Raw genomic sequence first — 56102 nt, forward strand, 5'->3', positions numbered from 1 at the left:
TGGCGGGAGTTCAAAACCATGCTCCCGAATCAGATTTTCCATGTATTTAATACATGCGTTTACTTCAGAACGTTTCATTATAAATCCCCCTTAGTTTAGCTTACTACAAGCTGCAACGCAGATTTCCATAAAAGGCATGGTTTTATTTTTCCTGGACTTCCAGAATCCCCATCGGACATGCTTTTGCACAAATGCCGCATGAGATACATTTCGACGCTACTGGAGAAGTCTCTGCCTTCACCATAACGCCCATCGGACAAACCTCAACACATTTGCCACATCCGGTACACAGCTTCTTGTCTACCATGTACACGCCCTTTGCATTCTGTTTGATTGCTCCTGCCTCACAGTTTCTTGCACATTTTCCGCACTGAATGCAAGCCTTTACTGTAGCGTCCGTTCCTGTTTTTGATACGATCTGAATACAGGATTTGTCCGGATCAAACTCTTTGTAAAATGCTTCTGAGCAGGCAATTACACAGCTCAGACATGCCTTGCAGGCTGTTTTGTCTGTTACTACCAATTTCTTCATATGTAGATACCTCCAAAATATAATGTAGATACATGACTCGCCGTTTTCTGCTCACTTGCTTCCGAAATTCACCACTTCATGAAAATAAATTTCCATTCCACCGCCAAATTTACGGTTTTTCTTTGTTTTTACTTGCAAAATGCACTCATTTATGAAAATAAATTTCTTACAAGCCACATTATAACACCTAAGTCACATATCGTCAATTTTAAACATTTTTTTCTTATTTTACAACCATCCTTTTTGAAATATCCGTATATCTTTCAAAAATCGTTACGCTTTTCAACAACTAGAACGCTTCACGCTGCCGACCAATTTCAATTCCTGTCTGCAACATCCGGAACATTCTTTCCGCCGCAGCCCGGTACAGCCCCTCTGCCTGCTCAAGTGCCGCATCCAGCGTCATAGGTTCCGGCGTCGTTGACAGGATGGCCGTAATCCCCTGCGCATACAGCGTTTCCGCACCGGGGCCGATACCTCCGACAAGTGCAAGCACCGGGATTCCTCTTTTCGCACAGTGCCGGCCAATGCCGGCCGGTACCTTTCCATGTGCCGACTGCCAGTCCATGCGCCCCTCTCCTGTCACAACAACGTCCACTCCGCTCAGATGATCCTCAAAATGCAGCAGGTCCAGCACTGTCTCAATCCCGGATTTCATTGATGCTTTCAGAAAAAAGGAAAGCGCCGCCCCCAGACCACCTGCCGCTCCTGCGCCCGGCAATAGTATCCCTGTTTCGTTCTCCATACGCTCCAAAAGTTCTGCATAATGCCGCATTCCCGCTTCCAGGCGCAAAACCATGGCTGCATCAGCTCCCTTTTGCGGTCCAAATGTATGCGTTGCGCCATCGGGCCCAAGCAGAGGATTATCCACATCGCACATCACAGTAAATACGGTATCCTTCACCCCAGGGTGCAGACCTGCCAGATCAATCTGATGCACCTGTTCCAAATCTGCCCCCCTTCCCTGCAGCTCTGCGCCGTTTGCATCCAGAAAACGAATCCCCAATGCCCGCATTGCACCCATTCCCCCGTCATTGCTGGCACTTCCACCGATGGCAACTACAATCTTCCTGCACCCCTGTTCCATGGCATCCACAATCAGTTCTCCGGTCCCGTAAGAAGTGGTATACCACGGATTTCGCTTGGATACCGGCACAAGCGGAAGCCCGGAAGATGCAGCCATCTCAATCACCGCAGAACCATCCGAAAGGATTCCATAAACCGCTTCCCGCTCTTCAAAAAGCGGCCCGTGCACTTTTACCCTCCGCAGCTTCCCGCCGGACGCTGCCACAACAGCTTCTGCGGTGCCTTCTCCTCCGTCTGCCACCGGAAGCACCTCACATACGCAATCCGGAAATACTTTTTTCGCCTCATCGGTCAGCAGTTCCCCAATTTTTTCAGAGGTCAGACTTCCTTTAAAGGAATCCGAAACAAACAGAAACTTCATCCTATATCCTCCTTTTTTCTTTGTGCCGTTTTTTTAATTTTAACACATTTCTTGTCAACTGTCCCCTAGCCATACCATATCTCTATATCATCCTAACAGTCTATCTGGACACATTTACTATACAAGTGTTGCATAATATGAACTACTACAATTGTAGAATAACAACTATTTTGAATGTCGTGTACGACAACGCCGTTCACCTCGCTCAACGCAATTCCAGGCCGGGAGTATTCATTGACTGGCAAGATGTCCTGAACGAGCCAATCGGGAATTGTGATCTCTCCAGGAATGGCAGGATCTATCGGAACAATAGGCGGTTCTGAAAGAGCGGGATCATCTGCCGCCATATTCCCATCAGGCAATTTACTGTCAGGAGCAGGAGCCAGATGCTCCCTCATATGAATCACCCCGCATACCATAAGGACAATCATTAGAGCCAGCAGAAGGAAGATTACACCGCGCAAAGCATAGGCGATCATCAGCCTTTTGCCACGCTTTTTTCGCCTTGCTCTGACGGATGATTGGCGCTCCCGTACCGTCACGGCTTAAAAACCACCTCCTTCCCGTCCGATTTTAGAATCATGGTAACTTTCTCGCCATCATAACCAACAGACAGGGCCGGGTCATTTGAAACCTTCAGACTGTGGGCGCCATCCCTGCCGCATAGATAAACGCAGTCGGAATCCATGCGGTTGATAAAGTACAGCCCCTGCTCGGTCAGGCAAAAGTCGTAAGCAACAACATTCTGAAACGGTCTTGCTTTGTGGGTCTTGGTGTCATACGCTGTCAGCAAAGAATTTTCGTTGATGAAGTAGATCGTCCGCCCATCAAACGCTATATTCCCCCTGGTGGGGATGTCCAGCACTTGCGTTCGCTGGATCGTCCTGCTCACTTCCGTAATCCCATCATTCGTAATGAAAAAGAGGCTGTCGTTGTTCAAGAAAAAGCCATAGCAGTATTGCAGAAACATCCAGGTATCCCCCACGGTATAGTCAATTCCCAGCAGAGATCGCCCGCTGTCCGTTATTTTCTCGAAAATAACCTGTTCCTCAAAGGTTTCTGTATCAAGCTGGATGATGGACACCTGGGTAGCTGTGCTGTTGTAGCTGCCGACCCGATCCACATACTGTTCTGTGCGGGAGACCATATAATAAATATACGGGGCATCCATATAGACGGCTTTGACGTATTCCCCATCCGAAAAGGCCCCGAACAGCGGAGAGAGGGGCAAATCCGTCAAAGCGCCGGTTGCCCGGTTTTCCAGAGCATATATCCGCGTCTGGTCATCGTAGATCACACTGTAAGTTTCCGACACACTTTGCGAAGATGAATTGAATATCCCGTTTGCGGATTCTGTGACAGAGCAGCCGGACAGCGAGAGCAACACCAGCAGGCAGAGCGCGGCACCCCCGCAGCCTCTGACGGTTTTTCTTCCAGACTTCCAGCAGTTTGTGTTTTGCCGCAGGACCCACCATACCATAAGGGCGCAGCACACAGCAGACAGGCCAAGCAGGGCCAGAAGCTCTTGGGAGGAACGCTCCGAAAAAGTCACGATGGGTTCACCTGTCAACGAATCCTCCACAGAGGAAGTCCCTTCCAGGAATCCGGTTGCCAGCAGGAACGGCAGGGGCATCGGCAAGCGGTAGCAAATCTGCCTGGACAGTCCGATGTATGGTATCAAGGTGGATGCCACTCCGATCACCACCGTCAAAGCATATTTCTTCACCAAAACGGAGGCAAAGAGCAGCAGGGCGGCGAGATACACCGAGCCAAAACAGCGCAGGACGGTCAGAATCAGATACGCAGCCAGCAAAGAGATATTTTTTGTACTGCCTCCAAAACTGGAGATACTCTGAACAGGGTACTCCCCATGGGGCAGGCCGTATTTTATTCCGAAGAAAGCAAAGCGAATCAGGGCCAGCCCTCCACAGAGAGCGAACACGGCGCAGAGGGTCATCACGACTTTGCTTCTGGCGCTCTTGCGGCTCTGTGGAGCCGTCCGCAAAAGCGCATCCATCTGGCAGCTATACTCCGAGCAAAAAACCGTAGCTGCCAAAATCAAAATGACAAGGAACAGCGGGAAGTCCAGCGTTTGGGCGGAAAACAGCCCAGCCCAGCCGTTTGTTTTCAGAAAGTAACGATTGCCGGTGTTCTCGCAGATATATAAATATTGCTGATACACAGCTTCAAAGCCATGCTCATGGGCCAATACAGTGCCCGCCTCCGCGATTTGCCGCTCATACTGTTCCGCTGAGATCTGGCCGCTGTAATAGCTTTCCTGGGATTGGGCGCGGGTACTTCGGGCCTCCGTGATGGCCTGGGCCTCCTGCTCCAGCCAAGCGGCCTTTTCCTCTGTGTACGCCCCATCCAACCGTTCCAGATACCACTCACATTCCTCGCGGTATTCTTCCATCGCGCTGTTCTGCGGCCTGTCGGCTGTGGCCAACCAGACCGTACTGACCAGGAGCACGGCCAGGATATAGCATAGGCCCCGCTGGTAAATCATCAGTTTTTTCCATTCATAAGAGAAAACGCTCATTTTGCCCTCCGAACGCAGCGGTGACAGTTTTCCGCTGACAGAAAATAAATCATAGCAGCAACCGCAAGGCCCGCAATCAGAGCAAACCATATTGCGGCCTGCCAGGTCAGGACGGGGAATCCGCCCAGGTTTACAAACTCTGTTTTGCCCAGGAGAACACGGTTTATCAGCAGAGAATAAGGGTTCAGCACCTTTGTCCAGAAGAAATTGGAGTAGGCGCAGGCGGCTCCGCTGACAATCAGCGCCATACAGAGTGCAAAGTCGATAACAAAGGGGAGCAGGGCATTTTTCCAGAACATCGAAACCAACAGCCAGAGCATCCCGATCACCCATGTGCCAGCGCATTTGAGTGCCGCAGACAGGAGGACATACTGAAAAATGCTGAGATTGACGGAAACTTCAGCAAAGTTCGGAATTGCGAATACCGGCAGGGCCAGCCCTTCAAAGGTCTGAAAAGATGCCGCAAAGCCAATCAGGTCAAGAAAAGAAAACCACAGCGAGGTCAAGAGCAGAAACAGGGTGACCGCAAGGATTTTCGCCAGGGCTGTTTTTCTGCCGCCGCCCGGACTTACCAGCAGCAGCATATCCATCTGCGTTTCCCGTTCGCTCACAAAGGTTCCGATGATCCCATAGAGACAGAGCAGGAGGGTCAGGACAATGGAAAAATCATAGTTCAGATAGTAATTGCACATTTCCCGGTAGGAAAAGGCGGGGATGGTGCGGCCAGCATAAAGGTTATAGATCGCGCCACTCTCCCTCTGCTGGTAGACTGCTCCCTGTTCCCCATAGAGCGCGGCGCTTTGCCGCGCTCTATTTGCCACTTGCTTCGACCGGCCGCTGTACTCATAGAAATACTGCATAGGCTGCACAAAATACTTGTCCAGCAGGTTCCTGTCGCTATACAGGTTCCCGGTCATCGTGTTGGGGTCATCGGTGGCTGTGCTTGCGGTCATATCCGACGTGGCCTCCACAAGAGGCTGATAAACCGCAAGCAGGCGTTCGATCTTCTCCGGGGTGATCTCTCCCCGGTATTCCTCATAAAGCTGCCAATGGTGCGTGTGCCAGCTTCTCTCTCCGTTCCCGTCTGTCAGATAGGAGTAGGATTTGTATTCGCCATAGATTTTGAACAGGTTGGCGAGGCTGAACACCACAAAGAGCGCCAGAATGGAGCGTTTACAGAACTGCTTAATAAACTCATACCGTATCAGACGTATCATGGCGCTCCCCCCTGCAATAGTACAAGAACACATCCTCCAGGTTGGGCTGGACAGGCTGTGCGGTCTTAATTGGACATCCATCCTCAACAATGCGGAGGGTAAAATGTCCGCCCTCCTGTTTCATGTTGCTGACACAGTACATATCGGTCAGCAGCGCGGCATCCTCGGCCCCGGCGGTTACATTCCACACCTTGCCCTCAATGTTTCGTTCCAGCGCGGCGGGCGTTCCCTGCATGAGCAGCGTCCCCTGTTTCAGCAGCAGGATTTCCCGCGCGATGCACTCAACATCTGAAACGATGTGGGTTGCCAACAGGATCGTCCGGCCTTGGGCAAACCGGGAGATCAGGTTCCGAAACCGTATCCTCTCGCTGGGGTCAAGACCAGCGGTAGGCTCGTCCAGAATCAAAATTTTGGGGTCGGACAGCATGGCCTGCACAATGCCGACGCGTTGGCGCATACCGCCGGAGAGAGCACCGATTTTCTTGTTCTGTGCGTCTGTCAGGTTCACCGTGGCCAGCAGCTCCGCAACCCGGTCTTGTGCTTCATGGGTGGGAATGTCTTTCAGCACACACATATAGAGTAGAAAATCCTTGACGGTAAAATCCCGGTAAAAAATAGGGTACTGCGGCATATAGCCGATTTGGGACAGGAACGCTTTGCCCAACGTCCTCACGTCCTGGCCGTCCACCCGGATCGTGCCGCTGTCCCCGCGCAGGATGCCCACAAAGGTATTGATGAGCGTGGTTTTCCCGGCCCCGTTTTCACCCAGCAGACCGTACACGCCCTCGTTCAATGTGGCAGTAAAGTTTTTCAGCGCATATTTTTTCTTGTATTGCTTCGATATGCTTTCAAATGTGATCTCCATGTTATTCACCAAAGGTAAATGTAGACACCAGCGTATCCACTTCACTAATGTTGCCTCCGAGAATCACCACAGCGGTCTTGGCCCCGTCCAGAAGGTAAATGCTGGGGATGCGGTAGAAATATGTGGGGTCGGAGTTCTCAATCACTTCGGTGGCAACCAATTTGCCGGAGGTCACGTCATAGACGCGAACGGTCAGACTGCCGTCCAAAACGGCGGTTGCCACATAGTTCCCCTGCTCCGAGCCGTACACGCCGTCTTTGCCCTCACCGCTGGCAGAGAAGGAAAGCGTATTGGCACTGCCTGTTGCCCGGTCCACCCAAAGCAGCGTTCCATCGGCCTGGGTAAAGGTCTGCTGGAAAAACAACCGGCTGACGCTGCTCTGCATTTCTCCCATTTCATAGTCGGACGGTTTTGTGAGCTTCAGACCGCTGCCATCCACGGCGATGCTCCCGTGGATGGAAAAGTCTTGCTCGCCATCTACCTCGGGAATTGAGTTGCCGCTGCCATAGAATACGATTTGGCTGTTGTCCTGGGCAAAGGCAGCGCCGTTCAGCATCGAAATACTGATGCTGGCTGTCCCGGCGTTTTGGGCCACGTCCAGGAGGGTAGTTAGGCTCCCGCTTTCCAGGTCATACAGATACAGCCCGCGCATAGCGGCAAACGCCAGCTTCTTTCCGTCCGTGGAGGCCGCTACGCCCCCCGTTTCACTGACAACAAAATCTTCCTGCAAAAGCTCATTCACCGCGATCTCCTTGTTCAGAGAAAGTGAGCTGTCGTAGATGTACGCCATCATGCCGCTATCGCACATGCCGGACAGGACGTAGCCCCCGTCAATAGCCTGTGCTTCAAAGTCGCGCAGGGGTGCTTCTACGGTGGCCAGCACCGAGGAAGTCCCTGTGTCGTAGAGGTACAGCTTGTCCGCCAGCACGAAAAGCGTTCCATTCCCGGCATAGGCGCAGCTCTGGAGCTTACCGCCAAACAGGGCAGGGTCGAAGGTGCAGGATGTACCAGCCTGGGAAATGGGCTGGTTCTGCTGTCCGTCAGAGGGCGTGACAGCGACCACGGATGTATCGGAGGGGGCGTTTCCCGAAACCGCAGGGGCATCCGTCTTACCGCAGGCGGACAACGCCAGGGTAAAAATCAGCGCCAATGTCATGCAGAATGTCTTTTTCATGTTCAGTTCTCCTTATACAATAAAATAGAATTGGTCTTAAAGAACGGGCCGGAGGCTCCGTCCTGGGGGACTGCCACACAGTAGAAGGTGTGAAACTGCCCCAGCTTGTCCGGGTCGATCACGGCCTCAAGCCCCATGACGCTCCCCTTGTTCAAGGTAACAGAGCAGGAGGTGCTTTCGTCAAATTTCACCGGCTGGTGATCCAGGAAAAAAGCAATACTGTAACTTGTTCCGGCTGTGCCGCACATGGTAAATCGCAGGGGAACGGGAGCGGAGACCCGCAGGTTGTCATAGGTGATGCCGCCGTCACAGGAGAACGTATAATAGATTCCACTGTCCAGCGTGTCCATGCTCACACCGCCCCAGCCGTATTTGGGAAGCTCGTTTTCCAAATACTGCGCCGTGACCTTTTCCTCCCGCACATCGCTTTTTGAAAAGATTTCCCGGACAGGCGGAAGGTCTGAATGGGCGGTGGGTGCGTCCACGTTGAACTTCAATTCAACACAGGAATCCAGCGTCTTATGATACCAGCCATAGCTGGAGGTGGATTCCATATCCGGCTGGAAATCCGGGTTCGTGATGCTCACCACGGTCAGGGCCAGTGTATCGCCGGTGCTGCCGGTCACAGGCTCAAAGAGGAAGGAAAAGCTCTGATCCTCCTTTGCGGGAAAGCTGTGACAATACTCATACTCCGCTGTGGTATCGTTCACCTTGTAGGGCTGTGGCTGGCCGTCCAGAAACAGGAGAAATCCAACGGTATCCATTTTGCCGGTGAGGGAGAATCGGTAGTCCAGCCGAAACTCGCCGCCATCATAGGAGAATGGCAGACGCTCCCCGCTCTCAGAGAAATCAGCCGAAGCAACTTCGTGGGTGAGCATTGCCAGAAATCCGGCATCCTCCTCCGCCGCCTCAAACGGGTTTGCGGCAACAGCCTGTGACGGCGAGGGCGTACTGTCTGGAATGGCATAGTTCCCACAGGCGGCGAGGGATAAAAGTGCGCCGCACATCAGGGGAACAGCGATCAATCGTTTTCGCATACATGGCCTCCTTTGCTTTGATGGGTCGAGTATAGCGGGCAAAGGTCAAAATTCGGTCAAGAAATCCAAAATGCCGCCCAACTTTTTGGGCGGCATCCGGGAGGGACTATTTTATCATGTGGATTGCTTGACCGCGATAGAGGCTTTCACACAGGCCCCATGGGACGGTTGGTTTGACAGCTCTATAGTTCCCCCATGCTTCTGGCATAGTACCCGGCTCACCGCAAGCCCCAGCCCCAAATGCTGGCCGGAGGTATCCTCGGAGTAAAACAGGGCGGTTTTCTTTTTCAGCAGCTTGTCCGAAAAGCCCGGCCCGTCGTCGGTCACGGTGGCCGACAGGATTCCATGCTCCAGACAAAAAGCAAGTTCAATTTCCCGTTCCGCAAAACGGAGGGCATTGGAGATCAGATTTTCCAGAACACGGTACAACAGCTCCCCGTCAAAGACGGCCCTCCCCTTCGGCACATGGAGGTCACAGGAAAAACGCACCTCGGTATTCTGAAACAGGATAGATAGAGAATCCGCCATGTACTGTAAAAAATCAGGAAGCTCCACCTCTTTGCGGTGAACTTTTGTTTCTTCGATAGCGCCCAGGTCGCGCATGGTATCGGTATAGCGGCCCATGCGCTCTGCGGTAATGCCGAGATTGGAGAGCGCCTTTTCCAGTTTTTCCTCCGTCAAGGTTCCACCCTTGTTGTTCTCCTGCAAATATTCCACATAGCCGGTCATGATGGCGATGGGGTTACGCAGATCGTGGGCCACGGATGCCTGTAATGCGCGGCGTTCCTCCAGCATACTCCACATCTGACGGTTATTCTCATATAGGGTCTGCCGCATTTTCTCAAAGGCAGTACAGAGCTGGCCCAATTCATCCTGCCCATCAAAGATGATCTGAAAGTTCAAATCCCGGTCTTGAATATGGGCGGTGGCATCCATCAGGACAGTGATCGGCGGCTCCAGTACCTTGTGATAAAACCACCATGCGCACAAAGTAATTCCAATCACAGCAAACAGGAACGGCAACAGCACCATACAAATTTGCGAAATGCGGTAGGCTGTTCTCACTTTAGGGGAAAGCATGGAGTAGCTGGATTCAATACGCTCTATCATGTAGCTCGTCTGTCCCTGGCTCTCGTTGTGTTCCTGGCCGTCCGTTACCAGTTGGCCGAATGGCTCTGGCGAGCCATCAAGGACATACCTCATCTTTGCCTCTGTGACCGTACCATCCGGGGCGGTTGTCTGCTGCGTCAGCCAGACCTCATTGTAATCGGGGAGAATATGTTTTTGGAAACAATAACAGCCGAAAATCGCAAGGCTACTGCACAGGAACACGATCAGCATCGTCACCGCCACAGCCTTCATAAAAGAGCGTTTCAATGACTGCCTTTTTATTTTTTCCATCGGTAGCCCATCCCCCAAACTGTTTCGATGTACTCACTTCCGCTGGCCTGCATGAGCTTTGCACGGATTTTGCGGATATGCTCTTTAATCACGTTGCTGTCACCCTCCGCGTCATAGCCCCATACCGCCTCATAGATACGCTCTTTGTCAAAGACCTGATTGGGGTTAGAGGACAGAAATTCGATGATGTCAAATTCCCTCTTGGAAAAGGAAAGCTCCTGCTCGTTCCAAAATACTTTTCTGCCAGAGAGATTGATAATCAGTCCCTGGGAGGTCACGACCTCCGGTGGGCGGTTATTTCGCTCGTCCCGGCGTAGATGGGCCTCAATGCGGGCAAGTAATTCCTGCAAGCCGAAAGGCTTGGTGATATAGTCGTCCCCTCCGGCCCGCAGACCGTTGACCTTATCCTGCTCTGTGATCCGCGCCGTCAGGAACAGGATAGGGCAAACGATATGATTCCGAATGACCTTGCACAGCTCCAGCCCATCCATCCCCGGCATATTGATGTCCAGAAGGATAAGGTTTGGTTTTGTATTCAGCTTCGCCAGGGCTTCATCGCTGCTATTGGCTACGGAAACCGTATAGCCGTGATCCTGCAAATGGATTGAAAGTAATTCGGTCAGGATAAGCTCATCATCAACGATCAAAATTCTGTATGCCATACAAACACCTCCAGTCTTTTCATCATATGGGAAAAAAGTCAAATTTCCGTCAAGTATTATAGCGCTTCCTATTTTCATAACAAAATGATTGCCACACACGACTGCAAACTGAAGCATTTCAATAAGGTGTATTATACTTCTTTTCTTCGAATGGCACAAGAATACAAGTTCTTGTATATTGGGTGTAATATTCAAATAGTAACAGAGGACAGCGCCCATAAGTCACTGTCCTCTGGCATTTAATCATAAATCAATTCACTCAGAATACTTTCCTCCACCTGCACCTTACAGGTGTTCATAAGCCCTTCCCATTTCAGTGAGGCGCTGGCCTTCAGTTTCTTTCTTTAATTTCCGTCTAAATATGGGCTGTCAAAACTGTCCGGAAACCCGATGCCGGAAAGAGAGGGAGATGTCTGCCCGGAGTGTCAGGTTTTCCAGTCTCTGAAAATCCAATATTGGGAAAGCCAATACTGGCAGAAATGGCAAAGGCGATAAATCAGCAGAATCGGAATCCATACCTGAACGGGAAAATCCCATTTAGGCTGAAATCATCTTTCGGACAGTTAAAAACAGGTTTCTGCAGAGCATAGGGGATTTATCCCCCGTACCCGTTGAGCACAACCTGAAACATCAGGAATTTCAAGGCTTCAGAGTTTACAGTATTTTGCCCGGTTGGAACCAGAGAGGAATGGCTGGACGCAGACGCATTCCTCCCCATCGTCCAGAAGAATACAGTTGCCGCCGTCATAGTTACAGCATTCATGTATCAGCTTACGCATCCGGCGGTACTGCGGATAATTCATAACCGGAATCTGATTGTGGATAAAAACACCTCCTTCCTAACAGAAAAAATATCCCTCTGCTATATAGTTCATTTTTGGGGCAAAATGACGGGGGTATTTTGAAAAAATTATAAAAAATTCATAATTGCCGTCTGTATAAAACATTTCAAACTCACTTGCAGTCAGTTCAATTTCCTGCCCGCAGACTTCAACTAACCGATACTCCAGGCAGAAATGTAAAAATCCTGCGTCAATAACAGTTAAAGGTGTTCGATTTATCCAGTTTCGATTGGCTTTGTGTTCCTGCATTTGTTTTTTCTCAAAATCTTTCCTCGCCTATTTATCGACTTACGGGTGTAAATTTTTCTTTACTCATATTGGCTATTTTACCCTCACATTCTCAAGCCAGTTTTCCATAGTTTCTTTCATAGTTCCGGCTTCAAAACGCTTTCCTTCCATCCAGCGCATTCAAAAGATAAGCCATATTCCGTCCAAGATTTCTCATGGTTTCCAGACCTTCTCCATCCGACTGAACATCCCCCGGCATCTGCCCGTAAGCCATCGGCCAATAGGAAGAACCGACTACAAACATATTTTGCAGCATAAAGCAATGATTCATGGAATCCAGTGCGGAAAGTGCGCCGCCTCTGCGTGCTGCCGTAACCGCCGCGCCGACTTTATGTGCGAACAGATTTTCGCTGCGGTTCATATCCGTTACCACCGATGCCCGTTCCAAAAGCGCCTGCATATTCGCAGACATATTTGCCGTATAAACCGGGGAACCGAGAATGATTCCGTCAGCCTGTGTCATTTTTTCAAAGATTTCCTGAAACTGATCCTTTTTGTGAACGCAGTTCTTCTTTCCGCTGCAGGCCCAGCAAGCCTTACAAGGCTCCATTATTTTGCCGGAAAGCTGAACCATTTCCGTTTCAATGCCTTCCTTGTTCAGTTCCTCAAATACGGTATTGATAAGAAGCGCTGTATTTCCATCTTTTCTCGCACTGCCGTTAATCGCTAAAACCTTCATGTCTATTTCCTTCATCTATGTATTTTTAATACCAGTCATGCTTTTCGCCGCGGTCAAGGTTATTGATCTGCTCCATTTCCTCCTCTGTCAAAGAGAAATGATACAGCTCCGTGTTCTCCTTGATGTGGTCGGGATTACTGGAACCGGGAATTACTACCACGCCTTTTTGCAGGTTCCACCGCAAAATGACCTGTGCGGAAGATACATCGTGCGCTTTTGCAATTTCCGAAATCACCGGATCGCCAAGCAGCTCTGCCGTATATCCCCGTCCGCCCAGCGGATACCAGCCCTGCACCACAATCGCTAAATCCTGAATAAATGGGATGACATCATTTTCCTGATAGTAGGGATGAATCTCATTCTGCACGAGTGCGGGAACCGTATCCACCTGCGGCAGAAATTCAGTCAATTCCTCCACATACCAGTTAGACAGACCAATGGAACGAATCGTTCCATCTGCCACAAACTGCTCCATTGCCTTGTATGCCTTCACATCATTGCCATCCGGGTGGTGCAGGAGCATCATATCCACATAACCGATATTCAGACGATCCAGACACGCCTGAATGGACTGCTCCGGGTTTTCCATTTCACTGCCCGGATAGATTTTTGTGATAATGAAAATGTCCTCCCGCTGAATGATCCCCTCATCGATTGCCTCCCGGATTGCCTGACCGATTTCCTCCTCATTGCCGTATGCAGAGGCGGTATCAATAAGACGCACGCCGCTGCTCAGCGCAGATTTTACAGCATTGATACATTCATCCCCGTGAAGACTGTAGGTTCCAAGCCCATTGATCGGCATCTCATAGCCGCTGTTCAGCCTGACTGTCTTTGTTTCAAAATCAAATTCTGCTTTCACAGTCGTTTCCTCCTCCGTGTCTGTTGCAGCACTCTCAGTAGGTGCCGCTTCTTCACTTTCCTGCGCTCTTTCTGTAACTTTAGATGTTTCTATATTTCCGGCAGCGTCCGTTTCCGTCTGTACGGTCTGGCCACAAGCCGTCACAGAGAATACCAACGACAGAAGAAGCGCAAGGCTAACTATTTTTTTCATGTACATCCTCCTCAACGGAATCGTTTCTTACGGTTTTAAGTACCCTTGCAGGCACACCGCCCACCACAGTATAAGGCGGAACATCCTTTATCACTACGGCTCCTGCCGCCACCACAGCCCATTCCCCAATCGTTACGCCGGGCAGGATCGTGGCGTTTGAGCCAATCCAGACATGGCTTTCTATGGTGATCGGCGCATAATGATTTTTACGGTTCTTTGCCGGATCAAGGTCATGGTTAATGGTTGCAAGCACTACATTGTGTCCAATGAAAGAACCGTCCCCAATGATAATGCCGCCTTGATCCTGAAAATGGCAGCCGGAATTGATAAACACATCTTTTCCAATCGAGATATTTTTTCCGAAGTCCGTGTAAAACGGTGGGAATAAGCGAAATGTATCGTCAATCTTTTTTCCTGTGAGCTGTTCCATAAGCTCCCGCAATTCTGCCGGAGTATGGTAACGGTTGTTCATTTCCATCCCGATCTGGATTGCCTCCTGAAAAAGCGTGTTTGCGTATGCTTCCCGCTCTGGGTTTTCTACTGCTGATTCCCCAAACCCTTTGATTACTTCCTCCACTGTCAAATTCAATTCGCCTCCCTGTGTGTAAATACGGATTTCATCGTTCACTCCATCTCTTTTTCCCATTCCCGCAGGGTGTGTACGCCGGTTTCATCGCCCAGATGATTTCCAAACACCTGATCCCCTCCGGCAGCGCCAGCGCCCCAAGCCCAGGCTCCTAATGCGATTTTCGGTATTGTTGTATTCATTGTATCGGCCTCTGGTATAATCAGCAGCTCCTTCGGTTCCACTGCAGCTTTGTACGCATCCTCCGAATAATAGCGAGAGTGTGCATTTTCCCCGGCGACCATCAAAATCGGTCTGGGCGAAACTTCCTTAATGTTTGTCATCAGCGGGAAGTTCCAGAAAGCCACCGGCATAGTAGCCGTCCATGAAGAAACAAAATTGACTGCGCGAGGATGACGGGCGCGTTTATAATAATAGTTGTAAAACGCCGCAAACACAGCATCAGCCTCCTCCGGCAATTCAGCCGGGACTTCCATAACGTCGGTCAGCGGTTCACCTGTCTCGTCAAAGCCGATTTCGTGATTGCCGAGTGCAAAAGCGCCGTTTTTTGCATCCTTCCAACGCTGATTGCTAAGATATTCTTTTATTTTGTTACGCTGCTCCTCGGTATAATAATCCATGTGGCCACGGCTCATATCGCGAGACATATCGTACATGGACATGGTTGCTACGGCCTTTATACGGGTATCTGTTCCGGCAGCGGTGATCGCCATGCCGGACAGACCGCAGATTCCGATCACACCGATACGGTTCCGGTCTACAAAGTCCAGTAATCCGATGTAATCAACAGCAGCACTGTAATCCTCAGTAAAAATATCGGGAGAAGCAGTATTGCGAACAGAGCCGCCGCTTTCTCCTCCAAAAGAGGGATCAAACGCCAATGCCACAAATCCATAAGTAGCCATCTGTTGTGCATACAGACCGGAAGCCTGTTCCTTTACCGCTCCAAAGGGACCTGCCACAATAATCGCAGGATTTTTTTGTGCCGGATAATTTTCCGGCAGGTAAAGGTCTCCTGCCAGTTCAATTCCATAGCGGTTCTGAAAGCGAACCTTTTTCATTTCAATATTCCAATAAATTTCAAATGTTCTGGTATCCATCGTCATTTCGCCTTTACAAAGTTATACCTTATCGCGCAGCGCCCGCTTCGGAGAAGCCTGCGTTTGCGAGTGCCCGGATGGGGAGCGTATCACAGTAACGGCCATCCTCTATAAGCGCCATACACTGTTCGGTTGTTTTCGTATCGCAGCCAGCATCGATTAAGTTTTGATAAATGCTTCCATACACATCGTTTGCCTCTGCCATCTCTCTTACCTTCTTCTGGACTCATTATAAAACCGTCGCAGTTGAATATCAAATACATATAAATAATGGTTTTACATACTTGAAAGGTATGAGAGTTTTTGATACAATAGGAGACATCAATCCAAAAGGAGATCGCAAATTTGGATATTCGGGTATTGCAATATTTTCTCGCCGTAGCGCGAGAAGAAAGTATTACGAAAGCTGCGGAAGCCCTGCAAATGACACAGCCGCCGCTTTCCAGACAACTGAAAGATTTAGAACAAGAAGTTGGAAAACAACTGCTCATCCGGGGGAGCAAAAAGGTCACACTAACCGAGGACGGGATGCTGCTGCGTAAACGAGCAGAAGAAATGATTGACCTTATGGAAAAAACAAAGGCGGAACTTAGCAGCTCTAACGAAAATATCAACGGAGAAATTTATATCGGTGGCGGCGAAACCGATGCGATTTCCTTTTTTGCACAGGCAGCCGCAACATTGCAGAAGGAACACCCACTGATCCATTACCACATTTACAGCGGCGATGCCAGTATCGTAACAGAAAAAATAGATAAAGGGCTGATTGATTTCGGTTTATTGATCGGCCCCTTTGATGTGACAAAATACGATTACATGAGACTTCCTATAACCGACACATGGGGCGTATTGATGCGAAAAGACAGCCCGCTGGCTGAAAAGGAATCTGTCTGCGCGGAGGATTTGTGGGACAAGCCTCTGATCTTATCCCATCAGGCATCCATCAGCAGTGAAATGATTTCGTGGCTGAAAAAAGACATCAGCAAGCTCAATGTTGTTATGACTTATGACCTGATTTATAATGCTTCTCATTTTGTAAGGAAAGGACTCGGTTATGTGATTGCATTAGATAAACTTATCAATACCACCGGCGACAGCGAGCTTTGTTTCAGACCGTTATACCCGCGTATGGAAGCCAAATTGTGTATTGTCTGGAAAAAGTATCAAGTTTTTTCAAGGGCTTCCAATGAATTTTTGAGCCAGCTAAAAAGAGAGTGGGGAGCAGAGCAATAATTTTTGTGTTTATATAGTATACAAAAAGCTGGCTTGTTCTGAGTTCCTGATACTACTGGCAAGCAATGTATCTTTACGTAAAAGCTGCCCATACGCAGAAATTTCGTAAACGAATTTCTGCATAATGCTTGTTGGTGACATGTCCCCAAGCCCCTGAAATCATTGCCGTGGGCAATGGCTGCGCGTTCCGTTGGAACACTGAAAAAGTTATATTTGCTATTTTGAAAAGAGAAAAACTGCTATGCAATCGGCGAACCTTTTGCATAGCAGTTTTCTGTTTTTGTTTCGTATCATATAGCGCGAACTGCGCCAGTTTTATTTTTATACCAGCTCAAGAACTACTTCCATCGCTGCATCACCTTTACGCTGGCCGATCTTTACGATTCTTGTGTAACCACCGTTGCGGCTTGCATACTTCGGTCCGATCTCATCGAAAAGCTTTGCTACAAGATCAACTTCCTTTGTGTTTTTCTTCTTGCCAGCAGCTTCTGTCGGAACCTCTTTTACCGGATAAAGAACCTTCAGCATCTGACGACGTGCGTGCAGTCTGCTCGGCTTATCCTTTTTGATTTCCTTCTGTACTTCATCGTATACGGTAACTTTCTTACCGTCTACCACTTCTTTTACTCTCTTGCCGTCTTTATCTTTGCGTGCAACCTTTGCAGTAACAGTAACTGTCTCATAATTGTCTTTCTCTCTTACTGCCATAGCAATAATGCCTTCTGCAATTTTACGCACTTCTTTTGCTTTGGATTCTGTTGTAACAATTTTGCCTCTGTAAAGCAGAGCTGTTACCTGATTGCGAAGCAGAGCCTTTCTCTGATCTGCGGTTCTGCTGAGTTTTCTATAACCTGACATTTCTATTTTCCTCCATTCCGGAACACATCGCCACGCTCTTCGGTCTTACTGGGGATATGCTTTCTAGTCCATCGTGTAATCTTTCACCAGCTTACTCGTCGCTCGGATTCAGCGAGAGTCCAAGCTCTTTCAGCTTGCCAAGTACTTCTTCCAGAGATTTACGGCCCAGATTACGAACCTTCATCATATCTTCGGAAGTTCTGTTGCAAAGCTCTTCTACGGTATTGATGCCTGCACGCTTCAGACAGTTGAAAGAACGTACGGAAAGCTCCAGCTCATCAATGTTCATCTCAAGAACTTTTTCTTTCTCGTTGTCTTCCTTCTCAATCATAACCTCTGCCGATTTTGCATTCTCGGAAAGGTCAATGAACAGACTTAAATGCTCGCTCAATACCTTCGCAGCAAGGCTGACAGCCTCGTCCGGCTCCAGCGTTGCATTTGTATATACATCCAAAGTCAGCTTATCATAGTCGGTAATCTGACCTACACGCGTATTCTCTACAGTCAGGTTCACGCGCTCAACCGGTGTGTAAATTGCATCGACTGCAATCACACCAATCGGCATATCCTCTGACTTGCCTTTGTCAGCACTGATGTACCCGCGGCCATTTGTAATCGTAAGCTCCATATAAAGCTTGCTGTCTGCACCGCCGTTCAGCGTCGCGATTACCTGGTCCGGATTCATGATCTCAATGTCCTGATCCACCTGGATATCCGCCGCTGTTACCACACCTTCGCCTTCAAATTCAATATACGCAATTTTGGCTTCATTCGTCTCACTGGTGTTTTTGATCGCCAGCGATTTAATATTCATAATAATCTCTGTAACGTCTTCTTTCACGCCAGGAATAGAGCTGAATTCATGCAGTACGCCTTCGATTTTAACCTGGCTGACAGCAGCTCCCGGCAGAGAAGAAAGCATGATTCTTCTCAGAGAATTTCCCAGGGTCGTACCGTAGCCTCTCTCAAGAGGTTCCACTACAAATCTTCCGTATCTTTTATCCTCTGACATTTCTGCAATTTCAATTTTGGGTCTGTTGAAATCGAACACTATTTCGCCCCTCCTTAACTGGGTTTGCTTTTTTGAGGGAGTTACATATACTAAAATATAGGCCGCCATACACCCTCGATCTTGCTTCGCGTTCTCGAGCTTGACGAATATAATCGCCGTGTCCCCGCCGAATTTCTTCGTCGTACACCTTCGATTCCGCTTCGCTCCATCTGCGCAACACGCTTTCACACTAGGCTCGAAAACACCTCACCAAGTGTTCCATGTGTCAGGCGCGGGCTTCGCCCTATAAAATCACCGGCTGACAAAAATGTACGTAAACGCACATTTTGTCTCCCGCTGATTTTGCACGGCTCATGCCTACACGACTATTTTGAATACAACTCGACGATAAGCACTTCGTTTACCGGAACGTCGATGGCTTCACGGCTCGGAAGCTCTTTTACAGTTCCTCTCAATGCTTCTGCATCTACATCCAGCCATTCCGGAACAAGGCGTCCGCCTGTTGTCTCGAGAATGTCTTTGTATCTCTGAGAACCTTTGCATTTCTCTTTGATTTCGATTGTATCGCCTGCCTTGATCAGGTAGGACGGAATATTCACCTGCTTGCCGTTTACAAGAACGTGTTTGTGGTCAACGATCTGTCTTGCTTCTCTTCTTGTTCTTGCAAAACCAAGACGGAATACTACGTTGTCCAGACGGCTCTCCAGAAGTACCATCAGGTTTGTACCTGTCTGTCCCTGCATTCTGTCGGCTTTCTTGTAGTAGTTACGGAACGGTTTCTCTAACACGCCGTAGATGAATTTTGCTTTCTGTTTTTCGCGAAGCTGAAGGCCGTACTCGCTTACCTTACGATTCGCACGCTTTAACTCTCTGTTGGATTTTTTATCTATTCCTAAATAAATCGGATCAAGACCAAGTGATCTGCATCTTTTAAGAACAGGAACTCTGTTAACTGCCATCTCTATTAGACCTCCCTGATTAGACTCTTCTGCGTTTTGGCGGACGACATCCGTTGTGCGGTACCGGCGTTACGTCGCGGATACTGATTACTTCAAGACCATTTGCGGAAAGCGCACGAATTGCTGCTTCTCTTCCTGAACCCGGTCCTTTTACGAATACGTCTACTGTCTTTAAACCATGTACTAACGCTGCCTTTGTAGCAGTTTCTGCAGCCATCTGTGCTGCATACGGAGTAGATTTCCTTGAACCTCTAAATCCAAGACCACCGGCACTTGCCCATGATAAAGCATTTCCCTGTGCATCCGTCAAAGTAACGATTGTATTGTTGAAGGATGACTGGATATGTGCCTGTCCACGTTCAACGTTTTTCTTAACGCGCTTTTTTGTCACTTTCTTTGTAACTTTTTTAGCTGCCATAATCTAAACTAACCTACTTTCTTCTTAATTTTTACGGGTATGTTAACTGCTTACTTTTTCTTATTAGCTACTGTTCTCTTCGGACCCTTACGTGTTCTTGCGTTGGTCTTTGTCTTCTGACCACGAACCGGAAGGCCTTTTCTATGACGGATACCTCTGTAGCATCCGATTTCCTGCAGTCTCTTGATGTTGAGGGCTGTATCTCTTCTGAGATCACCTTCTACCATATAATGCGCATCGATGATGTCACGGATTCTCGCAACTTCCTCATCGGTCAAATCTCTGACGCGTGTGTCAGGATTTACATTCGCTGCAGCCAGAATCTTGTTTGAGCTTGTTCTACCAATACCGTAGATATAGGTCAAACCGATTTCTGCACGTTTTTCTCTTGGTAAGTCTACACCAGCAATACGAGCCATGTAATTGTTCCTCCATTTTCTTATTGTCTCTAATTGGGGCAGTCATAGCCGCCCAGCCACCGAAGTGACCTTTCCATCTCATTAAGCTGTGAGTGCGATCCACGTACACACTTCCGCGCGTTCCGTAAGGAATGTGCACACTCTTGCATGACATGCTCATTTTGCGCCAGCGGTATTTGCACAAAATCGTGTACTGCCAAATCCTGAGCTGGTATTAAAAGCAATATCGCAACGAAATAAAATCCGGACTATCTATATAAAAGAGTCATATTCTCATTTATTCCATCGTTATATTGATTTATGACTGTGATCCTTCTTCCAGAAAAGATTCTAATATCCTATCACAGAAAAATTTCTCACTGTCATTCCGCCGTTTTGTGTGATTAGCCCTGTCTCTGTTTGTGCTTCGGGTTCTCGCAGATAATACGGATGCTTCCTTTTCTCTTGATTACCTTACACTTTTCACAGATTGGCTTCACTGATGATCTAACCTTCATGGTTAATCCTCCTTTCACCTTTGTTCTGTTTTTGAGCATACGAATAGACGCACTATCCCCGTGCCCACAAAAGTACAGATATCATTATAATACGTGCTTTTTGAAATTGCAAGCAGAATTTTCCTGAATCATGTAGGCTTCCCATAAATCCTTAAAATAATTGATCTTTCACACCTGTCCTCTTTTTCCTGAACTCCCGCGGTGTCATCCCTGTCATCTTTCGAAACAATGCTGTGAAATAAGACGAGGTTTCAAACCCCAGATTCTGCGCAATCATACTGATCGGCAGGTCGGTCTGTAAAAGCATTTTCTGTGAAAAATATATTTTTTCGGAATTAATATAACTGTTCAGCGACTGCCCTGTCATCTTTTTAAAATAAGAGGACAGGTATTCCGGTGAAAACCCAACGTATTTTGCTAACATGCTCCGGTTGATTTCCTCCGAAATATGCTCTGAAATATAGTAACGAATCTTCTCAATCTGGCCTGGCTGACGTGCTTCTGATGTCTCTTCCTGCTGCTCCCTGCGGCGCATAAGCTCTACCATCGCGCGCCGGATCATGTCTTCCAGGACAGAATACTCGCTTGTTTTCAGCAGATAGGAGAATACGCCAAGGGAAATTGCCCGCTGCGCATAAGAAAAGTCCGGAAAGCTACTAAGAATAATTGTCATACAACGGTACGATTCCTCCCTGCACCAATCAAGCAGATGCAGGCCTGATTTCCCCGGCATTTCGATATCAGTAATCAAAAGATCAATCGCTCTGGTACGCAGAATTTCCATCGCCTCCGCCCCGCCCATTGCCGTATAGACTTCCTCGGCCAAAAGCGCCTTCCAGTGAATCTCTCTGCAAAGTGAATTCAGGTATGGAACATCATCATCAACAATCAACACGTTCATTTCTTTCCCCCGTTTCTTTCCTTCTGTTCTGTTCTCCATGCCTGGTACTGTCCGGATAATTCCAGACACACCTGCGTTTCTCCCGCCTCCTGCATTTTTCCCAGCATTTCTGGAAGATAAATATCCGGATCAAGCTGCCCGCTTTCCAATCCGTAAGTGTACTCGGATGCAATTTTATTTATCGCTGCATTTTCCGCCTTTACCGCTGTATCATCAAAAGCAAAAAAAAGATTCGGGGCTTCCACAGCAGATCGGTTATAACAGTCCAGCATATCCCACAGCCGTGCATCGTCTCCATACCTCACATCTGTCATATATTGGTTAGGCAATATCCAAGAAGCATCGTTAAAAAATCCTTCTCTGCCCGCAGGCACGATCGTATCATCTTCACATTTTTTATAATGTACTCCTTCAATTCCATTCGCAAGCAGATTAATCAGATCTCGGTCCGTGTAAAGAAGATTCAGCAGCTGCATCGCTTTCTCTGGGTAAGCACATTCTTTTGAAATACCCCAACAGCCCCTTTCCAGAGAAGCATTTGTAATCATTGGCTTTGTCAGCTCCTTTACAACCATACTCCTGCCGCAGTGATTGCTGACCTCTGTTTCTATTCCCGGTTTATAAGCACACACATAGGAAAATAGGATGCCTGACCGCACCAGATCAGCTGCCTGTATCTCCTGTAAAGCCGAATATTCATACAAATACCCTTGTTCATACCACTTTCGAAACAGCTGTACCAGCTCCCGGTAGTCCTGTGTCCCATACCAATTTGCTACTTCCCCGTCATCTTCTGACACACAAAATACCGTGTTTTCAAATCCATTCCATGTATATCGGTACAAAAGTCCTCTTTTGGTACTGTAGCTGCAGATCATTTTCATTCTCTCCTCCAAAGGCGCGAGCCATGCAAAAAGCTGATCAAAATCTGCATAAGTTTGAAGAGAATCCAGAGATATTTTATACTTTTCAAGAATATCCTTCCGCATCGCAATTCCCTGGCCGCTCACATAATCCCCGAGCGAGGGAATGGATCTCAGTTCATTTCCCTCCAGCAAATCCTGGCCGTTTTTTTTGAATAGTTCCAGAATATCTGTTCCATATTCGGCTACCAGCTCTGTAATCTCCGCAAATTCATAACCATTCATTGAGGCATGCAGCAGATCAAAAACAGCCCCCTCTCTTTCCAGTAGCAGCATTTCCTTGTTCCGCCTCGTATCCTTTCCGGTCAGGCGAAGTACAGGTACAAAGCGTACATGGACTCCGATTTTGCCATACACTATCTCATCTGCCAGTTCCGTAATTTCTGTCAGCTCCTCCGGAATTCGATTCTCAAAAAACAGGGGCGCTGTCAACAGTATTTCCTCTGGACTTTCCTGACCATACCCCTTCCTGCTAACCAGGCTCAGTATAACAACCACCATTAAAATGATCTTTCCTCTTTTCATATCCCCCTCCATACGTAAACACAGCCCGTTTTCGTTTTATAGACATCTTTTCTGCTAGGAAACAGGAAAAAACACCTCTGTTTTTGCACCGCCTTCTTCCATATTCTGCACCCGAACTCCTGCATCAGCTCCATAAAACAGCGTTAAACGCCTGCGGATGTTGCGAATCCCTATCCCATGTCCCCAATCCTGTACAGCCGTTATCTCATCATCCAGCAAATACCTGAGAGCCTCTTCGGAGAATCCTGCTCCATTATCTGCAACGGAAATGCACAGATAATGTTTTCCAGCATCCTGCTCCTCCCTGGCCTCAATCCGTATCCTGATATTTTCCACGCTGTCCCCACTGTGTTTCATTGCATTTTCCACCAGTATCTGAATCAGAAGAACCGGTATCTCATAGTCCAGAAATGCTTCTGCACAGCAAATTTCCAGAGTATACCTGCCATTATGCTGTACATTCTGCAACCGGATATAATTGCGGATAAACGTCAGCTCTTCATCCAGCAAAACAGTTTGACTGCTATACAGTACGTATCGACAGTGAAAGATGAGCAACCGGATCATCTCATCCGCCATCTCCGATTTTCCCTCTCTTGTCAGGCACCGCATATTATTCAGTACATTTACAAAAAAATGGGGTCTTATCTGAAGCTGATACAATTCTACCTGTGTCTTCTGGTTTATAATCTCTTTTTCATAAATGTCAATCCTCAGATTGCGAATATCATTTGCCATGTCAATTAATGCACGATACACCTGCTGAAACTCCGCAGTTTCCTTTTTATCCCGGTGCAGTTCCTTTTCTCCCCCGCTTCCAAGGCGGTCAATATTCTTCGTCAGATATCTGAGCGGACGGAAAAGATCCCTACGCAGAAAAATCAGATAAATCAAAAAGAGGCAAAATGCTGCTGCCATAATAATAAACATCAGCCATTTCGTCTGCTTCAAAGTCTGATACACAACATCTCCGTTCCATAGAACAGTCACAAAAAACGGTGCCTCCGAAAGTTGTCTGCTTGTCTCAATCCCTCTTTTTTGTTTTCCGCTGGTTCCCTCCGCCAACAGTGGTCTTCCTTCCATATCTGCAAAAAACACAGATTCAACCCCCGGGAACACTGTATTCCGTATGTTTTCAAATAAATGATCTTCTGATATCCAGCACCCGAACAGATTCCCTCCAATCGGAATTCCCAGATAAAAATAAAATGTCTCTCCTACCTGCAGAGCCTGAAAGATGTCCCTGGTCAGAACCGCCTCCCCGGAAATCTGACAGACTGCTTCATACAAAGCATCTGCTACCTTTCTGTTTTCTGTATAGGAGCTGTTATAATTCTGTACAAAAACAATAGTTTCCTCTCCCAGCCAAAACAACGCATCAATTTTCTCCTGCATTGTCAGTAAATCAGTGAGATGCTCCCCTGCACTTTCTATCTGCTCCAGTGCCTCCATACCGCTGCCCGGCTCGATCTCCAAAATTCCGGAAGAATTTGTTTCACTGTACAAAATCCTCTTCGCAGAAGAAAAGATTCTGTCTATATCTACCGCAAATGGCTTCAGCGATTCCTCATAATTTACAATCATCTGATTCTGGAAGGCTTTGAAAATCCAGTTCATTCCAATGCTGAGGATCAGCAAAATCGGACAGAGAAATACAAATATCCAAAATATCATCTTGCTGCGCAAAGAACATGGCGATCTGTCTTTCTTTTTCCATTCCATTAATGCCTATCCTCCTTTTATTTTCAAAATCCATAAAAAGAGCGGCCGATTCAGCCACTCTCTTTACGTAAGAGATAAAAATCTTTGTGCTGTTTTGCAGCTTCTATTCTGCTGCTGTCGCCTGTTCCCACAACCCTGAAAGCAGGTCTTTAAACGCATCGTTGATCACGCCAGACGGATATTTTACCGCTTTGCCCCAACGGTGACTGTTGTTGGAAATTGCCACATCGTCCGGATAATAGCTGCGATAGCTGTCTTCCTCCGCATGTGTCCAGCAATGATTCACAACCAGCGTATTCTCGGTCGGTGCATCTCCACATACGGTTTCGTCACGTACTGCAACGCCAATTGCATTATAAAGCTCATGCGGAACACCGGCAAAAGTGATATCTCCAAGCCTCATAACGGTCATAAACAACTGAACCATCGGATACTCTGTCGGCTCAAGAAACTCTCCGGTCTTCTTATCTTTTTCATAGTACAGCTCATCAATAGGAGCTACCTCGCTTCTGCCCCACGCAAAACTAATCGGTGTGTCTGACACAAAGTCATTTTCTTTTTCGATCTGCGCAATTGCTCTTTGTACATCTTCAAACTGAATGGCTGCATAATAAGTGGCTGTCTCAATCATACCACCATTAACCGGAATCTCCAATACAGAATCCGTATAAGGGCTTTCAAAGTTAAAGGTATTGCGCAAAACCGGGTTCTGATCGCCTGCCGCACCGCTCATCCACAACGCAACTGCCCCCGGATATTTCTTCTCCACGTACTGTGAAACGAGACCTGCAATATCCGGATGAACCGCCGCATTTGCTGATGTCAGTCCGTCTTTGTTTTCCGCCGCATCCAGAGCGTCTATGCTTCGATAATTTTTTTCATACGGTTCACAGTACGCAACATTTTTCTCCAGTTTTGTACTCAGAACTGTGTTTTTGATCTGCTCCGTATCATAAATGCCTTCCTCAATGTCACTTTCTTCTGCAATTCTTACTCCGTGCGCCTCATTATAGTCCGGATTAAAATAGTCATTCGCATAAAGTAGTGTATTATGCATTGCGTAATGTACGATAAACGCGATCGGCTCCTTGTCACCTGTGCGCTCTCTGAATTCTACTACGGAAAGTGTTTTGTCAGAAAACCCTTCTCCATTATAGCCTTCCAGGGTTCCAGGAATCAGGTCGCCGAGTGGATCATACGGATTCTGCACCAGGTTATTGCTGTACTTTGTATCACGGTTTACATTAATATAGCTGTTTGTGGTACCCAGGGATACCTCCGCCGGCACCATGGACGCTATTGCCGTTTCTGCAGCTGCAACCATCTGCTTCTTTACCATTGCGCCCCATTTTGCCTTATTTTTCGCTGCAAGATCTGCCAGCGTATTTGCCGGGTCATCCGTCCGTATCTCGATATCCAGCCCGTCCGCCCAATCAGCCGTTGTAATCTCCGGAGCTGAATGCATATGTGTTGTGGACCAAAAAACCTGAGCCTTCGGTACGCCTGTTTCACTGCTCAACGTTTCGATAAATTCCGCCGGATAAGGCCCTTTTCCTGTCTCAAAGCTTAAGATCAGAGAAGTATTCTCCGGTGAAGCATTCTCGCCCGCATTGCTCACAGCAATGACGCGTACATAAATGTCCTCCACCGCACCGATGAACGTAAAACCTCTGTTACCGCTTCCCCAAGTGGTCGGATACATGTCTGACGTAGGCGTAATCACCTCCATGCCCACTCCTACCATCAGTCCATCTGCCCCGTCTTTCGGCGTCTGCTCCTGTGCAGATATCGTTCCCACCATTACGCCGGTCAATAGCATACTGGCGCTTATTACTGCCGAAAATAACTGCCTACCGCGTTGAATAACTGTTCTCTTCATAAAAATACCTCCTTTTTGTTCGCTTTTTGATATAAAAAGTTTACACAAAATAGAAGATAAGAACTATCAAGATAATATGCAAAATTATTAAAATAATAATCTGTTTCAATCGAGTAGGGAAGATTTTCCCCTACTCGCCGTGGCGGGGCAGGCCGCATATGTGGCATATTCCTTTCTGCTTTGTGCACATAAAAAAGAGGATGTCAGCAATTTTGCAACACCCTCTTTGTCTGATTTGAAATTCCCACGGCATTTTACCGCTTTTATTTATCTCTCCAGATAATTCTGCCCTTTGTCAGATCATACGGAGAAAGCTCAATCGTAACCTTATCGCCCGGAAGAATCCGGATAAAGTTCATGCGAAGCTTTCCGCTGATATGCGCCAGTACCACATGCTTGTTTTCAAGCTCTACCCGAAACATGGCGTTCGGCAGTTTTTCCAGTACGGTACCTTCTACTTCAATGACATCTGCTTTTGACATATAGACCTCCTGTCATACACTATACATTTCCTGTTTATTTCCGCGAGGATCAAATATCCTGTGATTCGCAGCCTGATATTTCACTTCCCTGCAGATTCTGGTAATCCTTTAGGATTCGTCTCACGTGGGCATCCATTGTGATGGACTGCAGCTGCACCCGGATCTCCTCCGGCAGGTGTCTGATTACCTGTACATGCTTCTGCTTTTTTTTCTTAGGCGTCTCCAGAAGCCTCCGCCTGCCGTCTGACAGCCAGAAATATGTGCCGTCATCCTTCAACACCACATACAGGATACCTTTATCATGCCCGGCTCTCGAGACAGCCAGCATCTCTGATCTCCATTCCCTCACGTTCTTCCTCCGTGCCGCATCCCGGCGGCAAATTTGACCGTTTTTCTCTGCGTGCCGTCTCAGAACGGAAACTTACGCCCTTCCGGACTGTTCTCACTTAAAGTAAGAATCTCCGGTTCGCCTTCTGTGATCAGGATCGTATTCTCGTAATGCGCCGACAAGCTTCCATCCTCTGTCACTACGGTCCAGTCGTCATCAAGCCATTCCACATCTGCCCGTCCGGCGTTGATCATCGGCTCAATTGCAAGCGTCATACCCGGCACAAGACGAATACCACGGCTTTTTTGGCGGAAATTTGGAATCTGCGGATCCTCGTGAAGCGCATGACCTATGCCATGACCAACCAGGTCTCTCACCACACCATATCCAAAAGATTCTGCATAGTCCCCGATTGCTGCTGAGATCTCATACAGCCGGTTTCCGGCCTTTGCAAATTCAAGTCCTCTGAAAAAGGATTCCCTCGTCACATCAATCAGCTTCTGTGCCTCCGGCGAAATCTTTCCCACTCCATAAGTACGGGCAGCATCCGAATGCATACCTTTATAAATCAGGCCTGCATCAATGCTCACAATATCCCCCTCCTGCAGAAGCTTCTCTTTATAAGGGATTCCATGGACCACTTCATCATTCACAGAAATACAAAACGATGCCGGATAACCATTGTAATTGAGAAAATTCGGTTCACACCCGAAGCTGCGGATCACACGCTCTCCCAATTTATCCAATTCATGCGTTGAAATACCCGGACGAATCGCATCTGCAAGTTCTTTATGGACAATCTCAAGAAGCCTTCCGGCCTCCCGCATCAGGTCAATTTCTTTTGCAGACTTCACTGTCACTGCCATGATTTACGCCTCCAGAATTTTTGTGATTGCTGTAAATACATCATTCATATCCTGCGTACCGTCCACAGCCTTCAAAATGCCCTGTGTTGTATAGTAATCAATGAGCGGCTGTGTCTGATCATGATAGACCGTCAGTCTCTTCTGAACGGTCTCCGGCTGATCGTCGTCACGAAGCACCAACACTTCACCGCAAGTCTCACAAATATCGCCTTTGCCGGACGGATTGTGTACAATATGATACGTCGCTCCGCAGCCTGTGCAAGCTCTTCTTCCCGACATTCTGTTCACGATATTTTCATCCGGAACATCCACATCAATCGCATAATCCATCTTTTCTCCGCGTTTTGCAAGCGCGGCATCCAATGCCTCCGCCTGCGGAATTGTTCTCGGAAAACCATCCAGAATATAACCCTTTTTACAATCTTCCTGACTCAGACGATCAATCACAAGATCTACCGTCAGCTCATCCGGGACAAGGAGCCCCTGGTCCATATATTCTTTTGCCTTCCTTCCAAGCTCTGTACCATTTTTAATGTTTGCGCGGAAAATATCCCCCGTTGAAATATGCGGCACTTCGTACTTTGCCGCAATCATTTTTGCCTGTGTACCTTTCCCTGCGCCTGGTGCTCCCAGCATGACTATCTTCATAATTGTAAATACCACCTTTTCCTAATCAGATACAAAGCAATTTTGCAATTGTATCTATATAACATTTTAGTGCACTCCCTCCACTTGTATGACAGCTGCCACAGGTGGCATGCTGCTATACAACCGGAAGAAGTACACTGAATCTTTTGCATTTCCCTGCTGGCGTAACCTGCTACTCTGATAAGAAGCCTTTGTAGTTACGCACTAACATCTGGGATTCAATCTGTTTTAAAGTTTCAAGGATAACACCCACAATGATGATGATAGAGGTTCCTCCGAAGGAAACCTGTGCACCGAATACTCCGTTAAAGAATACCGGCACCAGAACTACGATGATGAGTCCTGCAGCACCAAGGAAAACAAGGTATCCAAGAATTTTGTTCAGGTAATCTGTCGTTGGCTTGCCCGGCCGGATACCCGGGATAAATCCGCCCTGTTTTTTCATATTGTCTGCAACTTCAATCGGGTTAAAGGTGATTGAAGTATAGAAATAAGCAAAAAATACGATCAAAACAATATACAGAACCAAACCAATCGAATATACCGGTTTGTTAAAATTAAACCAGTTGCCCTGGCTGAGCATTCCAATGATTGTTGCTGCGACTCCGGTCGGATTTGCTCCTGAGAAGGAAATCACAATCTGCGGTATTGACATCAGCGAGGAAGCAAAGATAACCGGGATAACGCCTGCGGTATTGACCTTCAGCGGAATAAATGTAGACTGTCCGCCCACCATCTTTCTGCCCTGCATCTTCTTTGCATACTGCACCGGAATCTTCCGGATCGCATCATTCAGTACAATTACCAGAATGATAGTAACCAGAATAACCGCTACGATAATCAGCGCTGCCAGTGCTCCGTGAGCAATGGATTTGCCCTTTACAAACATTTCAAACAATCCGGTCATATCAGACGGAATGCTGGAAAGAATATTGACCATCAGGACGATGGAAATACCATTTCCTACACCCTTTTCTGTGATTCGCTCACCAATCCACATCAGGAAAGCACTTCCTGCTGTGAGTGCAACAACTACAGTAAGTCCTTTTAAGAAATTCATATCCGGAATCAGACCTGAACGTCCAAAGCCTACGGTCATAGCTGTACTCTCAACGAGAGCCAACACAACTGTAACGTAACGCGTAATTGTTGCAATCTTCTTACGACCATCTTCTCCATCCTTATGCATCTCCTCCAATGCCGGAATGGCAATGGTGAGGAGCTGTATAATAATGGATGAAGTAATATACGGCGTAATGCTCAACGCAAAAATTGACATTTTCTCGAAGGAGCCACCGGTGAATGCAGAGAAGAAATTAAATGCATCATTGGACTGCTGTGCAAACCACTGTGAAAAATAACTTCTGTTTACTCCGGGTACCGGAAGCTGTGAGCCAAGCCGAATCACAATAATCATGCAAAAAGTGAAAAAAAGCTTTTTGCGAATGTCTTTAACTCTAAACGCATTCTTCAGTGTCTCTAACATATTAGATCACCTCTGCTTTTCCACCGAGCTCTTCGATTTTCGTTTTTGCGCTTTCACTGAAAGCATTTACCTTTACAGTCAGTTTCTTTGTCAGTGTTCCGCCGCCAAGTACTTTCACGCCGTCTTTCACACTCTTTACGATACCGGTCTCGATGAGTTTCTCAATCGTAACCTCTGTACCGTTATCAAATACTTCCAGTGCGCCCATGTTGATTGCTTCAATTTCCAGAGTATTTCTGTTCGTGAAGCCTCTCTTCGGGAGACGTCTGTACAAAGGCATCTGTCCACCTTCGAAACCAATTCTCGGTGCGCCTGAACGTGCTTTCTGACCTTTATGTCCCTTACCTGCTGTTTTACCGTTTCCGGAAGCGTGACCACGTCCTCTTCTGAAATTATCGCTGTGTACGGAACCTGCAGCTGGTTTTAAGTTTGATAAATCCATTATGGCACCTCCTTATCTGAATATTATTTATGCTTCTTCTACCTTAACCATATGGCAAACCTGAGCAATCATGCCTTTTACCGCATCATTGTTCGGAAGCTCCACCGTTTTGTGCATCTTTGTAAGGCCAAGTGCCTTAACTGTTGCACGATGCTTCGGAATCGCACCGATCGGTGATTTAACTAATGTGATTTTTAATTTATCTGCCATCGTTCAAACCTCCTAACCCAGAATCTCTTCTACAGATTTTCCGCGAAGTCTGGCAACTTCCTCCGGAGATTTCATCTGCTTCAGCGCTTCCAGTGTTGCAAGAACAACGTTCTGCTTATTGTTGGAACCAAGTGATTTTGCACGGATATTTTTAATACCTGCGATCTCCAGAACATTACGTGCCGGGCCACCTGCGATGATACCAGTACCAAGCGGGGCTTTGCGGAGCAGTACGGATGCGCCGCCAAACTTTCCTGTAAAATCGTACGGTACGCTGGCATCCTCATTCATCGGGATGCAGATCAGCTTTTTCATTGCATCTTCTTTGCCCTTACGGATTGCTTCCGGAATTTCTGTTGCTTTTCCAAGGCCGGCGCCTACGTGTCCGTTGCCGTCACCAACAACAACCAGAGCTGTAAAACGCATGGTACGACCACCTTTTACAGTCTTAGATACACGCTTGATTGACACTACCTTGTCAGTCAGTTCGAACTGATTCGGATCGATAATCTCATGTCTCATGTGTCTTTTCCTCCCTCTTAGAATTCCAGCCCAGCTTCTCTTGCTGCCTCTGCCAGTGCTTTTACTTTGCCCTGATAGATAAATCCGCCTCTGTCAAAAACAACCTCTTTGATTCCTTTTTCAAGAGCCTTCTGCGCAATAACTTTTCCAAGATAAGCCGCTGCATCAACGTTGTTGGTCTTCTCCAGCTCTGCCTTCACTTCTTTCTGAAGTGTGCTTGCAGCTGCCAGAGTGTTTCCAACGGAGTCATCAATAATCTGTGCATACATATGATTATTGCTTCTGAACACAGCAAGACGTGGTCTTTCAGCAGTGCCGCTGAAACGATTACGAATTCTTTTATGCTTATTCAAACGAACTTTAGTTCTCGATTCTTTGCTAACCATTCTTCACACTCTCCTTATTTATTTTTTACCAGTCTTACCAACTTTACGTCTGATTACCTCGTCAGCATACTTGATACCCTTACCCTTATACGGCTCCGGTTTTCTCTTTTCTCTGATCTCGGCTGCGTACTGGCCAACCTGCTCTTTGTTGATACCAGAAACAACAATCTTGTTTCCATCAACCTTTGTTTCGATTCCGTCCGGATCTTCCATCTCTACCGGATGTGAATATCCAAGAGACAGCGTCAGCTTCTTGCCGCTCTTCTGAGCTTTATAACCAACACCGTTTACTTCCAAAGTCTTGGTATAACCTTCGCTTACACCAACTACCATGTTGTGAATCAGTGTTCTGGTAAGACCATGGAGAGATTTCATTCTCTTCAGATCGTTTGGTCTGGTAACTACTACGTGACCATCTTCCATTTTAATTTCCATTTCCTTCGGAAGTACTCTTTCCAGAGTTCCCTTCGGTCCTTTTGTGGTAACCTTGTTACCTTCTGCAATCGTAACAGTAACGCCTGCCGGAATTGCGATTGGCATTCTTCCTATACGTGACATGCCTTTTTCCTCCTTACTTAGATTTTCGGAGAAGGCAGAACGCCTTCTCTGTTTTCAGTATACAAGTCCAGTCATGCAGAAAAACAGGGAGACAGGCTCGGCAAATTTATTTGCCGGAGACTGTATAACTGTTTTGACAGCTGGGCGGGACGCCCAGTGAGTCGCAGACAGGAGCTGCAAAGCAGCGGATAGCCTGCGTAGCAGGCGGTCTGCGACCTGCATGACGGAATTACTAACTATTACGAGGTGTCTTCCTTCGACTAAGCTCTTGCTGCGCCTGTCGACTTGCACTCGCTAAGGTTCGCGAACGGCTTTCTCACTAAACTCAAATTTCGCCTTCAGCTCATTGTGTTCAATGCCTACCAAACGAAAGCAAGAACCTCGCCGCCAACCTGAAGTTTTCTGGCCTCTTTGTCTGTGATAACGCCCTGATTTGTAGAAAGGATCGCTACACCCAGACCACCAAGTACTCTCGGAAGATTCTCTTTGCCTGCGTATACGCGAAGACCCGGCTTAGAGATTCTCTTAATACCTGTAATAATTTTTTCGTTCTTGTCAGCACCATATTTCAGAGTGATATGAATTGTCTTTACAACTCCATCCTCGATCAGGTCATATTTTTTGATGTATCCTTCGTCCAGAAGAATGTTTGCGATTGCAAGTTTCATTTTGGATGACGGTACATCTACGGTATCGTGTTTTGCAGTATTTGCGTTACGGATTCTTGTAAGCATATCTGCAATCGGATCGCTCATTGTCATGATAGTTTCCTCCTGTTTTTCAGACTTTTCATGTCATGTTGTTGTTTTGGTTTGTTATATATCTTGGCTGCCCACTATCTAAAGAAGGGGTATGTTCCTTCAACTAAACTCATGCTGCGCTTACCAGCTTGCATTCGTTAAGGCTCAGGAACGACCTCGCGCTAAGTTCATTCTTCGCCTTCGGCTCGAATTCACTAAGCTGCTTTCGGTCACCAGCTTGCTTTTTTTACTCCCGGGATCTGTCCTTTGTATGCCAGTTCACGGAAGCATACACGGCAGATGCCATATTTTCTCAGAACGGAATGCGGACGTCCGCAGATTCTGCAGCGTGTATATGCTCTCGTGGAGAACTTCGGTGTGCGCTGCTGTTTGATTTTCATTGCTGTCTTTGCCATGAAATTTTCCTCCTACTATGCTGTCTTTTTATTTCGTAAACGGCATATTGAATAATCTCAACAATTCACGGGCTTCTTCATCTGTCTTGGCAGTTGTAACGAAGATTACATCCATACCTCTGACTTTATCGATCTTATCGTACTCGATTTCCGGGAAGATCAGCTGCTCTTTGATACCAAGAGCATAGTTTCCTCTACCGTCGAATGCGTTCGGGTTTACACCTCTGAAGTCACGTACACGCGGCAGTGCAAGATTGATCAGGCGGTCTACGAAATCATACATCTTCTCACCACGAAGTGTAGTTTTGCAACCAATTGCCATACCTTCTCTGATCTTGAAGTTTGCAACGGAATTTTTAGCCTTTGTAAGAACTGCCTTCTGGCCGGTAATTGTTTCCATATCCTTTACAGCAGATTCCAGAACCTTCGCATTGTCCTTGGCTTCACCAACACCCATGTTGATTACAACCTTGTCAAGCTTCGGAACTTCCATAATATTTTTATATCCGAATTTTTTGATCATAGCATCTACGATCTCATTTTGATAAATCTCTTTCAGTCTGCTCAACTTGTGCAACCTCCTCTCCTACTTAGTTAATCACTTCGCCGGTAGATTTTGCTACGCGGACTTTTTTATCTCCATCCATCTTAAAACCAACTCTTGTTGCCTTACCTTTATGAAGGTACATAACATTGGATGCATCGATATAGGACTCTTTGTTCACGATGCCGCCCTGCTGATTTGCTGCTGACGGTTTTGCATGCTTTGTTACCATGCCGATTCCCTCAACGAGTACCTTGCCGTCCTTTACAGCCAGAACCTTGCCATCTTTACCTTTATCTTTGCCTGCGATTACCTTAACTGTATCGCCTGTCTTGATCTTATTCATTCTTTTGGCCCTCCTTATAATACTTCCGGAGCCAAAGAAACGATCTTCATGAACTTCTTATCACGAAGCTCTCTGGCTACTGGTCCAAAAATACGTGTTCCTCTCGGATTCAGGTCATCCTTGATAATAACTGCTGCATTTTCATCAAATCTGATATAAGAACCGTCTTTACGGCGAACACCATTTACTGTACGTACTACAACAGCCTTTACAACGTCACCCTTTTTAACAACACCACCTGGTGTTGCATCTTTAACAGAAGCAACGATAATATCGCCAATACTTGCATATCTTCTTGTAGAACCACCCATAACACGGATGCAGAGAAGCTCTTTCGCACCAGTATTATCAGCAACTCTCAGTCTGGTTTCCTGCTGTACCATGCTGATATACCTCCTATACTATTTAACCTTTTCAACGATTTCAACAAGTCTCCATCTCTTATCTTTTGACAGCGGTCTTGTCTCCATAACTTTTACTGTATCTCCGATATTGCATTCGTTGTTCTCGTCATGAGCTTTCAGCTTGTAAGTTCTCTTTACGATTTTGTTGTAAAGCGGATGTCTTACGTGGTCTTCTACTGCAACAACGATTGTTTTGTCCATTTTGTCACTGACAACCTTACCCGTACGGGTTTTTCTAAGATTTCTTTCCACGGAAAATTCTCCTTTCTTCAATCTGAACTGCGCCGATTAAGCGTTTGCTTTTTCTGTGATAACGGTCTGAATTCTGGCGATGTTCTTGCGAACCTCTTTGATCCTGCTCGTGTTATCCAGCTGATTCGTTGCATTCTGGAATCTCAGATTGAAAAGTTCCTTCTTAGCAGCTACTAATTCTTCATTTAATTCTGCAGCTGATTTGTTCTTTAAATCTTCCACATACTTATTAATTTTCACTGTTATCACCGCCTTCTAAGTCTGCACGAGAAACGATTTTACATTTGCAAGGTAACTTGTGCATGGCAAGACGCAATGCCTCACGAGCAACTTCCTCAGGAACTCCTGCAAGCTCGAACATTACGCGGCCTGGTTTTACAACTGCTACCCAGTACTCCAGCGTTCCTTTTCCGGAACCCATTCGTGTTTCTGCCGGTTTTGCTGTTACTGGTTTATCCGGGAAAATCTTGATCCATACCTTACCACCACGCTTGATGTAACGTGTCATAGCGATACGGGCTGCCTCAATCTGGTTTGATCTGATCCAGCACGGCTCAGTAGCCACAAGACCAAAATCACCGTAGGAGATTGTATTTCCTCTTAACGCTTTTCCTTTCATGGAACCGCGGAACTGTTTACGACGTTTTACTCTCTTTGGCATTAACATAATTATTTATCGCTCCCTTCTTTTTTAGATGGAAGTACTTCGCCCTTGTAGATCCAAACCTTTACGCCAACTTTGCCGTAGGTTGTATCTGCCTCAGCGAATCCATAGTCAATATCTGCTCTCAGTGTCTGAAGCGGAATAGTTCCGTCACTGTAGAACTCAGTACGTGCCATATCGGCTCCGCCAAGACGTCCGGATGCGCAGGTCTTGATACCGAGTGCGCCGGCTTTCATCGTTCTGCTCATGGTAGACTTCATGGCACGACGGAAGGAAACACGGTTCTCAAGCTGTGCTGCAATATTCTCTGCAACGAGCTGAGCATCCTTATCCGGTCTCTTGATCTCTTTGATATCAACAATAAGCTTTTTATCAACAAGCTTCTGAAGCTCTGCTTTCAATTTTTCGATCTCAGCTCCACCCTTACCGATTACAACGCCCGGTTTTGCTGTGTGGATGATAACTTTGATGCGATCAGATGCTCTTTCGATTTCAATCTTGGAAACACCTGCACTGTATAATCTCTTTTTCAGGAATTTTCTGATTTCGTGGTCCTGTACCAGGCAGTCAGCGAAATCACCTTCTGCATACCATCTGGAATCCCAGTCTTTAATAACGCCAACTCTAAGACCGTGTGGATTTACTTTCTGTCCCATGATTGTCCTCCTTATTTCTCGTTAAGCACGATTGTGATATGGCTCATTCTCTTTTCGATCCTGTAAGCCCTGCCCTGTGCTCTCGGTCTTACTCGTTTCATTGTCGGTCCCTTGTTTGCGTAGCACTCTTCTACGTACAGGTTCTCGGCACTCATACCGTTGTTGTTTTCAGCGTTTGCAATTGCTGACTTTAACAGTTTTGCAATCAGTTCAGAAGCATATCTCGGATTGTAAGTAACAATACCAAGTGCTGACTGTACATCTTTACCTCTGATCGCGTCTAAAACATAACATGCTTTCTGGACAGAAACACGAGCGTATGACAGCTTTGCTGACGGTCTCGTATCCTTCTGAGCATTTCTCTCTCTCTTAATTTGGGATCTATGTCCTTTAGCCATTGGATGTAGCCTCCTTCCATTCTCAGGGCTTTTGCCCCGCAACGCCCTCCCCGGGCGGACTGATTTTATTTCGAAATTGAAGCAGCAGCAAAATGAAAAAACAGACTGTGCAAGCGCGCTTGCAAAAGGCTGTATTTTTCATTTTGAAGATGGGCAGAATGCCCATCTAAGCCACAGATGGTTGCTGCTATGCAGCATCCAGTCCCGCAGGGACGATCTGTGGCGTGCTGCACTCTTTATTTTCTGGATTTTATCTTTATCTTACACCAGATCTCTTTTCGTCCTTGCCATGACCTCTGTAGGTTCTGGTAGCAACGAATTCGCCAAGTTTATGGCCAACCATATCTTCTGTAATATATACCGGAACATGCTTTCTTCCGTCATGAACAGCGATTGTATGTCCAACGAACTGCGGGAAGATTGTGGAACGGCGTGACCAGGTCTTAATAACCTGCTTGCTTCCTGCTGCATTCATGGCATCTACTTTTTTCAGTAAACTTTCGTCTGCGAAAGGTCCTTTTTTCAGTGAACGAGCCATTGGTTTACCTCCTTATTTTTCTCGAACATTAGTTGATTGCTTTACCGTCGCGTCTTCTTACGATGAGCTTGTTGGAATGTTTCTTCTTTGCTCTCGTCTTAAGACCAAGTGCAGGTTTGCCCCACGGTGTACACGGACCCGGACGTCCGATACCGCACTTACCTTCACCACCACCATGCGGATGGTCATTCGGGTTCATAACAGAACCGCGAACAGTCGGGCGGATACCCATGTTGCGTTTTCTTCCTGCTTTACCGATGTTGATCAGGTTGTGTTCTGCGTTTCCTACTACACCAACCGTAGCGCGGCAGCTCAGCGGAACCATTCTCATTTCACCGGACGGAAGTCTCAGTGTTGCGTACTTGCCTTCCTTAGCCATCAACTGTGCTCCGTTACCAGCGGAACGTACCATCTGTCCGCCGTGGCCCGGATAAAGCTCGATGTTATGCACCATAGTACCAACCGGGATCTGGGAAAGCGGCAGGCAGTTTCCGATACGTACTTCTGCTTCCGGTCCGTTCATGACCTTCATGCCGTCTTTCAGTCCCTGCGGTGCAAGGATGTATGCCTTCTCACCGTCTGCATAGCAGATCAGTGCGATGTTGGCTGTTCTGTTCGGATCGTATTCGATTCCGATTACCGTTGCCGGAATACCATCTTTATTTCTCTTGAAATCGATCACTCTGTATTTCTTTCTGGAACCGCCTCCGCGGTGTCTCACTGTGATCTTACCCTGGTTATTACGTCCAGACTGCTTCTGCAGTGATACCAGAAGAGCCTTCTCCGGTGAATGCTTTGTAATTTCAGCGTTGTCCAGACCGGTCATGTGTCTTCTGGAAGGTGTATATGGGTTATAGGTCTTAATTCCCATGATGTTTCTCCTTTCGATATTAATTATCATGCGTCGCCGCATATATTCCTTCACGCGACCAAACGCGCGTCCTGCGCTCGTTAAGGTTTGTGAATGAGGGTCGACTTGATTTCGTCAAGTCTCACCCAACGGGTAGGTTCGCTCAACTAAGCTCGGCTTCCACCTCGCTAAGGTTCGCGAACGGGCTCCGACTAGGACTCAACCTGCGTCTTCGACTTGGTTTCGTCAAGTCTTATAAGCCCTCGAAGATCTCGATCTCTTTGCTGTCCTCAGTCAGAGTAACGATTGCTTTTTTGGTCTTTGCCGTTTTTCCGACTACCATTCCACGTCTTCTCTTCTTACCGTCAAGGTTCATAGTGTTGACACTCTTTACCTTTGTTCCGTCAAACATTTTCTGAACAGCTTCTTTGATCTGATTCTTTGTTGCATCTGTATGAACAAGGAATGTGTATTTCTTTTCTGACATAGCATTCATGCTCTTCTCGGTAACTACCGGTTTGAGAATGACGTCATAATATCTAATATCTGCCATTATGCATACACCTCCTCAATTGCTGCTACAGCAGCTTTTGTAACAACTACTGTGTTATATTTCAGAATATCGAATACATTGATCGTGTTGGTCAGGGCTGTCTTTACATCAACGATATTTCTTGCAGAAAGAACTACGTTCTGATCGTTTTCATTCAAAACAACCAAAGCCTTCTTCACATTCAGAGCATCCAGAACTGCCTTCATGTTCTTGGTTTTGATCTCGCTAAGTTTCAGCTCGTCAAGTACAATCAGCTTGTTCTCCTGTACTCTGGAGGTCAGTGCAGACTTCAGAGCCAGTCTCTTTTCTTTCTTGTTCATCTTAAATGTATAATTTCTCGGTGTCGGAGCAAATACTACTCCGCCGCCTGTCCACTGCGGAGCTCTTGTTGAACCCTGTCTAGCGTGACCGGTTCCTTTCTGTCTCCACGGTTTCTTTCCGCCACCAGAAACTTCAGAACGTGTCTTTGCTTTCTGTGTACCCTGGCGTTTATTTGCAAGCTGGTTCACAACTGCAAGATGCACGAGATGCTCATTTACTTCCACACCAAACACTGCATCATTCAGCTCAATCGTGCCAACTTCTTTGCCTTCCATATTATAAACAGCTACGTTTGCCATTTGTGTCTTCCTCCTTTCCTGATTTCAGGCTTATTTACCGGACTTCACTGTCTCTTTAATCGTTACAAGTGCTTTCTTCGGTCCCGGAACAGCGCCCTTTACTAAGATAAGATTGTTCTCTGCGTCTACGCGGATCACTTCAAGATTCTGAACCGTGATCTGCTTAGCGCCCATATGACCAGGCATCTTCTTTCCCTTGAATACCTTACTCGGGTCAGATGCTGCACCATTGGAACCTGCATGACGATGATACTTGGAACCATGTGTCATCGGTCCTCTGTGCTGTCCGTGTCTCTTGATTGCGCCCTGGAAGCCTTTACCTTTGGAGATTGCAGTTGCGTCGATCTTGTCGCCTGCTGCAAACACGTCTGCTCTGATCTCCTGCTTTACTTCGTAGCTCTCAGCGTCCTCAAATTTGAACTCTCTTACATATCTCTTGTAAGAAACGCCTGCCTTGTCAAAAGAGCCTTTCTGCGGCTTTGCAACCAGCTTCTCTCTCTTGTCAACAAAACCAACCTGTACTGCACTGTAACCGTCATTCTCGACTGTTTTAACCTGTGTCACAACACACGGGCCTGCCTGAAGAACAGTTACCGGAGTGAGAACTCCGTCATCGCTGAAGATTTGAGTCATTCCGACTTTTGTTGCTAAAATCGCTTTCTTCATTCCTTTACCTCCTGTTTTTCTACAGCGGATTACCTGCTGGCAATCATCCTAGTGAACAGAGCATGATATAAGTGGAACTTCATAATGTTACTTCTATATCAACCTGATAGGATTTGCTTCGTAATGATATAATGCTTATTTCTGCTTCATTTTGATGTCAATGTAGACACCTGCCGGCATTTCCAGTCTGGACAGCGCATCAACTGTCTTCTGGGTCGGAGCGATGATATCAATCAGTCTCTTATGCGTTCTCTGCTCGAACTGCTCTCTGGAATCTTTGTACTTGTGAACCGCTCTAAGAATCGTAACTACTTCCTTCTTTGTCGGAAGCGGTACAGGGCCGCTCACCTGAGATCCGTTCTTCTTTACAGTTTCGATGATTTTTTTAGCAGACGCATCTACTAACTGATGGTCATACGCTTTCAATGTAATTCTCATTACCTGACTTGCCATAAAAAAAGTCGCCTCCTTTTCGCACTTTGTTTCAGTACGACAAGCGGTGACTGTACACTCTCCCGTGCGTGTCGCGAACTCACACGGTGCCCAAGCTTATACGGGCCATTAAAATTTTGTACAGTGACTTGTCGCCAGTTTTATAACTTGACATTCGCTCCACGGAAAACCTGCAGTCTCGCTGGCTGCAGCAACCTCACGCTTCTACGCTATCAAGGTCACAACGAGTATATTATAAAAGAAAGGACCTCGGAAGGCAAGAGATTCCAAAAATTTTATTGTATTTTTTTTAATACATTTTTATATTTCTTCTTTTGCCAAACCTACAATTGCACTGACAGAAGTATTTTCACCCAAAATCCCCGTTACACAGACGCAGCCTGCAAGTCCCGCCCCCTAAAAAACACCATACATCTTTGTAGTTAATTCTCAATAATATTCTATAGTAAATCTCTTTACAAAATCTGTATACATCTCCTGATATGTAAGATCTCCAGCCATTTCTTCAGATAATGTATCAAAAAAATCTGTTTGACTTTGTGCTTTCTTCAACCAGTTAGTTGCACTTCCACTACCAGAAGCGGCAAGTAATTTAGACATTATTTTTACAGTAGCCTGTAAAAATTTATTTGCAAAATAATCAATTATTTCATCTTTGTATGATGAATTTCGATTATCTCTATAAAAACTAAAATAATCAAATGTATTTTTCTCGCCGATAGTCCCGTAATTATCTTTAAGCGTAAAATATAAAGCAATACAATAAAACATACATGTATTATTCACCTCTTTATATCTCTGATTTAATTGAATCATCTTTTGCTGCTGTTCAATGTTTCCCCAACTGGCGGATATATGCTCATTGCATTTTGCGATTCTCTCATCGTAACTCTTTTTCATTTTATTTCTTGCTTGAATATATAAATATTTAACAAACAATGCTTCATCAATTTCTTCCTTACTCTTTTGAAATAAAACACCTTTCTTATCATCTTCTTCAGAAAGATAAAATATTTGATCATAATAAGCATTAACTAAATATTCTGTATCTGAAGCATCTTTATTAAAAAGTGTCTTTTTCTTATCTTTTGCTGTAAATGGTGATTGTAAAAAAGCAGCAAACGCTAACTGTGCAAGTTCCTCATTGGTGATTCTTTGATGTTTTTCGAATCTTGGTTGTGGCGGAACAGTCTGACCTCTTCTTATCTCTACAAATATATTCGGAGCTTCACCTGTCATACATATTCTCTGCAATTCTTTTTGCTCAGTATTATTTGCAACCATATCTCTTGAAGACATTGGATTCTGTAAATTATTATAAATAGAAATATTACCACTAAGCTTTTCATTATTAACCTGCATTATTCTCACAAGAACATATACTTTTTTTAACTGCTCTATTTCATCCGGTTCATTGTTAATTAATGCATTTCGCAAATATGCTCCTAATGTGTTTGTAGTTTGTGCACCATTAATAATTGAAAAATTAGTAATCTCAATTAAATCAACATCTCCATTACGGCCCTTACGATGTGCATCTAATTCTTCGCAAAGAATAGTTATTCCATTATTATAATTCCAAAATCGTTCTGGTTCATTTTTTATGGTTTTCATCATTGCTTCGTACGTTTTAGATTTTTTCTGGTCTAAAGAGTCTCTTAGATTCTGACCAAATAAAATATTTCTTCCCATTGAAGAACTCACATATTTATTGCATAAAACAGCCAAATCATATCCTCTTATATTGCAAAGCATCGCATTATCTGACGAATTCTCATAAAGAATATAATTATTAAACATATCCGAAGTGAACTCTGCATAAGGAACCTTTAAAATATGGTCCTCTCGCCCCAGACTCTCTAGTACAACTTCCATTTCATTTATTGTTACTATTTTTTCATTTGCCTTAAAATTTTTTCCATAATTCAATATTCCTGTATGATAAACATAATATGTACAATTATTTTTGAACGAAGAATTAAAATTTGTTTCTGAAATTATATCTCGCAAATTTGACTGGACACTATTAGGATTTTTCAAATACCTCCTAATAGCATCATGCATTTCCAAAAAGCATACTCTTATCTCTTCTTCTGTTAACTCTGTGTATTTAGACTGAATAATATCATAATAGTATTCATCTCCATCCTCAGTCTCAATAAATAAATCAATACCGCTGTCTGGAGGAGCAACAATAATTTTAGATATTTTATCAACATTTTCTGGTGAAATTTTACAATCTAATGTTTCACCATACATTATTTTTAAAATAGCTAATGTAAACGCATCCTCTGGTGTGTTATTTCTTACTATTGCTCTATGATTTGGCAATCCAGCAAAATCCTTATAAAAATTATCGACAAGTATTCTAACTTTATTTTCAGACATTCTTTCACCTATTTTCTTTAGTTTTATTATATATACTACCATGTAATATGTTTTAGCACCATTTTTTTCACCTAGATATTCACTTTCACCACAAAGGAAATTCCTTTGCCCGAAATCTATGATTTCGCTATATCTTTGGATTGAAATTTTTCAAATCCAGGAATAGCACCGCAGGTCACACGATACAGGCAGATGCAATCACCTGTATAGAAGTGCACTCTTAGCTTCGCTAAGAGAATTATATTTCCGTTTCACCACATATTTTTTTGAGTACTACAAGTGAAAAAGTATCTTTAATCAAATGTTTTATTTCTCTTGCATTTGATTGAGTAACTGCACCTTTCTTTATTTTGTCGAACAGCTCTCTGTCTTCGATACCATAATCTTTCTTTAACCTTTCTATTTCCCTCTCCGCAATTTTTTCTTTTGCCATATCTGGTAAATCAGCAAATTTAATAATTGAGTCAAAACGGTTATATATAGGCAATCCCAGATGTTCTTTTATCTCATCAATTGTTTTGTAATTTGAAGTACACACAATAATTGCCTTATTTACTACCACTTTGTAATTATGATCTTCATAAATCCCCTCATCAAATAATTGATAAAATGCACTATGAAATACAGATAAAGCTTTATCAAACTCATCAAACAACAATACATTTGTTTCTCTAGCCAAAAGATCTTGTGCAAAGCTTTTCTCGTTATATCTTCCACCAAAAATGTAATTGGCTGACTCATTATTCTGATACATGGAGAACTGTTTTCTTAATAATTTTCCACCCATCAATTCTGCCATATACTGTGCGGATTCCGTCTTTCCAAGCCCTGAATCTCCATATAACAATATTACAACAGGCTTACTCTGCTTACCATCTACCAAAGGATATATTGCCTGAAGCAATTTCTTTTTTGCTCTTTCCTGACCAATTACTCTTTCACTATATTGGCTGTTAAATGTTTGTATCATTTCCTTTGAAACTTCCAAATATGGCTGTTGCGTTTCATGAATAATACTTTTATCAAATGTTCGATATATCTGCTCTCGAATATTTTTCGGTGGATTTTGAATGTACATATTTGTTATGGACATTTGGAAAATAAAATTTATAAAGTTTATAATAACATGTTCTTGAACACTGCAATACTCGTCTGCATGAATAACAAAATCTTGAACTCTTAGTTTCTTCTTTTTCTTAGGCTTTGGTTCTGGCTGCCCTGGAATGTTAACAAACACATCCATTTTTTTATTACCATCATCAAGTTTCGCTGCCATTTCACTAAGATTTCTTGCACTTTTCGGAACAATCTTTTCAAAAGCAGAATCAGATCCTACAAAAATTTCAATCTTCTTCACGTACCACACCTGCCAATACTATATCATAAACATCTAATTCTTTTTCTCTTTCATCAGCAGACTTTTCTCCCTCAACAATTTCTTCTGCTGTAGTCTTTTCTTCTACTGGTTGAAACTCAAACTCTTTATCAATTGATAAATGATTTTCTCCACAAGTTCCAACCTTTATTCCAAAATATGTCAATTTCATTTTACTTAAATCGACAAGGTTATAATTATTTTTAAATGCTTTAAGATTAAATCTTAATAAGTTTTTCCGCTCTTTCTCTGTCTTTAACAACATATCATAATAACCTCGTTCACCTAATATTGCCTCATTTAATTTTTCCATATCTATTGGCATTTCTTCTTTAGGCACAATTGTCAAATACGAACTAATCATTTTATACAATGTTACAGAATTTTCCGGTGCATAAACACCACTATTCTCAAATTTTTTTACATGTTCATCTTCCGATGCTGCCTGTATATAATCTGTAAGCAACGTATTTTTTATTGTTTTATCAAAAGCGCTAGTCAGCTCAGCGGAAGCACTGGCATCAACCTTTCCCTGAAATGTTGCTTTAATATAATTCAAAATATTAAAGCCACTTTTGGCCTGAGCTTCAATTTCAGCAACTATTTTAGCTATTTTTTCTTTATTTTCCTGCGTTGACCAATCAAGCCGTCCTCCATTGGTAACATCAACATAATCCTGTGCAGCAGCTTCATCAAAATATACTATTTTTAGAAACTCTGTTTTCTCAATGTTATTATTTTTCAACTTTTCTGCTCCTTACTATTTCTGTTCCTCGCACAATTTCTGATATCTTTGCATCAGTTCTGCAACACAGGCAGCTTCGCTTTTATAGGCTTCACTGCCTTTTGTGAATCCGTATGCCTGCATGACTGCCATATCATTCTGGCGATGTGCTTTTCGCAGTTCCGGCGGCATGGTCAGTTCATCATAAAGATCTGCAAGGCTGCTATCCGGATATAATGCTCTGGCATCAAGGATTGCCTGTGCAGTCTGTTCGATTTTTTGTCGTTGCTGAGCGGTCGGCTCTGGCCATGGAAATGTATTATATACCACATTACTTGCATAACTATAATCGCTCTTTAATCTGCCACAAACTGTTCGCATCCACGCCATATGAACATTCGATGTCAATACACCAAAATGATACAGAGAAATGTCCGGTATCAAAAACAATTTACTTCCAGCAATAACATCAGCATCGATTACTTCCATCGGAATATATCTTCGATTTTGTGAAGATACTTTCGGTAATGCTAACGCCGGATTTATTCTGTCTTCGCTATAATATCGGAGTCGAACTGGAAATGTCGGCTTGTCAGCATAATGATTAGTATCAGGACTTGGACAACTTAATCGAAATTCACGAACGTTCTTTACACGTTCCATAATTTTAGGATATTTTTTTAACTCCGATGGCAATATATCTTTCAGCCAAAGGCAATATCTCGATTTTCTCGCAATAAAATCTTTTCCCATCATATAAGGATGTATATATTTTTCCGCCTGCGGCTCATTTTGTAGAAATATATTTTTTTCATCTTCCGTCATAACATAGTTTCCATCGTCTTTCATCTCACAGCCAATATACATTTTAGGTACATCAGAAATTGGCGTTTTTCTACTTACAATGAAAACATTATCCGCATCAACAAGATATGGATTTATATTTTTTGCTAATGTCATTCTTCCATCAGAGAATATTTTCTTTACATTTCCACCCACCTGGCTAAATCCGACTATTACACAATGTACATGTGCCTTTAAACTAGCTTCGCTATCCCACTGAAAAGTTCTATGTGCAAAATCAATTTTCACACCTGCTTTAAAAAGCGGTTCCCATAAATTTGCAACTTGTTCACCCTGACATATTGAATTGGTAGAAACATAGGCACAATGTATCAACGTATTATTAATAAAATCTGCGGCTTTCTTATACCAGCAAGAAACGTAGTCCAAGGTTCCATAGTTTTTCCAATCTGATAAAACTAATTTTGCATCCTTTTTCTGCTCAGTGTTCATATTTTTAGTTCCTACAAATGGTGGGTTACCCATGATATAAGATAACTGCATTTTAGGAACAATACTTTCCCAGTCCAGTTTTAGTGCATTACCTTCTACAATAAACGCATTGGTCGTCAATGGCAAAAAATCCAGATTCATATGAACGATGTCTTCTGTTTCTTTCATCATCTGTGATTCAGCAATCCATAAAGCAGTCTTGGCAACTGTAACAGCAAAATCATTAATCTCAATTCCATAAAACTGATCAATAGAAACGTGGATTGGTGAGGATTCATCAAAGCCAAAAGTAATCTGTCCTCTCTGCAATTCTTTTATGACTTCGTTCTCCAATCGCCGTATACTGATATATGTTTCCGTAAGGAAATTTCCACTTCCCGATGCCGGATCAAGCCACCGGAGATTTGCCAGCTTCGTCTGGAAGTCTCTCAGCTTTTTATCTTTTGTTCTCTGCACGGTTATCTGCTGAATTTCTTTCAGCTCATTTTTCAGATCGTCCAGAAACAGTGGATCAATGACCTTGTGAATATTCTCAATGCTGGTGTAATGCATACCGCCGGAGCGTCTTGTCTCTGGATTCAACGTACTCTCGAACACAGCGCCAAATATGGTCGGACTGATTTCTGACCAGTCAAAATCTGCTGATGCTTTTTCTAATAAAAGATTTCTGATTTCATCCGTAAAAGGCGGAATCTCAATATCTTCATTTGCAAAAAGTCCACCATTTACATACGGAAAAACTGCAAGCTGTGGGTTATCATCTTTCAAATAAGGATCTCTATCCTCCGGCTTTGTATCAAGGATCTGGAAAAGTTCGATCATTGCTTTTCTCATTTTTCTTGCATCAAATTCTTCCAGATAATCATGGAACATACCATGCTGTCCGAAAATGCCGGCATCCTCTGCATACAGGCAGAATACCATTCTGACACAAAGGATATTCAGACTTTTCATTGCACGCTCTGTTGTTGGATCGGCATATTGTTTTGCCAGTGCATCATACAGCAACCCTACAATTTCACCTGCGGCAATGGAAACTTCCATTTCTCTCTGAAGATTTGTGTTTCCCTCGTCCACAAGGAACTGTAACCGATAATATTCTTTTTCCAGATTCTCCAACTGGATAATCTCCGGATCACCGCCCGGCTTTTCCATGTCATAAATATAAAATGACTGAAAATTGCTAGTTACAATCCATCTTGGTCTTTTTGAATATGGCAGTTCAGAAGAATATCTTTTTGCCTGTTCAAAGGGTGTCAGCATAGAGCCATCAGACTGCCGGATAGCAGCCGTCAGGCTCTTGTTGATACTTTTCTGTTCAATCATTACATGAGTTTTCTCAATATACCCGTCAATAAAACTGGTGTGATCAAGATGTACCTGATCCTCAAAGGAAATAAACTGTGATATTTCAGTTACACCAAATACCATTGTCAGAAGCTCCACCCAGAAAATCTGGCTGTCTCCCTTTTCATATCCACGGTCTTTCCAGTTTTTTGCAAATGCTTTCGCTGCTGCTCTTTGTTGTGCATCTGTCATTGTGGCACCCTCCTGTTACTTTTCATCTGTAAATTCCATCATCTCATCAACGGTGCAGTCCAGTTTCTTGCAGATTTTCTCAATCGTTTCCATTGAGACATACTGATTTTTTCCCATTCGGGCAAGAATATTACCACTAATCCCGGTAAGGTACTGCATCTCTATCCGCTTCATATTTTTATCTATGAGCATTTTCCATAATCTGTTATAACTTACGCCCATAAGCGCCTCCATATTTTTCATATAAACATATTTTGATTATATCACGATTTCGTTAGGTTAAATACCTGTAATTTTTGATATCTTCTACCAAATGGTTGGAGAGGCTGTTCTAACACAAGACAACCTCTCCAACCATTTATTTCGGATTAGTCAAATGGGAGCTCACCATCTGGTACTTCTATGAATCCGTCTTCATCTGTTTTCTCTGTTCCTGACAAATTCGCTTCGGCACCGCTGTCCTTGTTCTGAGCAAATTCATGTTCTTCCACAACCACATCTGTGGTATAAATTGTCTTCCCGTCTTTGTCCTTATAACTGCCAGTACTGATACGACCGCCAATTACAATCCTCATTCCCTTATGAAGATATTTCTGTGCAAATTCTGCACTCTTTCCGAATGTGACACAAGAAATAAAATCTGCTTCCTGCTCACCGTCACGTTTATACCTTCTGTTTACCGCAAGTGTATATCTTGCTACTGCCATATCATTATCTTTCCCGGCATATTTAATCTCCGGGTTCTTTGTCAGTCTTCCCATTAAAATCACTTTATTCATAATCGTTACCATCCTTTCCGGGCATTTCACCCTGTAAACATTGTTATCAGTTTCATTTTTCATCAGCGGTCTGGTGTGCGTTTCCCTGTCACCTGCAGCCGTCTCAGACTGCCTCTGCCTGCATCAGCAGGACACTGACCATAAGGCTCCGGTCAGCCGCCCATCATCGGGAGTGTCATTATGATTCCGCTTGCTTCCAGAAAAAGAAAGGTCATGGCAGAACTCCTGGTAAGCTTCCAGGGTGCACTTATCAATTGTCAAGGTTCAGCGAAGGAACATTCCAAAACGTCCTCTAATTACTAAAGTCAAATAACTTAACATGATGCAAAAGAATCGTGATATTTTTTTGCATTTTTATCATTTTTTCTTTTAATTTCATTAGTCCCTTCACATACTCTGTACTGGGACGAACAAAAACGGACATGATTTTGAAGAATTTTTGAAAAATAATTGTTCCTCTACCTATAAAGCGTTGGAAACAGTATTTACCAACCCTCTTTTGCAAGTTTTTTCGCATAAGTGAAATATTTCCTCACTAATTGCAAGTTTCAGAGAGCGTTTGGACGGTACTTTCGCAGAAAAATTTATTTTCCTACTAATCACACATGGGAAAGCAGAGAATGTCAGATGATTTTGAAAAAATCAAAAAAGAAGCATCAACCACTATTGCAGCCAATGCTTCTTCAATTTACTTTCTTACTTACGAAAGAGATTTCAATATACTTTTTATTACTTTCTTTAATTTCAATCCATCTTTCAGCCCCAGACGATAAAAAAATTCTTCTGTATCTGCTCCACTACTGAATATGGCATCACAGTATTTTGTAATTGCCTCTTTCTGTTCTGGTGATAATGAAGCAATTACCTTTTCATATTCTTCTTCAACTTTATCTGGCTCTGTCACAGATTGCTGTTTCATTTTCCAGTCTGCATACTCTTTCCCCATGTGCTCTGTTATTGTTAGACTGATAAATTCTTCAATCTCCTTTGTCAATTTCATAGATTTATACCTGCCCTTTCCATGTTATCTCACTGTTTCAGATAACTCCGGTAACTATCCAGAACTGAATCGGTAACACCACTTTTATATATTTTACGAATATCAACAATCTGTTCATCTTTCAACAGTTTCAACCAATCCAGTAAATCTTTTCTGCTGTTTGCGAAATTGCAGCATCTTCCATCTGCATATTCAATCCTGTATCTCATACGCTCCTCCTATACATATACCAATTCACTCAACACAATTTCCCGCACACGATTCCTGATATTATTACACTGTCGCACCCACTCTATAGGATTCTGTGCTTTTAATTTCTCTGTCACGCCTTCAGCACTTCTCATTTGTGCTTCAACCAGCTCATACTGTTTCTGCAACTGTTCATTAAGGTCTGCCAGATAACTGTCCAGTTTTCCGGTCAACAGAAGATAAGAATACATTCCCGATTTATGATTTTTCAGATATTCTTTCCGAAGCATTCCCCAGTAACCAATCGGTCTAGTTTCCTCCGGCAAGGCTAACATCGGTATGTAATAATCTCCTACCAGCACATAATCTAGTCCATTGTTATCATCGTGTATTATTTTTCTCTGTTCACTCATGTTCTTCTCCTCTATCAAATCTTCCTCTGTTCTCGCAGATACGCTTCAAATATACTTCTACGAATCAATACTTTTTTCCCAATCTTATAGACTGCCCCGGCTTCATGTGCCATACGGACAACGGGTTTGATTCCCAGCCTGTAATATTCACACGCCATATTGTAGGTCACATAGGCATGGCTCATAAATTCCAGATCTTCATCATCAATCTCATCTGAAAACATCCATACATTACCGCTCATCCATCATTTCCTCCCTGTCTTTTCCTGTCGCCGGTTCATGGAATCGTTCCAGATAAATATCAAAAATATCCTTGTTAATCAGTACCGTTCCATCTATTCTATAAATTGCACCTGCATCACTGGCAAGCTCCAAAAGTTTCTTATGGGAAATACTGTAAATGATTTCTGCCTGTTGATAGCGTAGATACTGTCGGCGTAATTTTCTAAGCTGCTCTGGTACTTCTTTCATACTTGTAATTGGTTTATAACTTTTACCCATGATGTTTTCCTCCAAAATTAGATTTACTGTTTTACAGAAGCTGACCGCTGGGATGTGACTTTCCAAGGACGAAAAAAAGCACCTCTTAGATTAACTCTAAGAAGTGCTCTTACTTCATTGCCCAAACCTGTGCCCTTTCACCTGAAATTCGTCATGCTTCATAACGATTCATCATTCTCCCAAATTTTGTTGTCAAATTGTTGTCAAATGCGGTCTGACATCATGGTTTTAGACATTTTATATTTAATTTTAGTACAGCTTTGCACCAGCCGGAATATGGTTATCAACCATCAGAAGATGAAGTTTTTCTTCGCCCTCTTCCTCATGGATTGCACTGAGAAGCATTCCACAGGATTCAATTCCCATCATGGCTCTCGGCGGCAGGTTAGTGATAGCGATAAGCGTCTTTCCAACCAGTTCTTCTGGTTCGTAATAAGCGTGAATACCGCTTAAAATCGTACGATCTGTGCCTGTTCCGTCATCCAGAGTAAACTGTAACAGCTTCTTGGATTTCTTAACTGCTTCACAAGCTTTTACCTTTACAGCTCTGAAATCTGACTTGCTGAAAGTATCGAAATCAACAAATTCCTCAAATAAAGGCTCTACCTTTACCTTGGAGAAGTCGATAACTTCTTCTTTCTCCGGTGCTGCTGTGGAAGTGCTGTTTTCTGACTTCGCAGACTTCTTGTCAGTGTCCAGGGACTTCATTGTCGGGAAGGCGAGCACATCGCGAATTGCTGCCGAATCCGTCAGAAGCATACACATGCGGTCAATCCCAAAACCGATTCCACCTGTCGGCGGCATGCCGATTTCAAGTGCATTCAGGAAATCTTCGTCCGTTGTATTTGCTTCCTCATCGCCCTGTGCCAGCTGCTCTTCCTGCGCTTTGAAGCGCTCTCGCTGGTCGATCGGGTCATTCAGTTCAGAATAGGCGTTTGCCATTTCCCAGCCGTTCATAAAGAACTCAAAACGCTCTACGTATTCCGGATTCTCCGGCTTTTTCTTCGTGAGCGGTGAGATTTCAATCGGATGATCCATTACAAAGGTCGGCTGAACCAGGTGCTCTTCCACAAATTCTTCAAAGAACAGATTCAGAATATCGCCTTTCTTATGGCGCTGCTCAAACTCAATGTGATGCTCTTTTGCGGCAGCTCTTGCTTCCTCAAGGGTATGAATCTCATGGAAATCCACGCCGGAATAACGCTTCACGGCATCTACCATGGTAATCCGCTCAAACGGTTTTCCGAGATCCATCTCAATTCCATTGTAAGTGATCTTTGTAGTACCGAGAACTTCCTGCGCTACATAGCGGTACAGGTTCTCAGTCAGATCCATCATGCCATTGTAATCTGTATAAGCCTGGTAAAGCTCCATCAGCGTAAATTCCGGATTGTGGCGGGTGTCAAGCCCTTCATTGCGGAACACACGGCCAATCTCATAGACACGCTCAAGGCCGCCCACGATCAGTCGCTTCAGGTAAAGCTCCAGAGAGATTCGAAGCTTCAAATCCTCATCAAGTGCATTGAAATGTGTCTCGAACGGACGTGCAGCCGCACCGCCGGCATTCGATACCAGCATCGGCGTCTCCACCTCCATGAAGCCCTGACCATCCAGGTATTTACGAATACTGCTGATAATCCGGGAACGCTTTACAAACGTATCCTTCACGTCCGGATTCATGATCAGATCCACATAACGCTGGCGATAGCGCAAATCCGTATTCGTGAGGCCGTGGAACTTCTCCGGAAGCACCTGCAGGCTCTTGGTCAGAAGTGTTACCGATTCTGCATGAATGGAAATCTCACCGGTCTTTGTCTTAAACACCTGGCCTTCGATCCCCACAATATCGCCAATATCCATTTTCTTGAATGCCTTGTATGGCTCCTCACCAATACTGTCGCGTGCCACATAAGACTGGATATTTCCCTTCAAATCCTGAACATTGCAAAAAGAAGCCTTGCCCATCACACGTTTCGACATCATACGTCCTGCAATGGAAACTGTTTTTCCTTCCAAAGCCTCAAAATTATCTATTACATCTGCACTGTGGTTTGTCACATCATATTTTGTAATCTGAAACGGGTCATTTCCGCCCGCCTGAAGCTCTGCCAGCTTTTCACGGCGCACCTTCAGTAACTGATTAATATCCGGTTCCTGCACCTGCTGCTTCTTCTGTTCTGCCACTTCTTCCACTCCTTTTTCTATTCTAAGCGAATCTCTGCCTGAATAAGATCCGTCTTTTCTCTCCTTCGTGTACTGTATCACGTTTCGTTCCATAAATGATGCAACACACTAGATTGATCGCTGTATCTCCAGCACTTCATACTCGACAATTCCGGCCTGCGTCTCTACCGATACTTTGTCTCCAACCCTTCGCCCGATCAGGGCCCTGCCTACCGGAGACTCATTGGAAATCTTTCCCTGCAGGCTGTTTGCCTCGGAAGATCCTACGATCTTAAATTCCATCTCTTCTTCAAATTCCACATCAAACACTTTGACTGTGCAGCCGACGTTGATCTTTCCGACATCAACTTCGTCCTCCACCACTACCTCGGCATTTTTCAGAATCTTTTCAATTTCTTCAATCCGGGCCTCGATATCACGCTGCTCGTCCTTTGCTGCATCATACTCTGCATTCTCCGAAAGGTCACCCTGCTCTCTAGCCTCTTTGATCTTGCCTGCCACTTCTTTTCTTTTATTGACCTTCAAATCATGGAGCTCGTCCTCCAGCTTTTTCAGACCCGCATAGGTCAGAAGTTTCTTCTTTTCTTCCATTACCAATCTACACCCTTCCTTGACATTTTTTATCATCTATTGTATGCCAACAATCACACAATTATAGCCGATTCCCTCCTGTTTGTCAAGATTACACAAACAGCATTTTCCAACGTAAAAACCAGCGTTTTTAAAGGCTTTCCCCACCTTTGGCAAACCCGCTGGCAAGCCGTTCAAGTTCCTCATATGTCTCCGCCAGATTAATCTTCGCGCGCAGCTTTGCAGCTCCCGGACACCCTGTCGTATACCAGGAGAAATGCTTACGCATCTCGCGAATCCCGACATACTCACCCTTATATGCAATCTGCATCTGCGCATGGCGCAGCATCAGCTCTGCAATCTGTGCCCTTGAGGGACGCCCGGCTATCTCCCCCGTTTCAAGATACTGTTCTATTTCCCGGAAAATCCAGGGATTTCCTCTGGCCGCACGTCCTACCATGACTGCATCACAGCCGGTTTCTTCCAGCATCCTTTTCGCCTTTGGCCCGGAATCCACATCCCCGTTTCCAATTACCGGGATGCGCACTGCTTCCTTGACCTGTCGGATGATATCCCAGTCAGCCTCTCCGGAATAATACTGTTCCCTTGTTCTTGCATGAACCGCAATCGCAGCCGCTCCGGAAGCTTCCGCAATCCTTGCAATTTCCACAGCATTGACGCTCTCTTCCGTAAAACCTTTTCTTATTTTTACTGTCACAGGCTTCCTGATCGCGCGTGCGGTTTTGGTGATGATCTGCTCCACCAGCGCCGGATTTTTCATCAAAGCAGAGCCTTCCCCATTTCCCGCTACCTTGGGCACAGGACATCCCATATTCAAATCCAGGATGTCAAACGGGCGCTCCTCAATATACGCTGCCATCTCACTGATAATGTCCGGATCTGAACCAAACAGCTGTAACGACACCGGATGTTCCTCCGGAGAAATTTCAAGCAGCGCCTCCGTATTTTTGTTGTGAAAAGAAATCGCTTTTGCACTCACCATTTCTGTGCAGACCATGCCTGCTCCGTTTTCTTTACAGAGCAAACGAAAAGGCAGGTCTGTTACCCCTGCCATTGGCGCCAGTATAATACGATTCTTCAGATTTACATTTCCTATCTTCATCGTGAACTACTCAATCCTCTATAAAAGCTCTACACATGAATCTCTCTTGCCCCGTCAATTACAACCTGATAGTACAGCTCAAGGGAGCGCATCAGCCCTTCCTTCTTACGCTGCAACTCCTTCACCTTAAGCGCAGCACCGATTTCATCGTAAGTATAATCTCCCTCTGCCGCCTCTGTTTTAAATTGTAACTTTCCTTCTGCATCATATTCGATCAGAAAAATTCCGCCTACATCGTGTACAAAAAGAACGCACATAATTTTCAGCTCATCCTGAACGGACTGCGGAAGGCTTCGAAACGACTCGCCCAGATAATATTTCTCCTTATATGAATTTGCTCCGCAAAGCACCATTGAATCCTTTGCCATCGTGCTCCTCCTGTTTCCCGTCATACATATCCATAAATTCCCCGTACAGAAACTTCACCGGCATACACCGATGTCAACGTCCCATCTTCCCGGCGGACCAGAAGCTCTCCTGCACTGTTGATTCCTTCCGACACTCCGTCGTATTCATTTCCGGGCTCCAGGACACGAACCTTTCCTCCGATGCCAACCAAAAGACTGTCATATTCTTCCTTCAGAGCTGAAAAATCCTGTGTCTCCATAAAGCGCCCATAATACTCTTCAAACCGTTTCATGCAGGCCGCAATCAGGACGGCACGGTTTGGCCGATATCCGATCAGACGGTGCAGGGAAATGGCTTTCTGCTCAATCTCCGGTGGAAAGCCTGCCACATTCGTATTGATGCCTGCCCCGATTACTACATATTTAATATAATCAATTTCACTGCTCATCTCCGAAAGGATTCCACAGATCTTTTTCCCGTCAATCACGACATCGTTCGGCCATTTGATTTTCGCGTCCACGCCGCAATAATCTCTGCAGCCGGATGCAACTGCCATGCCCATAATCAGCGTCAGCATGGAAGCCTTCGCCGGCGGCATCTCTGGACGGACAATCAGGCTCATGGCAACTGCACTGCCAGGGGCCATCACCCATGTGCGCCCTCGCCGGCCCTTGCCCTGATTCTGCTCTTCTGCCAGCACAAGCGTCCCCGCAGGCGCACCGCTCTCTGCAAGACGGCTTGCTTCATTATTGGTTGAATCGACACTGTGCAGAAAACAGATAGTCTTTCCTGCCCACACGGTATCCATCCGGCTTCCGGTTTCCTCCGGCGTAACGATATCCGGACGTGCCAGAATCCGGTAGCCTTTGCGTGGCA

General features: G+C 45.1%; 69 protein-coding genes and 1 pseudogene (2 of these 70 only partly in view). 1 reads left to right on the plus strand and 69 read right to left on the minus strand.

From position 1 onward, the window contains the following. From AC6I2O_RS04855 to AC6I2O_RS04935, 17 genes and pseudogenes are all read right to left on the minus strand, one after another. A protein-coding gene (locus AC6I2O_RS04855) for a D-lyxose/D-mannose family sugar isomerase (RefSeq protein WP_120392453.1) crosses the window boundary here: on the minus strand, positions 1-78 show its start. The gene continues 606 nt to the left of window position 1, outside the view; 78 of the gene's 684 nt are visible here — the first part of the coding sequence; the start codon lies at positions 76-78; its stop codon lies off the left edge, out of view. 64 nt (positions 79-142) lie between these two features. After that, positions 143-532, minus strand: a complete 390-nt coding sequence (locus AC6I2O_RS04860) for a 4Fe-4S binding protein (RefSeq protein WP_120392454.1) — start codon at positions 530-532, stop codon at positions 143-145. A gap of 289 nt (positions 533-821) precedes the next feature. Then, positions 822-1979, minus strand: a complete 1158-nt coding sequence (locus AC6I2O_RS04865) for a glycerate kinase family protein (RefSeq protein WP_497741989.1) — start codon at positions 1977-1979, stop codon at positions 822-824. A gap of 92 nt (positions 1980-2071) precedes the next feature. Further along, a complete protein-coding gene (locus tag AC6I2O_RS04870) occupies positions 2072-2521 on the minus strand; it encodes a hypothetical protein (RefSeq protein ID WP_497741991.1) in 450 nt (149 codons plus the stop codon). Next, positions 2518-4518 carry an ABC-2 transporter permease gene (locus AC6I2O_RS04875; protein ID WP_497741993.1) on the minus strand — a complete coding sequence of 667 codons (2001 nt, stop codon included), beginning with the start codon at positions 4516-4518 and terminating at the stop codon, positions 2518-2520. The genes AC6I2O_RS04870 and AC6I2O_RS04875 overlap by 4 nt, the downstream gene beginning before the upstream one ends. Continuing rightward, positions 4515-5735, minus strand: coding sequence for an ABC transporter permease (locus AC6I2O_RS04880; protein WP_497741994.1), 1221 nt, complete (start codon positions 5733-5735; stop codon positions 4515-4517). Before AC6I2O_RS04880 ends, AC6I2O_RS04875 begins: the two co-directional genes overlap by 4 nt. Further along, a complete protein-coding gene (locus AC6I2O_RS04885) occupies positions 5713-6600 on the minus strand; it encodes an ABC transporter ATP-binding protein (protein WP_120392459.1) in 888 nt (295 codons plus the stop codon). The genes AC6I2O_RS04880 and AC6I2O_RS04885 overlap by 23 nt, the downstream gene beginning before the upstream one ends. A 1-nt stretch (position 6601) precedes the next feature. Beyond that, a complete protein-coding gene (locus AC6I2O_RS04890) occupies positions 6602-7774 on the minus strand; it encodes a WD40 repeat domain-containing protein (RefSeq protein ID WP_497741996.1) in 1173 nt (390 codons plus the stop codon). Between the two features lie 2 nt (positions 7775-7776). Continuing rightward, positions 7777-8811, minus strand: coding sequence for a hypothetical protein (locus AC6I2O_RS04895; RefSeq protein WP_497741997.1), 1035 nt, complete (start codon positions 8809-8811; stop codon positions 7777-7779). 114 nt (positions 8812-8925) lie between these two features. Next, positions 8926-10212, minus strand: coding sequence for a sensor histidine kinase (locus AC6I2O_RS04900; protein ID WP_497741998.1), 1287 nt, complete (start codon positions 10210-10212; stop codon positions 8926-8928). Further along, the gene (locus AC6I2O_RS04905; protein ID WP_120392463.1) at positions 10200-10874 is read right to left on the minus strand and encodes a response regulator transcription factor; all 675 of its coding nucleotides are present in this window, start codon (positions 10872-10874) and stop codon (positions 10200-10202) included. Before AC6I2O_RS04905 ends, AC6I2O_RS04900 begins: the two co-directional genes overlap by 13 nt. A gap of 692 nt (positions 10875-11566) precedes the next feature. Next, a pseudogene (locus AC6I2O_RS04910) lies at positions 11567-11677 on the minus strand (cysteine-rich VLP protein); the annotation flags it as partial. A 418-nt stretch (positions 11678-12095) separates the two neighbouring features. After that, positions 12096-12683, minus strand: coding sequence for a flavodoxin family protein (locus tag AC6I2O_RS04915; protein WP_497741999.1), 588 nt, complete (start codon positions 12681-12683; stop codon positions 12096-12098). Between the two features lie 25 nt (positions 12684-12708). After that, a complete protein-coding gene (locus AC6I2O_RS04920) occupies positions 12709-13737 on the minus strand; it encodes an aldo/keto reductase (protein WP_497742000.1) in 1029 nt (342 codons plus the stop codon). Continuing rightward, a complete protein-coding gene (locus AC6I2O_RS04925; protein ID WP_497742001.1) occupies positions 13721-14365 on the minus strand; it encodes an acyltransferase in 645 nt (214 codons plus the stop codon). Before AC6I2O_RS04925 ends, AC6I2O_RS04920 begins: the two co-directional genes overlap by 17 nt. Next, complete coding sequence (locus AC6I2O_RS04930; RefSeq protein WP_497742002.1) at positions 14362-15423, minus strand: alpha/beta hydrolase; 1062 nt, start codon at positions 15421-15423, stop codon at positions 14362-14364. The genes AC6I2O_RS04925 and AC6I2O_RS04930 overlap by 4 nt, the downstream gene beginning before the upstream one ends. Before the next feature lie 28 nt (positions 15424-15451). Beyond that, positions 15452-15628: a hypothetical protein gene (locus tag AC6I2O_RS04935; protein WP_497742003.1), complete on the minus strand. Its 177-nt coding sequence runs from the start codon at positions 15626-15628 to the stop codon at positions 15452-15454. Positions 15629-15768: 140 nt separating this feature from the next. On the opposite strand from AC6I2O_RS04935, the gene AC6I2O_RS04940 reads away from it, so the two are divergent. Next, positions 15769-16656: a LysR family transcriptional regulator gene (locus tag AC6I2O_RS04940; RefSeq protein ID WP_497742004.1), complete on the plus strand. Its 888-nt coding sequence runs from the start codon at positions 15769-15771 to the stop codon at positions 16654-16656. A gap of 321 nt (positions 16657-16977) precedes the next feature. Here AC6I2O_RS04940 and AC6I2O_RS04945 read toward each other — a convergent pair whose 3' ends face one another. From AC6I2O_RS04945 to AC6I2O_RS05200, 52 genes are all read right to left on the minus strand, one after another. Further along, positions 16978-17514: a bL17 family ribosomal protein gene (locus AC6I2O_RS04945; RefSeq protein ID WP_120392469.1), complete on the minus strand. Its 537-nt coding sequence runs from the start codon at positions 17512-17514 to the stop codon at positions 16978-16980. 91 nt (positions 17515-17605) lie between these two features. After that, positions 17606-18565: a DNA-directed RNA polymerase subunit alpha gene (locus AC6I2O_RS04950; protein WP_120392470.1), complete on the minus strand. Its 960-nt coding sequence runs from the start codon at positions 18563-18565 to the stop codon at positions 17606-17608. Positions 18566-18891: 326 nt separating this feature from the next. Then, positions 18892-19485 carry a 30S ribosomal protein S4 gene (gene rpsD, locus AC6I2O_RS04955; RefSeq protein WP_120392471.1) on the minus strand — a complete coding sequence of 198 codons (594 nt, stop codon included), beginning with the start codon at positions 19483-19485 and terminating at the stop codon, positions 18892-18894. A gap of 19 nt (positions 19486-19504) precedes the next feature. Next, positions 19505-19903, minus strand: coding sequence for a 30S ribosomal protein S11 (gene rpsK / locus AC6I2O_RS04960; protein WP_120392472.1), 399 nt, complete (start codon positions 19901-19903; stop codon positions 19505-19507). Positions 19904-19953: 50 nt separating this feature from the next. Next, entirely contained in the window at positions 19954-20322 is a 369-nt protein-coding gene (rpsM, locus tag AC6I2O_RS04965) for a 30S ribosomal protein S13 (RefSeq protein WP_120392473.1), read from the minus strand. A 383-nt stretch (positions 20323-20705) separates the two neighbouring features. After that, positions 20706-20819: a 50S ribosomal protein L36 gene (gene rpmJ, locus AC6I2O_RS04970; protein ID WP_003022746.1), complete on the minus strand. Its 114-nt coding sequence runs from the start codon at positions 20817-20819 to the stop codon at positions 20706-20708. A 151-nt stretch (positions 20820-20970) separates the two neighbouring features. Further along, positions 20971-21759 (minus strand): response regulator transcription factor, encoded by a 789-nt coding sequence (locus tag AC6I2O_RS04975; protein ID WP_497742005.1) that lies wholly within the window; start codon positions 21757-21759, stop codon positions 20971-20973. Further along, complete coding sequence (locus AC6I2O_RS04980; protein ID WP_497742006.1) at positions 21717-23168, minus strand: ABC transporter substrate-binding protein; 1452 nt, start codon at positions 23166-23168, stop codon at positions 21717-21719. The genes AC6I2O_RS04975 and AC6I2O_RS04980 overlap by 43 nt, the downstream gene beginning before the upstream one ends. Before the next feature lie 54 nt (positions 23169-23222). Beyond that, positions 23223-24890 (minus strand): sensor histidine kinase, encoded by a 1668-nt coding sequence (locus AC6I2O_RS04985; protein WP_497742007.1) that lies wholly within the window; start codon positions 24888-24890, stop codon positions 23223-23225. 103 nt (positions 24891-24993) lie between these two features. Further along, positions 24994-26769: a type III secretion system chaperone family protein gene (locus AC6I2O_RS04990; protein WP_120392477.1), complete on the minus strand. Its 1776-nt coding sequence runs from the start codon at positions 26767-26769 to the stop codon at positions 24994-24996. A 263-nt stretch (positions 26770-27032) separates the two neighbouring features. Beyond that, positions 27033-27251: a translation initiation factor IF-1 gene (gene infA, locus AC6I2O_RS04995; protein WP_087222625.1), complete on the minus strand. Its 219-nt coding sequence runs from the start codon at positions 27249-27251 to the stop codon at positions 27033-27035. A 49-nt stretch (positions 27252-27300) separates the two neighbouring features. Beyond that, a complete protein-coding gene (locus AC6I2O_RS05000) occupies positions 27301-27600 on the minus strand; it encodes a KOW domain-containing RNA-binding protein (RefSeq protein WP_497742009.1) in 300 nt (99 codons plus the stop codon). A 59-nt stretch (positions 27601-27659) separates the two neighbouring features. Next, positions 27660-28445: a type I methionyl aminopeptidase gene (gene map / locus AC6I2O_RS05005; protein WP_120392479.1), complete on the minus strand. Its 786-nt coding sequence runs from the start codon at positions 28443-28445 to the stop codon at positions 27660-27662. Positions 28446-28448: 3 nt separating this feature from the next. Further along, positions 28449-29093 carry an adenylate kinase gene (locus tag AC6I2O_RS05010; RefSeq protein WP_120392480.1) on the minus strand — a complete coding sequence of 215 codons (645 nt, stop codon included), beginning with the start codon at positions 29091-29093 and terminating at the stop codon, positions 28449-28451. Between the two features lie 172 nt (positions 29094-29265). Next, complete coding sequence (gene secY, locus AC6I2O_RS05015) at positions 29266-30579, minus strand: preprotein translocase subunit SecY (protein ID WP_497742010.1); 1314 nt, start codon at positions 30577-30579, stop codon at positions 29266-29268. A 1-nt stretch (position 30580) separates the two neighbouring features. Beyond that, positions 30581-31021, minus strand: coding sequence for a 50S ribosomal protein L15 (gene rplO, locus AC6I2O_RS05020; RefSeq protein WP_120392482.1), 441 nt, complete (start codon positions 31019-31021; stop codon positions 30581-30583). A 27-nt stretch (positions 31022-31048) separates the two neighbouring features. Next, positions 31049-31231 carry a 50S ribosomal protein L30 gene (gene rpmD / locus AC6I2O_RS05025; RefSeq protein ID WP_120392483.1) on the minus strand — a complete coding sequence of 61 codons (183 nt, stop codon included), beginning with the start codon at positions 31229-31231 and terminating at the stop codon, positions 31049-31051. Between the two features lie 12 nt (positions 31232-31243). Beyond that, entirely contained in the window at positions 31244-31753 is a 510-nt protein-coding gene (gene rpsE, locus AC6I2O_RS05030) for a 30S ribosomal protein S5 (protein WP_120392484.1), read from the minus strand. A 17-nt stretch (positions 31754-31770) separates the two neighbouring features. Then, a complete protein-coding gene (gene rplR / locus AC6I2O_RS05035) occupies positions 31771-32139 on the minus strand; it encodes a 50S ribosomal protein L18 (RefSeq protein WP_120392485.1) in 369 nt (122 codons plus the stop codon). Positions 32140-32157: 18 nt separating this feature from the next. Further along, positions 32158-32697, minus strand: coding sequence for a 50S ribosomal protein L6 (gene rplF, locus AC6I2O_RS05040; RefSeq protein ID WP_120392486.1), 540 nt, complete (start codon positions 32695-32697; stop codon positions 32158-32160). 359 nt (positions 32698-33056) lie between these two features. Next, positions 33057-33458, minus strand: coding sequence for a 30S ribosomal protein S8 (gene rpsH / locus AC6I2O_RS05045; protein ID WP_120392487.1), 402 nt, complete (start codon positions 33456-33458; stop codon positions 33057-33059). 209 nt (positions 33459-33667) lie between these two features. Further along, positions 33668-33853 carry a type Z 30S ribosomal protein S14 gene (locus AC6I2O_RS05050; RefSeq protein WP_120392488.1) on the minus strand — a complete coding sequence of 62 codons (186 nt, stop codon included), beginning with the start codon at positions 33851-33853 and terminating at the stop codon, positions 33668-33670. Between the two features lie 28 nt (positions 33854-33881). Further along, positions 33882-34421, minus strand: a complete 540-nt coding sequence (rplE, locus tag AC6I2O_RS05055) for a 50S ribosomal protein L5 (RefSeq protein ID WP_120392489.1) — start codon at positions 34419-34421, stop codon at positions 33882-33884. A 22-nt stretch (positions 34422-34443) separates the two neighbouring features. Beyond that, the gene (gene rplX, locus AC6I2O_RS05060) at positions 34444-34743 is read right to left on the minus strand and encodes a 50S ribosomal protein L24 (RefSeq protein WP_120392490.1); all 300 of its coding nucleotides are present in this window, start codon (positions 34741-34743) and stop codon (positions 34444-34446) included. 14 nt (positions 34744-34757) lie between these two features. Then, positions 34758-35126, minus strand: coding sequence for a 50S ribosomal protein L14 (gene rplN / locus AC6I2O_RS05065; RefSeq protein ID WP_120392491.1), 369 nt, complete (start codon positions 35124-35126; stop codon positions 34758-34760). Between the two features lie 18 nt (positions 35127-35144). Beyond that, positions 35145-35399: a 30S ribosomal protein S17 gene (rpsQ, locus tag AC6I2O_RS05070; RefSeq protein WP_120392492.1), complete on the minus strand. Its 255-nt coding sequence runs from the start codon at positions 35397-35399 to the stop codon at positions 35145-35147. Positions 35400-35435: 36 nt separating this feature from the next. After that, positions 35436-35639 (minus strand): 50S ribosomal protein L29, encoded by a 204-nt coding sequence (rpmC, locus tag AC6I2O_RS05075; RefSeq protein WP_120392493.1) that lies wholly within the window; start codon positions 35637-35639, stop codon positions 35436-35438. Continuing rightward, positions 35629-36066 (minus strand): 50S ribosomal protein L16, encoded by a 438-nt coding sequence (gene rplP, locus AC6I2O_RS05080; RefSeq protein ID WP_120392494.1) that lies wholly within the window; start codon positions 36064-36066, stop codon positions 35629-35631. Before rplP ends, rpmC begins: the two co-directional genes overlap by 11 nt. A gap of 2 nt (positions 36067-36068) precedes the next feature. After that, the gene (gene rpsC / locus AC6I2O_RS05085) at positions 36069-36719 is read right to left on the minus strand and encodes a 30S ribosomal protein S3 (RefSeq protein WP_120392495.1); all 651 of its coding nucleotides are present in this window, start codon (positions 36717-36719) and stop codon (positions 36069-36071) included. Between the two features lie 11 nt (positions 36720-36730). Continuing rightward, positions 36731-37117, minus strand: a complete 387-nt coding sequence (gene rplV, locus AC6I2O_RS05090) for a 50S ribosomal protein L22 (RefSeq protein WP_120392496.1) — start codon at positions 37115-37117, stop codon at positions 36731-36733. 256 nt (positions 37118-37373) lie between these two features. Further along, a complete protein-coding gene (gene rpsS, locus AC6I2O_RS05095; RefSeq protein WP_120392497.1) occupies positions 37374-37655 on the minus strand; it encodes a 30S ribosomal protein S19 in 282 nt (93 codons plus the stop codon). Positions 37656-37683: 28 nt separating this feature from the next. After that, the gene (gene rplB, locus AC6I2O_RS05100) at positions 37684-38526 is read right to left on the minus strand and encodes a 50S ribosomal protein L2 (protein ID WP_120392498.1); all 843 of its coding nucleotides are present in this window, start codon (positions 38524-38526) and stop codon (positions 37684-37686) included. A 232-nt stretch (positions 38527-38758) separates the two neighbouring features. After that, entirely contained in the window at positions 38759-39058 is a 300-nt protein-coding gene (gene rplW, locus AC6I2O_RS05105) for a 50S ribosomal protein L23 (RefSeq protein WP_120392499.1), read from the minus strand. After that, the gene (gene rplD, locus AC6I2O_RS05110) at positions 39058-39678 is read right to left on the minus strand and encodes a 50S ribosomal protein L4 (protein WP_120392500.1); all 621 of its coding nucleotides are present in this window, start codon (positions 39676-39678) and stop codon (positions 39058-39060) included. Before rplD ends, rplW begins: the two co-directional genes overlap by 1 nt. A 30-nt stretch (positions 39679-39708) precedes the next feature. Further along, on the minus strand, positions 39709-40344 hold the full coding sequence (rplC, locus tag AC6I2O_RS05115) for a 50S ribosomal protein L3 (RefSeq protein WP_497742014.1): 636 nt from the start codon (positions 40342-40344) through the stop codon (positions 39709-39711). Positions 40345-40479: 135 nt separating this feature from the next. Then, a complete protein-coding gene (gene rpsJ / locus AC6I2O_RS05120) occupies positions 40480-40797 on the minus strand; it encodes a 30S ribosomal protein S10 (RefSeq protein ID WP_120392502.1) in 318 nt (105 codons plus the stop codon). A 429-nt stretch (positions 40798-41226) separates the two neighbouring features. Further along, positions 41227-43185: an AIPR family protein gene (locus AC6I2O_RS05125; RefSeq protein WP_497742015.1), complete on the minus strand. Its 1959-nt coding sequence runs from the start codon at positions 43183-43185 to the stop codon at positions 41227-41229. Between the two features lie 238 nt (positions 43186-43423). After that, complete coding sequence (locus AC6I2O_RS05130; protein ID WP_118641193.1) at positions 43424-44542, minus strand: AAA family ATPase; 1119 nt, start codon at positions 44540-44542, stop codon at positions 43424-43426. Continuing rightward, complete coding sequence (locus tag AC6I2O_RS05135) at positions 44529-45305, minus strand: DUF6414 family protein (RefSeq protein WP_243104945.1); 777 nt, start codon at positions 45303-45305, stop codon at positions 44529-44531. Before AC6I2O_RS05135 ends, AC6I2O_RS05130 begins: the two co-directional genes overlap by 14 nt. A gap of 15 nt (positions 45306-45320) precedes the next feature. Then, positions 45321-48119: a DNA methyltransferase gene (locus AC6I2O_RS05140; protein ID WP_118641191.1), complete on the minus strand. Its 2799-nt coding sequence runs from the start codon at positions 48117-48119 to the stop codon at positions 45321-45323. A 15-nt stretch (positions 48120-48134) separates the two neighbouring features. Then, a complete protein-coding gene (locus AC6I2O_RS05145) occupies positions 48135-48341 on the minus strand; it encodes a helix-turn-helix domain-containing protein (protein WP_118338844.1) in 207 nt (68 codons plus the stop codon). A 146-nt stretch (positions 48342-48487) separates the two neighbouring features. Next, entirely contained in the window at positions 48488-48898 is a 411-nt protein-coding gene (locus AC6I2O_RS05150; protein ID WP_118641205.1) for a single-stranded DNA-binding protein, read from the minus strand. A 700-nt stretch (positions 48899-49598) separates the two neighbouring features. Beyond that, the gene (locus AC6I2O_RS05155) at positions 49599-49898 is read right to left on the minus strand and encodes a hypothetical protein (protein WP_278655209.1); all 300 of its coding nucleotides are present in this window, start codon (positions 49896-49898) and stop codon (positions 49599-49601) included. A gap of 29 nt (positions 49899-49927) precedes the next feature. Further along, on the minus strand, positions 49928-50107 hold the full coding sequence (locus AC6I2O_RS05160; RefSeq protein ID WP_055225720.1) for a hypothetical protein: 180 nt from the start codon (positions 50105-50107) through the stop codon (positions 49928-49930). A gap of 9 nt (positions 50108-50116) precedes the next feature. Beyond that, positions 50117-50500 (minus strand): TnpV protein, encoded by a 384-nt coding sequence (locus AC6I2O_RS05165; RefSeq protein WP_120392831.1) that lies wholly within the window; start codon positions 50498-50500, stop codon positions 50117-50119. A gap of 14 nt (positions 50501-50514) precedes the next feature. Next, positions 50515-50742, minus strand: a complete 228-nt coding sequence (locus tag AC6I2O_RS05170) for a DUF6462 family protein (protein ID WP_117557480.1) — start codon at positions 50740-50742, stop codon at positions 50515-50517. After that, the gene (locus AC6I2O_RS05175; RefSeq protein WP_117557482.1) at positions 50732-51001 is read right to left on the minus strand and encodes a DUF6462 family protein; all 270 of its coding nucleotides are present in this window, start codon (positions 50999-51001) and stop codon (positions 50732-50734) included. Before AC6I2O_RS05175 ends, AC6I2O_RS05170 begins: the two co-directional genes overlap by 11 nt. Positions 51002-51250: 249 nt before the next feature. Next, positions 51251-53185 (minus strand): lysine--tRNA ligase, encoded by a 1935-nt coding sequence (gene lysS, locus AC6I2O_RS05180; RefSeq protein WP_497742017.1) that lies wholly within the window; start codon positions 53183-53185, stop codon positions 51251-51253. 108 nt (positions 53186-53293) lie between these two features. Continuing rightward, positions 53294-53776 carry a transcription elongation factor GreA gene (gene greA, locus AC6I2O_RS05185; protein ID WP_120392942.1) on the minus strand — a complete coding sequence of 161 codons (483 nt, stop codon included), beginning with the start codon at positions 53774-53776 and terminating at the stop codon, positions 53294-53296. A gap of 130 nt (positions 53777-53906) precedes the next feature. Then, on the minus strand, positions 53907-54878 hold the full coding sequence (dusB, locus tag AC6I2O_RS05190) for a tRNA dihydrouridine synthase DusB (RefSeq protein ID WP_120392833.1): 972 nt from the start codon (positions 54876-54878) through the stop codon (positions 53907-53909). Between the two features lie 29 nt (positions 54879-54907). After that, positions 54908-55246 (minus strand): DUF6145 family protein, encoded by a 339-nt coding sequence (locus AC6I2O_RS05195; RefSeq protein WP_497742018.1) that lies wholly within the window; start codon positions 55244-55246, stop codon positions 54908-54910. 20 nt (positions 55247-55266) lie between these two features. Beyond that, positions 55267-56102, minus strand: partial view of a biotin--[acetyl-CoA-carboxylase] ligase gene (locus tag AC6I2O_RS05200; protein WP_497742019.1) — the 3' portion only. 145 nt of this gene lie beyond the right edge of the window; 836 of the gene's 981 nt are visible here — the last part of the coding sequence; its start codon lies off the right edge, out of view; it ends in the stop codon at positions 55267-55269.

This window comes from Blautia sp. St.27G3, assembly GCF_059728505.1.

Bases quoted from the DNA above. Each gene is read 5' to 3' on its own strand.
- AC6I2O_RS04860 (WP_120392454.1), bottom strand. From the start codon at position 532: ATGAAGAAATTGGTAGTAACAGACAAAACAGCCTGCAAGGCATGTCTG.
- AC6I2O_RS04865 (WP_497741989.1), bottom strand. From the start codon at position 1,979: ATGAAGTTTCTGTTTGTTTCGGATTCCTTTAAAGGAAGTCTGACCTCT.
- AC6I2O_RS04875 (WP_497741993.1), bottom strand. From the start codon at position 4,518: ATGAGCGTTTTCTCTTATGAATGGAAAAAACTGATGATTTACCAGCGG.
- AC6I2O_RS04880 (WP_497741994.1), bottom strand. From the start codon at position 5,735: ATGATACGTCTGATACGGTATGAGTTTATTAAGCAGTTCTGTAAACGC.
- AC6I2O_RS04885 (WP_120392459.1), bottom strand. From the start codon at position 6,600: ATGGAGATCACATTTGAAAGCATATCGAAGCAATACAAGAAAAAATAT.
- AC6I2O_RS04890 (WP_497741996.1), bottom strand. From the start codon at position 7,774: ATGAAAAAGACATTCTGCATGACATTGGCGCTGATTTTTACCCTGGCG.
- AC6I2O_RS04895 (WP_497741997.1), bottom strand. From the start codon at position 8,811: ATGCGAAAACGATTGATCGCTGTTCCCCTGATGTGCGGCGCACTTTTA.
- AC6I2O_RS04900 (WP_497741998.1), bottom strand. From the start codon at position 10,212: ATGGAAAAAATAAAAAGGCAGTCATTGAAACGCTCTTTTATGAAGGCT.
- AC6I2O_RS04905 (WP_120392463.1), bottom strand. From the start codon at position 10,874: ATGGCATACAGAATTTTGATCGTTGATGATGAGCTTATCCTGACCGAA.
- AC6I2O_RS04915 (WP_497741999.1), bottom strand. From the start codon at position 12,683: ATGAAGGTTTTAGCGATTAACGGCAGTGCGAGAAAAGATGGAAATACA.
- AC6I2O_RS04920 (WP_497742000.1), bottom strand. From the start codon at position 13,737: ATGAAAAAAATAGTTAGCCTTGCGCTTCTTCTGTCGTTGGTATTCTCT.
- AC6I2O_RS04930 (WP_497742002.1), bottom strand. From the start codon at position 15,423: ATGGATACCAGAACATTTGAAATTTATTGGAATATTGAAATGAAAAAG.
- AC6I2O_RS04935 (WP_497742003.1), bottom strand. From the start codon at position 15,628: ATGGCAGAGGCAAACGATGTGTATGGAAGCATTTATCAAAACTTAATC.
- AC6I2O_RS04945 (WP_120392469.1), bottom strand. From the start codon at position 17,514: ATGTCAGGTTATAGAAAACTCAGCAGAACCGCAGATCAGAGAAAGGCT.
- rpsD (WP_120392471.1), bottom strand. From the start codon at position 19,485: ATGGCAGTTAACAGAGTTCCTGTTCTTAAAAGATGCAGATCACTTGGT.
- rpsK (WP_120392472.1), bottom strand. From the start codon at position 19,903: ATGGCAGCTAAAAAAGTTACAAAGAAAGTGACAAAAAAGCGCGTTAAG.
- rpsM (WP_120392473.1), bottom strand. From the start codon at position 20,322: ATGGCTCGTATTGCTGGTGTAGACTTACCAAGAGAAAAACGTGCAGAA.
- rpmJ (WP_003022746.1), bottom strand. From the start codon at position 20,819: ATGAAGGTTAGATCATCAGTGAAGCCAATCTGTGAAAAGTGTAAGGTA.
- AC6I2O_RS04975 (WP_497742005.1), bottom strand. From the start codon at position 21,759: ATGGAGAACAGAACAGAAGGAAAGAAACGGGGGAAAGAAATGAACGTG.
- AC6I2O_RS04980 (WP_497742006.1), bottom strand. From the start codon at position 23,168: ATGAAAAGAGGAAAGATCATTTTAATGGTGGTTGTTATACTGAGCCTG.
- AC6I2O_RS04985 (WP_497742007.1), bottom strand. From the start codon at position 24,890: ATGGAATGGAAAAAGAAAGACAGATCGCCATGTTCTTTGCGCAGCAAG.
- AC6I2O_RS04990 (WP_120392477.1), bottom strand. From the start codon at position 26,769: ATGAAGAGAACAGTTATTCAACGCGGTAGGCAGTTATTTTCGGCAGTA.
- infA (WP_087222625.1), bottom strand. From the start codon at position 27,251: ATGTCAAAAGCAGATGTCATTGAAGTAGAAGGTACCGTACTGGAAAAA.
- map (WP_120392479.1), bottom strand. From the start codon at position 28,445: ATGGCAGTGACAGTGAAGTCTGCAAAAGAAATTGACCTGATGCGGGAG.
- AC6I2O_RS05010 (WP_120392480.1), bottom strand. From the start codon at position 29,093: ATGAAGATAGTCATGCTGGGAGCACCAGGCGCAGGGAAAGGTACACAG.
- secY (WP_497742010.1), bottom strand. From the start codon at position 30,579: ATGTTAGAGACACTGAAGAATGCGTTTAGAGTTAAAGACATTCGCAAA.
- rplO (WP_120392482.1), bottom strand. From the start codon at position 31,021: ATGGATTTATCAAACTTAAAACCAGCTGCAGGTTCCGTACACAGCGAT.
- rpmD (WP_120392483.1), bottom strand. From the start codon at position 31,231: ATGGCAGATAAATTAAAAATCACATTAGTTAAATCACCGATCGGTGCG.
- rpsE (WP_120392484.1), bottom strand. From the start codon at position 31,753: ATGAGACATGAGATTATCGATCCGAATCAGTTCGAACTGACTGACAAG.
- rplR (WP_120392485.1), bottom strand. From the start codon at position 32,139: ATGGTTAGCAAAGAATCGAGAACTAAAGTTCGTTTGAATAAGCATAAA.
- rplF (WP_120392486.1), bottom strand. From the start codon at position 32,697: ATGTCACGTATAGGAAGAATGCCAATCGCAATTCCGGCAGGCGTTACT.
- rpsH (WP_120392487.1), bottom strand. From the start codon at position 33,458: ATGACAATGAGCGATCCGATTGCAGATATGCTTACAAGAATCCGTAAC.
- AC6I2O_RS05050 (WP_120392488.1), bottom strand. From the start codon at position 33,853: ATGGCAAAGACAGCAATGAAAATCAAACAGCAGCGCACACCGAAGTTC.
- rplX (WP_120392490.1), bottom strand. From the start codon at position 34,743: ATGAATAAGATCAAGACAGGCGATACAGTTAAGGTAATCGCAGGCAAA.
- rplN (WP_120392491.1), bottom strand. From the start codon at position 35,126: ATGGTACAGCAGGAAACCAGACTGAGAGTTGCTGATAATACTGGTGCG.
- rplP (WP_120392494.1), bottom strand. From the start codon at position 36,066: ATGTTAATGCCAAAGAGAGTAAAACGTCGTAAACAGTTCCGCGGTTCC.
- rpsC (WP_120392495.1), bottom strand. From the start codon at position 36,719: ATGGGACAGAAAGTAAATCCACACGGTCTTAGAGTTGGCGTTATTAAA.
- rplV (WP_120392496.1), bottom strand. From the start codon at position 37,117: ATGGCTAAAGGACATAGATCCCAAATTAAGAGAGAGAGAAATGCTCAG.
- rpsS (WP_120392497.1), bottom strand. From the start codon at position 37,655: ATGGCTCGTTCACTGAAAAAAGGACCTTTCGCAGACGAAAGTTTACTG.
- rplB (WP_120392498.1), bottom strand. From the start codon at position 38,526: ATGGGAATTAAGACCTATAACCCATATACACCTTCCAGAAGACACATG.
- rplW (WP_120392499.1), bottom strand. From the start codon at position 39,058: ATGGCAGATATTAGATATTATGACGTCATTCTCAAACCGGTAGTTACC.
- rplD (WP_120392500.1), bottom strand. From the start codon at position 39,678: ATGGCAAACGTAGCTGTTTATAATATGGAAGGCAAAGAAGTTGGCACG.
- rplC (WP_497742014.1), bottom strand. From the start codon at position 40,344: ATGAAGAAAGCGATTTTAGCAACAAAAGTCGGAATGACTCAAATCTTC.
- rpsJ (WP_120392502.1), bottom strand. From the start codon at position 40,797: ATGGCAAGTCAGGTAATGAGAATTACATTGAAAGCGTATGACCATCAG.
- AC6I2O_RS05125 (WP_497742015.1), bottom strand. From the start codon at position 43,185: ATGTCTGAAAATAAAGTTAGAATACTTGTCGATAATTTTTATAAGGAT.
- AC6I2O_RS05140 (WP_118641191.1), bottom strand. From the start codon at position 48,119: ATGACAGATGCACAACAAAGAGCAGCAGCGAAAGCATTTGCAAAAAAC.
- AC6I2O_RS05145 (WP_118338844.1), bottom strand. From the start codon at position 48,341: ATGGGCGTAAGTTATAACAGATTATGGAAAATGCTCATAGATAAAAAT.
- AC6I2O_RS05150 (WP_118641205.1), bottom strand. From the start codon at position 48,898: ATGAATAAAGTGATTTTAATGGGAAGACTGACAAAGAACCCGGAGATT.
- AC6I2O_RS05155 (WP_278655209.1), bottom strand. From the start codon at position 49,898: ATGAAATTGACAAAGGAGATTGAAGAATTTATCAGTCTAACAATAACA.
- AC6I2O_RS05160 (WP_055225720.1), bottom strand. From the start codon at position 50,107: ATGAGATACAGGATTGAATATGCAGATGGAAGATGCTGCAATTTCGCA.
- AC6I2O_RS05165 (WP_120392831.1), bottom strand. From the start codon at position 50,500: ATGAGTGAACAGAGAAAAATAATACACGATGATAACAATGGACTAGAT.
- AC6I2O_RS05170 (WP_117557480.1), bottom strand. From the start codon at position 50,742: ATGAGCGGTAATGTATGGATGTTTTCAGATGAGATTGATGATGAAGAT.
- AC6I2O_RS05175 (WP_117557482.1), bottom strand. From the start codon at position 51,001: ATGGGTAAAAGTTATAAACCAATTACAAGTATGAAAGAAGTACCAGAG.
- greA (WP_120392942.1), bottom strand. From the start codon at position 53,776: ATGGAAGAAAAGAAGAAACTTCTGACCTATGCGGGTCTGAAAAAGCTG.
- dusB (WP_120392833.1), bottom strand. From the start codon at position 54,878: ATGAAGATAGGAAATGTAAATCTGAAGAATCGTATTATACTGGCGCCA.
- AC6I2O_RS05195 (WP_497742018.1), bottom strand. From the start codon at position 55,246: ATGGCAAAGGATTCAATGGTGCTTTGCGGAGCAAATTCATATAAGGAG.